The 56,592-nt window shown below is 70.8% G+C and carries 55 protein-coding genes and 2 tRNA genes (1 of these 57 only partly in view); 21 read left to right on the forward strand and 36 right to left on the reverse strand.

The window, feature by feature from the left end; translation table 11 throughout:
- The first annotated feature begins 597 nt into the window (after positions 1-597).
- On the forward strand, positions 598-822 hold the full coding sequence (locus MED15_RS28940; protein WP_112584164.1) for a hypothetical protein: 225 nt from the start codon (positions 598-600) through the stop codon (positions 820-822).
- A gap of 3 nt (positions 823-825) precedes the next feature.
- Here MED15_RS28940 and MED15_RS28945 read toward each other — a convergent pair whose 3' ends face one another.
- The 6 genes from MED15_RS28945 to MED15_RS28970 all read right to left on the reverse strand — a co-directional run bounded on the left by MED15_RS28945 (position 826) and on the right by MED15_RS28970 (position 6,389).
- Positions 826-1,623, reverse strand: a complete 798-nt coding sequence (locus MED15_RS28945; RefSeq protein WP_112601442.1) for a carbon-nitrogen hydrolase family protein — start codon at positions 1,621-1,623, stop codon at positions 826-828.
- A gap of 139 nt (positions 1,624-1,762) precedes the next feature.
- A complete protein-coding gene (clpX, locus tag MED15_RS28950) occupies positions 1,763-3,058 on the reverse strand; it encodes an ATP-dependent Clp protease ATP-binding subunit ClpX (protein ID WP_112737478.1) in 1,296 nt (431 codons plus the stop codon).
- A gap of 209 nt (positions 3,059-3,267) precedes the next feature.
- Entirely contained in the window at positions 3,268-3,930 is a 663-nt protein-coding gene (locus MED15_RS28955; RefSeq protein ID WP_030333536.1) for an ATP-dependent Clp protease proteolytic subunit, read from the reverse strand.
- Positions 3,931-3,940: 10 nt separating this feature from the next.
- On the reverse strand, positions 3,941-4,582 hold the full coding sequence (locus MED15_RS28960; protein WP_007464111.1) for an ATP-dependent Clp protease proteolytic subunit: 642 nt from the start codon (positions 4,580-4,582) through the stop codon (positions 3,941-3,943).
- Positions 4,583-4,830: 248 nt separating this feature from the next.
- Complete coding sequence (tig, locus tag MED15_RS28965) at positions 4,831-6,177, reverse strand: trigger factor (protein WP_091405381.1); 1,347 nt, start codon at positions 6,175-6,177, stop codon at positions 4,831-4,833.
- Between the two features lie 138 nt (positions 6,178-6,315).
- Positions 6,316-6,389 (reverse strand) — tRNA-Pro (locus tag MED15_RS28970).
- 322 nt (positions 6,390-6,711) lie between these two features.
- Here MED15_RS28970 and MED15_RS28975 point away from each other — a divergent pair.
- The 3 genes from MED15_RS28975 (at position 6,712) to MED15_RS33885 (ending at position 8,086) form a co-directional block, all read left to right on the forward strand.
- A tRNA-Gly gene (locus tag MED15_RS28975) sits at positions 6,712-6,785 on the forward strand.
- A 277-nt stretch (positions 6,786-7,062) separates the two neighbouring features.
- Positions 7,063-7,575: a hypothetical protein gene (locus tag MED15_RS28980; RefSeq protein WP_146766756.1), complete on the forward strand. Its 513-nt coding sequence runs from the start codon at positions 7,063-7,065 to the stop codon at positions 7,573-7,575.
- 118 nt (positions 7,576-7,693) lie between these two features.
- Positions 7,694-8,086 carry a hypothetical protein gene (locus MED15_RS33885; RefSeq protein ID WP_208646745.1) on the forward strand — a complete coding sequence of 131 codons (393 nt, stop codon included), beginning with the start codon at positions 7,694-7,696 and terminating at the stop codon, positions 8,084-8,086.
- A 111-nt stretch (positions 8,087-8,197) separates the two neighbouring features.
- On the opposite strand, the gene MED15_RS28990 is transcribed toward MED15_RS33885, so the two are convergent.
- Entirely contained in the window at positions 8,198-9,028 is an 831-nt protein-coding gene (locus MED15_RS28990) for a hypothetical protein (RefSeq protein ID WP_112584162.1), read from the reverse strand.
- Positions 9,025-9,534, reverse strand: coding sequence for a SigE family RNA polymerase sigma factor (locus tag MED15_RS28995; RefSeq protein WP_112697947.1), 510 nt, complete (start codon positions 9,532-9,534; stop codon positions 9,025-9,027). The genes MED15_RS28990 and MED15_RS28995 overlap by 4 nt, the downstream gene beginning before the upstream one ends.
- A gap of 179 nt (positions 9,535-9,713) precedes the next feature.
- Between MED15_RS28995 and MED15_RS29000 the strand changes: the two genes are divergently transcribed.
- The 3 genes from MED15_RS29000 (at position 9,714) to MED15_RS29005 (ending at position 13,389) form a co-directional block, all read left to right on the forward strand.
- Entirely contained in the window at positions 9,714-11,861 is a 2,148-nt protein-coding gene (locus MED15_RS29000; protein WP_112737482.1) for a M14 family zinc carboxypeptidase, read from the forward strand.
- A gap of 146 nt (positions 11,862-12,007) precedes the next feature.
- Entirely contained in the window at positions 12,008-12,202 is a 195-nt protein-coding gene (locus MED15_RS33295; protein ID WP_146765853.1) for a hypothetical protein, read from the forward strand.
- Between the two features lie 86 nt (positions 12,203-12,288).
- Complete coding sequence (locus tag MED15_RS29005; RefSeq protein ID WP_244220632.1) at positions 12,289-13,389, forward strand: aKG-HExxH-type peptide beta-hydroxylase; 1,101 nt, start codon at positions 12,289-12,291, stop codon at positions 13,387-13,389.
- 39 nt (positions 13,390-13,428) lie between these two features.
- On the opposite strand, the gene fxsT is transcribed toward MED15_RS29005, so the two are convergent.
- Genes fxsT through MED15_RS29020 form a run of 3 tightly spaced genes read right to left on the reverse strand, consistent with a single transcriptional unit; the run spans position 13,429 to position 18,029 of the window.
- The gene (gene fxsT / locus MED15_RS29010; RefSeq protein WP_146763145.1) at positions 13,429-16,629 is read right to left on the reverse strand and encodes an FxSxx-COOH system tetratricopeptide repeat protein; all 3,201 of its coding nucleotides are present in this window, start codon (positions 16,627-16,629) and stop codon (positions 13,429-13,431) included.
- On the reverse strand, positions 16,626-17,600 hold the full coding sequence (locus tag MED15_RS29015) for a trypsin-like peptidase domain-containing protein (RefSeq protein WP_112601431.1): 975 nt from the start codon (positions 17,598-17,600) through the stop codon (positions 16,626-16,628). Before MED15_RS29015 ends, fxsT begins: the two co-directional genes overlap by 4 nt.
- A gap of 57 nt (positions 17,601-17,657) precedes the next feature.
- Positions 17,658-18,029: a CU044_2847 family protein gene (locus tag MED15_RS29020; protein WP_112584156.1), complete on the reverse strand. Its 372-nt coding sequence runs from the start codon at positions 18,027-18,029 to the stop codon at positions 17,658-17,660.
- A gap of 130 nt (positions 18,030-18,159) precedes the next feature.
- On the opposite strand from MED15_RS29020, the gene MED15_RS29025 reads away from it, so the two are divergent.
- On the forward strand, positions 18,160-18,924 hold the full coding sequence (locus MED15_RS29025; protein WP_112601430.1) for a class I SAM-dependent methyltransferase: 765 nt from the start codon (positions 18,160-18,162) through the stop codon (positions 18,922-18,924).
- A gap of 71 nt (positions 18,925-18,995) precedes the next feature.
- Complete coding sequence (locus tag MED15_RS29030; RefSeq protein ID WP_091405397.1) at positions 18,996-19,262, forward strand: hypothetical protein; 267 nt, start codon at positions 18,996-18,998, stop codon at positions 19,260-19,262.
- Positions 19,263-19,427: 165 nt separating this feature from the next.
- Here MED15_RS29030 and MED15_RS29035 read toward each other — a convergent pair whose 3' ends face one another.
- Positions 19,428-19,973, reverse strand: a complete 546-nt coding sequence (locus tag MED15_RS29035) for a hypothetical protein (RefSeq protein WP_112584154.1) — start codon at positions 19,971-19,973, stop codon at positions 19,428-19,430.
- A gap of 138 nt (positions 19,974-20,111) precedes the next feature.
- Between MED15_RS29035 and MED15_RS29040 the strand changes: the two genes are divergently transcribed.
- A complete protein-coding gene (locus MED15_RS29040; protein WP_091405403.1) occupies positions 20,112-20,453 on the forward strand; it encodes a hypothetical protein in 342 nt (113 codons plus the stop codon).
- An 11-nt stretch (positions 20,454-20,464) separates the two neighbouring features.
- On the opposite strand, the gene MED15_RS29045 is transcribed toward MED15_RS29040, so the two are convergent.
- The 4 genes from MED15_RS29045 to MED15_RS29060 all read right to left on the reverse strand — a co-directional run bounded on the left by MED15_RS29045 (position 20,465) and on the right by MED15_RS29060 (position 23,632).
- Positions 20,465-20,932: a ribose-5-phosphate isomerase gene (locus tag MED15_RS29045; RefSeq protein ID WP_112584153.1), complete on the reverse strand. Its 468-nt coding sequence runs from the start codon at positions 20,930-20,932 to the stop codon at positions 20,465-20,467.
- Between the two features lie 87 nt (positions 20,933-21,019).
- Positions 21,020-22,219, reverse strand: coding sequence for a DUF1015 family protein (locus MED15_RS29050; protein ID WP_091405411.1), 1,200 nt, complete (start codon positions 22,217-22,219; stop codon positions 21,020-21,022).
- Between the two features lie 89 nt (positions 22,220-22,308).
- Complete coding sequence (locus MED15_RS29055) at positions 22,309-22,824, reverse strand: hypothetical protein (RefSeq protein ID WP_192581120.1); 516 nt, start codon at positions 22,822-22,824, stop codon at positions 22,309-22,311.
- A 181-nt stretch (positions 22,825-23,005) separates the two neighbouring features.
- A complete protein-coding gene (locus tag MED15_RS29060; RefSeq protein WP_112584151.1) occupies positions 23,006-23,632 on the reverse strand; it encodes a mycothiol-dependent nitroreductase Rv2466c family protein in 627 nt (208 codons plus the stop codon).
- Positions 23,633-23,855: 223 nt separating this feature from the next.
- Here MED15_RS29060 and pepN point away from each other — a divergent pair, with 223 nt between their 5' ends.
- Positions 23,856-26,405 (forward strand): aminopeptidase N, encoded by a 2,550-nt coding sequence (pepN, locus tag MED15_RS29065; protein ID WP_112584150.1) that lies wholly within the window; start codon positions 23,856-23,858, stop codon positions 26,403-26,405.
- A gap of 165 nt (positions 26,406-26,570) precedes the next feature.
- Here the strand turns inward: pepN and MED15_RS29070 are convergent, their stop codons facing one another.
- From MED15_RS29070 to MED15_RS29135, 14 genes are all read right to left on the reverse strand, one after another.
- Positions 26,571-26,978 carry a DUF5130 family protein gene (locus MED15_RS29070; RefSeq protein WP_091405419.1) on the reverse strand — a complete coding sequence of 136 codons (408 nt, stop codon included), beginning with the start codon at positions 26,976-26,978 and terminating at the stop codon, positions 26,571-26,573.
- Positions 26,965-27,279: an aa3-type cytochrome oxidase subunit CtaJ gene (gene ctaJ / locus MED15_RS29075; RefSeq protein ID WP_428842198.1), complete on the reverse strand. Its 315-nt coding sequence runs from the start codon at positions 27,277-27,279 to the stop codon at positions 26,965-26,967. Before ctaJ ends, MED15_RS29070 begins: the two co-directional genes overlap by 14 nt.
- Before the next feature lie 57 nt (positions 27,280-27,336).
- Positions 27,337-28,800 (reverse strand): amidase, encoded by a 1,464-nt coding sequence (locus tag MED15_RS29080; protein ID WP_112584148.1) that lies wholly within the window; start codon positions 28,798-28,800, stop codon positions 27,337-27,339.
- Positions 28,801-28,980: 180 nt separating this feature from the next.
- Positions 28,981-29,982 carry an amidohydrolase family protein gene (locus MED15_RS29085; RefSeq protein WP_112601427.1) on the reverse strand — a complete coding sequence of 334 codons (1,002 nt, stop codon included), beginning with the start codon at positions 29,980-29,982 and terminating at the stop codon, positions 28,981-28,983.
- Positions 29,982-30,506, reverse strand: coding sequence for a 3-hydroxyanthranilate 3,4-dioxygenase (locus MED15_RS29090; protein WP_112584144.1), 525 nt, complete (start codon positions 30,504-30,506; stop codon positions 29,982-29,984). Before MED15_RS29090 ends, MED15_RS29085 begins: the two co-directional genes overlap by 1 nt.
- Complete coding sequence (locus tag MED15_RS29095) at positions 30,503-30,925, reverse strand: RidA family protein (protein WP_091405437.1); 423 nt, start codon at positions 30,923-30,925, stop codon at positions 30,503-30,505. The genes MED15_RS29090 and MED15_RS29095 overlap by 4 nt, the downstream gene beginning before the upstream one ends.
- Complete coding sequence (locus MED15_RS29100) at positions 30,922-31,695, reverse strand: 2-keto-4-pentenoate hydratase (RefSeq protein ID WP_112601426.1); 774 nt, start codon at positions 31,693-31,695, stop codon at positions 30,922-30,924. The genes MED15_RS29095 and MED15_RS29100 overlap by 4 nt, the downstream gene beginning before the upstream one ends.
- Positions 31,692-32,756, reverse strand: coding sequence for a 4-hydroxy-2-oxovalerate aldolase (gene dmpG, locus MED15_RS29105; RefSeq protein WP_112584142.1), 1,065 nt, complete (start codon positions 32,754-32,756; stop codon positions 31,692-31,694). Before dmpG ends, MED15_RS29100 begins: the two co-directional genes overlap by 4 nt.
- Entirely contained in the window at positions 32,753-33,688 is a 936-nt protein-coding gene (locus tag MED15_RS29110) for an acetaldehyde dehydrogenase (acetylating) (RefSeq protein ID WP_112737486.1), read from the reverse strand. Before MED15_RS29110 ends, dmpG begins: the two co-directional genes overlap by 4 nt.
- On the reverse strand, positions 33,685-34,482 hold the full coding sequence (locus tag MED15_RS29115; protein WP_112584140.1) for a 2-keto-4-pentenoate hydratase: 798 nt from the start codon (positions 34,480-34,482) through the stop codon (positions 33,685-33,687). Before MED15_RS29115 ends, MED15_RS29110 begins: the two co-directional genes overlap by 4 nt.
- A 20-nt stretch (positions 34,483-34,502) precedes the next feature.
- Positions 34,503-35,984: a 2-hydroxymuconic semialdehyde dehydrogenase gene (locus MED15_RS29120; RefSeq protein WP_112737661.1), complete on the reverse strand. Its 1,482-nt coding sequence runs from the start codon at positions 35,982-35,984 to the stop codon at positions 34,503-34,505.
- Positions 35,985-36,007: 23 nt separating this feature from the next.
- Positions 36,008-37,345, reverse strand: a complete 1,338-nt coding sequence (locus tag MED15_RS29125; protein WP_112737488.1) for an FAD-dependent oxidoreductase — start codon at positions 37,343-37,345, stop codon at positions 36,008-36,010.
- Entirely contained in the window at positions 37,342-38,649 is a 1,308-nt protein-coding gene (gene kynU, locus MED15_RS29130; RefSeq protein WP_112726448.1) for a kynureninase, read from the reverse strand. Before kynU ends, MED15_RS29125 begins: the two co-directional genes overlap by 4 nt.
- An 18-nt stretch (positions 38,650-38,667) precedes the next feature.
- Complete coding sequence (locus MED15_RS29135; RefSeq protein ID WP_112584179.1) at positions 38,668-39,570, reverse strand: tryptophan 2,3-dioxygenase; 903 nt, start codon at positions 39,568-39,570, stop codon at positions 38,668-38,670.
- Positions 39,571-39,718: 148 nt separating this feature from the next.
- On the opposite strand from MED15_RS29135, the gene MED15_RS29140 reads away from it, so the two are divergent.
- From MED15_RS29140 to MED15_RS29150, 3 genes are all read left to right on the forward strand, one after another.
- The gene (locus MED15_RS29140; RefSeq protein ID WP_112584137.1) at positions 39,719-40,183 is read left to right on the forward strand and encodes an Lrp/AsnC family transcriptional regulator; all 465 of its coding nucleotides are present in this window, start codon (positions 39,719-39,721) and stop codon (positions 40,181-40,183) included.
- A gap of 97 nt (positions 40,184-40,280) precedes the next feature.
- On the forward strand, positions 40,281-40,805 hold the full coding sequence (locus MED15_RS29145) for a hypothetical protein (protein ID WP_208646746.1): 525 nt from the start codon (positions 40,281-40,283) through the stop codon (positions 40,803-40,805).
- Between the two features lie 75 nt (positions 40,806-40,880).
- On the forward strand, positions 40,881-41,657 hold the full coding sequence (locus MED15_RS29150; protein ID WP_244220640.1) for a class F sortase: 777 nt from the start codon (positions 40,881-40,883) through the stop codon (positions 41,655-41,657).
- Here the strand turns inward: MED15_RS29150 and MED15_RS29155 are convergent.
- Entirely contained in the window at positions 41,635-42,423 is a 789-nt protein-coding gene (locus MED15_RS29155) for a MerR family transcriptional regulator (RefSeq protein ID WP_112737492.1), read from the reverse strand. The genes MED15_RS29150 and MED15_RS29155 overlap by 23 nt on opposite strands.
- A 3-nt stretch (positions 42,424-42,426) precedes the next feature.
- On the opposite strand from MED15_RS29155, the gene MED15_RS29160 reads away from it, so the two are divergent.
- On the forward strand, positions 42,427-44,022 hold the full coding sequence (locus tag MED15_RS29160) for a DUF6194 family protein (RefSeq protein ID WP_112737494.1): 1,596 nt from the start codon (positions 42,427-42,429) through the stop codon (positions 44,020-44,022).
- 15 nt (positions 44,023-44,037) lie between these two features.
- On the opposite strand, the gene MED15_RS29165 is transcribed toward MED15_RS29160, so the two are convergent.
- Positions 44,038-44,574 (reverse strand): HNH endonuclease, encoded by a 537-nt coding sequence (locus MED15_RS29165; protein ID WP_030488239.1) that lies wholly within the window; start codon positions 44,572-44,574, stop codon positions 44,038-44,040.
- A gap of 403 nt (positions 44,575-44,977) precedes the next feature.
- On the opposite strand from MED15_RS29165, the gene MED15_RS29170 reads away from it, so the two are divergent.
- From MED15_RS29170 to MED15_RS29180, 3 genes are all read left to right on the forward strand, one after another.
- Positions 44,978-45,970, forward strand: coding sequence for a mechanosensitive ion channel family protein (locus MED15_RS29170; protein WP_482805329.1), 993 nt, complete (start codon positions 44,978-44,980; stop codon positions 45,968-45,970).
- A 233-nt stretch (positions 45,971-46,203) separates the two neighbouring features.
- Positions 46,204-47,589 carry an MFS transporter gene (locus MED15_RS29175; RefSeq protein WP_112584130.1) on the forward strand — a complete coding sequence of 462 codons (1,386 nt, stop codon included), beginning with the start codon at positions 46,204-46,206 and terminating at the stop codon, positions 47,587-47,589.
- A gap of 123 nt (positions 47,590-47,712) precedes the next feature.
- Entirely contained in the window at positions 47,713-48,141 is a 429-nt protein-coding gene (locus tag MED15_RS29180) for a globin (RefSeq protein ID WP_112584129.1), read from the forward strand.
- A gap of 21 nt (positions 48,142-48,162) precedes the next feature.
- Here MED15_RS29180 and MED15_RS29185 read toward each other — a convergent pair whose 3' ends face one another.
- The 4 genes from MED15_RS29185 to ettA form a co-directional block, all read right to left on the reverse strand.
- The gene (locus MED15_RS29185) at positions 48,163-48,747 is read right to left on the reverse strand and encodes a type III secretion system chaperone family protein (protein ID WP_030333460.1); all 585 of its coding nucleotides are present in this window, start codon (positions 48,745-48,747) and stop codon (positions 48,163-48,165) included.
- A 131-nt stretch (positions 48,748-48,878) separates the two neighbouring features.
- Positions 48,879-49,616, reverse strand: a complete 738-nt coding sequence (locus MED15_RS29190; RefSeq protein WP_112737496.1) for a DUF8185 domain-containing protein — start codon at positions 49,614-49,616, stop codon at positions 48,879-48,881.
- On the reverse strand, positions 49,613-50,059 hold the full coding sequence (locus MED15_RS29195; protein WP_112584127.1) for an acyl-CoA thioesterase: 447 nt from the start codon (positions 50,057-50,059) through the stop codon (positions 49,613-49,615). Before MED15_RS29195 ends, MED15_RS29190 begins: the two co-directional genes overlap by 4 nt.
- 12 nt (positions 50,060-50,071) lie before the next feature.
- A complete protein-coding gene (gene ettA, locus MED15_RS29200) occupies positions 50,072-51,748 on the reverse strand; it encodes an energy-dependent translational throttle protein EttA (RefSeq protein WP_112584177.1) in 1,677 nt (558 codons plus the stop codon).
- A 208-nt stretch (positions 51,749-51,956) separates the two neighbouring features.
- Here ettA and MED15_RS29205 point away from each other — a divergent pair, with 208 nt between their 5' ends.
- The 3 genes from MED15_RS29205 to otsB form a co-directional block, all read left to right on the forward strand.
- The gene (locus MED15_RS29205; protein ID WP_112584126.1) at positions 51,957-52,619 is read left to right on the forward strand and encodes a hypothetical protein; all 663 of its coding nucleotides are present in this window, start codon (positions 51,957-51,959) and stop codon (positions 52,617-52,619) included.
- Positions 52,620-52,761: 142 nt separating this feature from the next.
- Positions 52,762-54,162, forward strand: a complete 1,401-nt coding sequence (locus MED15_RS29210; protein WP_030333449.1) for an alpha,alpha-trehalose-phosphate synthase (UDP-forming) — start codon at positions 52,762-52,764, stop codon at positions 54,160-54,162.
- Between the two features lie 41 nt (positions 54,163-54,203).
- Positions 54,204-56,592 carry the 5' portion of a trehalose-phosphatase gene (otsB, locus tag MED15_RS29215; RefSeq protein ID WP_112584176.1) on the forward strand. The gene runs 176 nt beyond the window's last position, so only the first 2,389 of its 2,565 coding nucleotides appear in the window; its start codon is at positions 54,204-54,206; its stop codon lies beyond the right edge, outside the window.

Here is a 56,592-nt window from a genome sequence, read left to right on the forward strand (position 1 = left end):
CAAAGAACAACCACACACCGATCAAAGCTCCACCTCAGTGAAACCCATCTCGGGGCTTTTCCTGCTCCGCGACCGGCGCTTTCAGCGCCAGGCACTTTTACTACGTTACCCGCTCGTTTCCGCCGTGTCAAACCGATATTTCGCGGTTCGTCGTGCTTCAACCCGATAACGCGGATAGTCTTGCTTGCTCGAGTCCACGATGACGCACGTCGTTGCCGACGTTCGTTTCTGTCGTGGGAAGCCGCAGACCGGCCGATCACCGCTTCGCGGCTCTCCGCCCGGCTCCTGCCGGCTTCGAAACTCTACCCGGTCGGCTCCGCGTTCGCAACCCCGTTTCCGGAGTGTTCCGCACCGCCCGATCCTCAGTCTCGCTCGGCGTTCCCGCCACGAGCCTGGCGCCCGTTCTCGGCCGGTTTGTCCGGCCTCCCCCGTGCAGAGAGAAAGTTACGCGGACGGCCCGGAGAAGGCAAATCAGGGTTCATCACTGGTTCGAACGAAGAGCGCCATACCGTCCCCGGCGCAGCCGAGGACCGAGCACCTCGACTCCCCGCCACAGCCCGAGGACGCGGGCCACCTGGACGTGCCAGAGTGTCAGTCATGGATGAGTCCGGGCACGGCGCCAGGGTGTTCGCCGAGGAGGCGCTGCTCGGCCTCATCGGGCCGTTCTGGCAGGTGGTGATCGGCGCTGTCGTGCTGGTCGTACTTGTGCTCTCGGTGGGACGACTGGCCCGGCGGGGCAGGTCCCGGATGACCACGGCGCTGCTGGTCACCGCAGCGGCCATCGCCGGGTTCGCGGTGATCGGCGTCCTGCTGGAGGGCTGAGGTTCAGAGCCGGCGGTTGGCCAGGCTGGGCAGCTCGGCGCGGATCGTGTCGAGCCGGTCCAGGTCCAGGTCGACGACGGAGACCCCCGGGCCGTCCGGCACCTGGCCGATGACCGTCCCCCACGGGTCGACCACCATGCTGCGGCCGAAGCAGGTGCGACCTGGCTCGTGGTCGCCGGTCTGACCGGCCGCCGCCACGAAACACTGGTTCTCGATAGCCCTGGCCCGCAGCAGGACCTCCCAGTGGTCCCGGCCGGTGTGCATCATGAACGCGGCCGGAACCACAAGCAGCTGCGCGCCTCCATCGGAGGCGAGCAGCCGGTACAGCTCCGGGAAGCGCAGGTCGTAGCAGATCGACAGGCCGACCCGCAGCCCCTCGACGTCGACCACCACCGGTTGGGCCCCGGGCGCGACACTCGCCGACTCCCGGTAGGAGACCCGACCGGGGATCTCCACGTCGTACAGGTGGATCTTGCGATAGCTCGCGGCCAGACTGCCGGAACGGTCGAAGACCAGGGAGGTGTTCCAGGTGTGGTCCGGGTCCGGGCCGGCCTCGTGGAACGAGCCGGCCACCAACCAGATCCCGAGCCGCCGGGCGACCCCGGCGAAGAAGCTGCCCACCTCACCGTCGACCGACTCCGGTTCGGGCAGCCCAGCGGCAGGACCCAGGTAGTCGACGTACTCCGGAAGGACGGCGAGATCCGCGCCGCCGGCGGCAGCGCGCTCCAGTAGGGCCTCCGCGGCCGCCAGATTGGCCTTACGGTCGTCCCGGGCGTTCAGCTGGCAGACGGCGACACGCATGAGCAAAGGGTACGGCTGGAGGGCTCTGACGGACAGCGTCACAGTCTGGCCGGCACGGCTCGTGATCACTGGCGAACGGCCACCGAACACGATCACGCCGGCCGCTCAGGATCGAACGGCCGGCGTGACGCGGGAAGGATCAGGCGGACTTCTCTTCGCGGTCGCGCCGAGCCCGGCGCCCGGTGAACTCACGCGGCACGATCGTCGGGTTGACGTTCTCCAGGACAACCTCGCGGGTGATCAGCACGCGGGCGGCGTCGGGGTTGCTCGGCACCTCGTACATCGCGGAGAGCAGAACCTCCTCGATGATGGCCCGCAGACCACGGGCACCGGTGCCCCGCAGCATCGCCTGATCGGCGATGGCTTCCAGCGCCGGCTCGTCGAACTCAAGCTCGACACCGTCCAGCTCGAACAGGCGCTGGTACTGCCGGACCAGGGCGTTGCGCGGCTCGGTGAGGATCCGAACGAGGGCGCTGCGGTCCAGGCTGCGAACGTTGGTGATCACCGGCAGCCGGCCGACGAACTCGGGGATCAGCCCGAACTTGAGCATGTCTTCCGGCATGACCTGGCTGAAGATGTCGTCGGTCGACCGCTCGGAGACCGACCGGAGTCGGGCGCCGAAGCCGGTGCCGCCCTGCCCGATGCGGGACTCGATGATCTGGTCGAGGCCGGCGAACGCGCCACCACAGATGAACAGCACGTTCGTGGTGTCGATCTGGATGAACTCCTGGTGTGGGTGCTTACGGCCACCCTGCGGCGGCACGTTGGCCACCGTGCCCTCGAGCATCTTGAGCAGGGCCTGCTGCACGCCCTCACCGGAGACGTCCCGGGTGATCGACGGATTCTCCGACTTGCGGGCGATCTTGTCGACCTCGTCGATGTAGATGATGCCGGTCTCGGCGCGCTTGATGTCGTAGTCGGCGGCCTGGATCAGCTTGAGGAGGATGTTCTCGACGTCCTCGCCGACGTAGCCCGCCTCGGTCAGCGCGGTGGCGTCGGCGATGGCGAACGGGACGTTCAACATCCGGGCCAGTGTCTGCGCCAGGTGGGTCTTGCCGCACCCCGTCGGGCCGAGCAGCAGGATGTTGGACTTGGCCAGCTCGACGGCGTCACTGCCGGAGCCCGGCGCGCCGGCCGCCTCGGCCTGGATCCGCTTGTAGTGGTTGTAGACCGCTACGGCGAGCGCCTTCTTGGCCTGATCCTGACCCACGACGTAGGTGTCGAGGAACTGGCAAATCTCCATCGGCTTGGGAAGCTCTTCCCACTTCACCTCGCCGGACTCGGCCAGCTCCTCTTCGATGATCTCGTTGCAGAGATCGATGCACTCGTCGCAGATGTAGACCCCTGGGCCCGCGATGAGCTTCTTGACCTGCTTCTGCGACTTGCCGCAGAAGGAGCATTTCAGTAGGTCGCCGCCGTCACCGATCCGTGCCACCTACGTTCTCCCTGCACTCATCGGCCGGAGACCCGGCCCTGACCTGCGGACGTTGCGCGCCGCCCGGCTTAGTTCGCGCCGCCGGCCCAACCGGCGAAGCGGTACGGACCCGACGTTACCCGCTGGCGGGGCATTCTCCGACCCCCAAAACGGGTGTGTCAGAGGTCGGCCGGGAACGGAGCCCCGGCCAACCTCTGACCCGGTACAGCTCAGCGGGCGGCGTTGGCCGCCAGCAGACCCTTCTTGCGACTGGTCAGGATCGTGTCGACCAGCCCGTACTCCTTGGACTCCTCGGCCGTCATGATCTTGTCACGGTCGATGTCCTTGCGGACCTGCTCGATCGGGCGGTTGCAGTGGCGGGACAGCATGTCCTCCAGCTGCGTACGCATCCGCAGGATCTCCCGGGCCTGGATCTCGATGTCCGAGCCCTGCCCGTAGCCGCCCTCGGTGGCCGGCTGGTGGATGATGATCCGCGAGTTCGGCAGGGCCATCCGCTTACCCGGCGTGCCCGCCGAGAGCAGCACGGCCGCCGCGCTCGCCGCCTGCCCGAGGCAGACCGTCGAGATGTCCGGGCGGACGTACTGCATGGTGTCGTAGATCGCCGTCATGGCGGTGAACGAACCACCCGGCGAGTTGATGTACATGATGATGTCGCGGTCCGGGTCGGTGCCCTCGAGCGTCAGCAGCTGGGCCATCACGTCGTTGGCCGACGCGTCGTCCACCTGGACGCCGAGGAAGATGATCCGGTCCTCGAAGAGCTTGTTGTACGGGTTCGACTCCTTGACCCCGTACGACGTGCGCTCGACGAACGACGGCAGCACGTAGCGGTTGTGCACGGCCGCGAACTGGGGCGGCAGGCTCAGATCGGTCATCGTCAGCTCCTCAGCTCAGGGTCCCGGCGCCATCCGGAACCTGTGCGGCTCCGATGATCACCTTGTCGATGAAGCCGTAGTCCATGGCCTCCTGGGCGGTGAACCAACGGTCCCGGTCCGAGTCGGCCTCAATCTGCGACTGGCTCTGGCCGGTGTGGTGCGCGACCCGCTCCTGGAACATCCGCTTCGTGTAGAGCATCTGCTCCGCCTGGATGGCGATGTCGGACGCCGTGCCGCCCAGACCACCGGACGGCTGGTGCATCATGATCCGTGCGTGGGGCAGGGCGTACCGCTTGCCCTTGGTGCCCGCGCAGAGCAGCAGCTGACCCATCGAGGCAGCCATGCCCATCGCCACGGTCGACACGTCGTTGTCGATGAACTGCATGGTGTCGTAGATCGCCATGCCGGAGTAGACCGAGCCACCCGGCGAGTTGATCCACAGGTTGATGTCGCGGTCCGGGTCCTCCGCGGCGAGCAGCAGCAGCTGCGCGCAGATGCGGTTGGCGACCTGGTCGGTCACCTCACTGCCCAGGAAGATGATGCGTTCCTTGAGCAACCGGTTGTAGACCGAGTCGTCGAGGTTGCCAATGGAGTCGCCACCGCGCGCGTCAATCGCCCGGAGCGACTTCTTGGGGATGTGCATGTCGGTCATGGCAGCCCTTCGCTCTCCGTACCGTCTTTCCCGACACTAACCGCTGTGCGGGGCGGCAGAGTCCCGGTCGGGGCACTGTTCGCTCTCAGCGCAGCTGTGTCGGGCGTACCCGCGGCGCGGGCTTCCGGGCGTACCCGGCAGTGCTTGCTGCCCGGGCGTACCCGGCAGTGCTGGCTGCCCGGGCGTACCCGGAAAGGGAAACGGCCGCCGTCCGCCGCTCAGCGGCGGACGGCGGCCGCACCCGACGATCAGTGGTCGTGGTTGTGCTCCGCCTCGTTGGCGGCGCGCAGGGCGTCGAGGGTGATCCCGTTGCCGGCCGAGTCCTTGATCGTGATCTTCTCCATGACGGCCGCGAGCGCCTTGCCCCGCCGCACGTCGCCGAAGACCGCAGCGGCCGCGCCGGAGCGCACCAGCTGGTCGTAGTACTGCTGCGGGGCCATCCCGGCGCGCTGCGCCCGGTGCACGATCTCGTGCCCGAACTCGTCGTCGGAGACCTGCACGTCCTCCGCGTCGGCGAGCGTGTCCAGCAGGAGCTGGACCTTGACGCCCTCGGTCGCCGCCTCGGTCAGCTCGGCGTCGATCTGCTCCTCGGTCTTGTCCTCGGCCGCGAGGTACTCCTCCATCGAGGCGCCGATCCGCTCCAGCTGGTCGACCATCGCCTGCTTGCGGCTCTCGACCTCCTCGCGGACGACACCCTCCGGGGCCGGGATCTCGGCGGCCTCGACGAGCTGGGCCAGGGCCTTGTCCCGGGCGGCGTAGATCTGCTCGACCTGCTTGCCCTGGGTGACCCGGTTCCGCAGGTCGCCGCGCAGCTCCTCGATCGTGTCGAACTCGCTCGCCATCTGGGCGAACTCGTCGTTCAGCTCCGGCAGCTCCTTCTCCTTGACCGTGCGCACGGTCACCGCCACCTCGGCGTCGCGACCGGCGAAGTCGCCGCCGACCAGCTGGGTGGTGAAGGTGGTGTCGTCGCCGGCGGCGAGGCCGACCACTGCCTCGTCCAGGCCCGGCAGGAGCTGCTTGCTGCCCACCTCGTGGGAGATGTTGCTCGCCTGGCCGCCCGGCACGTCCTCGCCGTCGACGGTGGCGTTCAGGTCGATCTGGACGTAGTCGCCCTCGGCGGCGGCCCGCTCGACGGTCTTGAGGGTCGCGAACCGCTCCCGCAGGTTCTTCACCTGCTCGTCGATCTCGCTCTCGTCGATCTGCAGCTCGTCGACGGTCACCTCGATGGTGCTCGCGTCCGGGATGGTGATCTCCGGGCGAACGTCGACCTCGGCCGTGAAGTTCAGCGAGTCACCGTCGTTGAACTCGGTGATCTCGACCTCCGGGCGCCCCAGCGTCTTCAGGTCGTGCTCGCGCACCGCGGCGAGGATGTTCTCCGGGATGGCCTCCTGGACCGCCTCGTTGAGGACGGTGCCCCGGCCCACCCGCTGGTCGATCACCGCGGTCGGCACCTTGCCCCGGCGGAAGCCCGGAACCTGGACCTGCGAACCGATCTCCCGGTACGCCTTCTTGAGGCTCGGCTCGAGCTCGACGAACGGCACCTCGATGGCGAGCCGCACGCGCGTCGGGCTCAGAGTCTCGACGGTGCTCTTCACAGGCGTACTCCTTGACGGATCTCAGTTGAGTCTGGGCGTGATTCAGCCCATCGAGTGTAGGCGAGCCGGCCTGACGCTCCGGCATCGCCCGGGGGCCGCACTGGGCGGCACCCGGGGCGGCCCGGCCGCGGACGACAGTCGGGGTGGCGGGATTTGAACCCACGGCCCCTCGCTCCCAAAGCGAGTGCGCTACCAAGCTGCGCCACACCCCGTGGCGACGTGCAGTCTATGCCGTCGCCACGCCTCAGTCGGTGCCGGGGCATCCCCCACCCGGACACATCACCCGAAAATTACCATTCCGCTCCGTCCGCGTGTCGCCAAGATCCGCAGGGCGGCTGCAAGATCCGCACAACTTCACGGATGTAGTGGGCTCCTGGCACGGCGAGGCCACTACATCCCGGATGTTGTGCGGATCTTGGGTCGCCGTGCCGCCGGGTCGCGGAGGACGCGGCATCGCGGGGGCGGCGACGCGGTTACGCGTCGGGCGTCGACATTGGGTACGCTAGGGGCGCGTCCTGTTCCGGCGGGATGCACGCGGGCGTAGCTCAATGGTAGAGCTTCAGTCTTCCAAACTGACTACGCGAGTTCGATTCTCGTCGCCCGCTCCATGCACGAAGGCCCAGGTAGACCGCATGATCGCGGCACCTGGGCCTTTCCCGTCTCTCCCATCCCGGATCCTGCGCGCCGCTACCCGGGCCGCCATCGGCTGCATTGTCGGTGAGGACCAGGTCCCGGAGGACACCAGCCGGTACCGGCCCCACGTGAGCGTCGCCTACGCCCCTGTGCGGGGAGGCCGGACGGCCCGCGACTGCCCGACGAGGAGATCCGCTGGTCATGGCAGGGCGTGCGGTCAACGCATCGAGGGGCGTGCATTACTGTCGCCGCGTGGCTGAGTTTCGAGCGCATATCGGAGTGCACTACGGCTTCCTCGAGATCGCCGATGATCAGTCCTGGGGTCGGACCGATTGGCCCAACGTCTTCTTCGGCAGGCGCCCGACCGGCCTCATCGCCACCTCTCCAGGCGAAGTTTTCCTCATCACGGGTCGCCATACCGGCACCGTGGGGTTCACGGTCAGGGTCGACGACGGCGACCCAGGGCCTGACCTCGAGGGGTTCGAAGACGTGGTGGAGGTGCCGTTCGAGGCGTCCCGGTCGGAGTTGAGGCTCATTGAATGGGCCGGAGAAAAGTCCCATGCGCTGCCGCGACTTTCGGCCGGGCCCGGCTCGTACCGGATGCGCTACCACTGCCGGGGGATGGACGACGCTGGAAACAGCAGTTGGGACTATCGCGCGGTTGTTGACGAGTACCTGTTGCAGATCTGGCCGTCCCCCGCAGCGCAGCCTGCCACGCTCAAGGTGACCAGCCGGGAAGGGCATCGCCGGATCCTCGAGAGCTGACTGGCGCGCCTCCCAATCCGCTGAGCGGCCTGACAGCCGACCAGCCGGGGCGCCAGAAGTTCGGAGTTCACCGATACGGCTCCTGTGCAAACGATGACGGGCGGCCGAGACTGAAGCGATGTCATCCGATGGTGAGGGCGCCCCGCGCAGGCAGGTCCACACTGCCGCTCTGCTCATCGTCGCCGGCGTGCTCGTCCTCTTCGTCCCGGCGGGCGACGAGGGCAGGGTTCTCGTGCCCATCAGCGAGGGTCACGGGCTGTCCGCCGTCGACGGGATCGGCGCAGGGCTGCTGGCACTGGGCGGCACCTGGCTGGAGGTGCTGGTGGTACGACGCCTGCCGTACCTCGCCCTCCCCCCGCGGGCCCTGTTCGCACTCGGCCTGCTGGCTGGCCTCGGCGTGGGGCTCCTGGTCGCCTCGGTGTTCGCCGGGTTCTTCTGGTGGTGGGCGGTCGGCGCCACCACGCTCGGAATTGCCGTCCTCGTCCTCGTGCCCCTTACGGCGCGCCGCTGAGAGAGACGCGCCGCAGCTCGTACGGGTCACGGCGGTTTCGCCACACGGCAAGGCCCAGGTGAACCGCCGGTGGCGGCACCTGGACCCACTCGGCGAGGCCGAGTCGCCGTGTCACTTCAGGTGGAACCGTTCGTCGACAGCGAGAGCCGCCAACTGCGGCACGGAGAACGGCAGCTTCGTCAACGCCGGCCGACTCTCGTCCAGTCGCACGCCCTGCGCCACGAAGACCACCACGCCGTCCGGGTGCCGGTACGCCGACCACTGGTCGAGCCGATCGTCGCCGCTCGGTCGGACCACCACGCCGACCCGCACGGCTCCGACGGTCTCGACCTGACACTCGCCCCGCATGCCCCAGAATTTCTGGGCCAGGTCGCACGGCTCGGTCGGCAGTTGGTTGCCGGCGTCGTGCACCTCGACGATCACGCGTCCGGTGCCCTTGCCCTGCGCCACGGCCACCGAGGACGAGTAGCTCCACACGTCGACGCCGTCCACCTTGGCCTCGAACTGCGCCTGGTGGGTCCGCAGCGTCCGCTCCTCGGCGGACCGGCCCGACGGGTCCTCGGGCGTGGTGTAGCCGGAAGGTATGACCGAGACGGCCTCGGTGAGCAGGTGAGCCCCCTGCTCGTACCTGGACCCGGCCCGCGCGGTCCGGTCCTCCTGAGGTTGCCCGTCCGGCCCGGTCGGCCACGGCTCCTTGGTGTCCGGAGAAGCCAGTGGCCCCTGGCCCGCCGGTTGGTAGACGTGGCCGTCCGGGGTGGCGACGGCCGCGAAGCCGGTGACCGCCAGCACGACAGCCGCCGATCCGAGGGACGCCCACAGCGCGCGTCGACGGAAGTGCCTCCGCCGTGCCGCGTCGAGCGCGGCTGTCGTACTCAATGGTGGTGGCGGGGTTGTTTCCGCCATCTCGCTGCGCAGCCCCTCGCGCAACTCCTGTTCGTTCATCGCTCCCCCATCCCGATCCCGCTGTTGGTGGGTGTCAGGAGGCCGCGCAAGGTGTCGAGCCCGCGTGCCGCCTGGCTCTTCACCGTCCCTGGAGAACACTCCAGCAGCGCCGCGACGTCCTCGATCGACAGGTCCTCCCAGTACCGCAGAACCAGCACGGCCCGCTGACGCGGTGCCACCCGGGCCAGCGCCTGCAGCAGCACCAGTCGGCTCTCCGGCGAGTCGGGCGGGGCCGCCTGCTCGGCGTCCTCGCCACCCACCCGTTCACGCCGCCACCAACCGCGGCGGCGCTCGTCGAGGAAGGTCCGGATCAGGATCTGGCGCACGTAGCTGTCGAGCACCTCGTGCCGGGAGATCCGGTTCCAGACCCGGTAGAGCTTGACGAACGTGGTCTGGACCAGGTCTTCGGCACGGTGCCAGTCGCCGCACAGCAGGTACGCCGTGCCGCGCATGGCACCGGACCGTGCCGCGAAGTACTCGGCGAACGCCTCGTCGCGATCGCTCATTCAGGCCTCCGATCCCTGTTTCGAGTTAGTCACGCGGGGTCTGGCCCAGGGGGTTGCTCCGAATCTCGCGGACATGTCACGGGATCAACGCCGCGAAGGCGCGAAGGACGCCTTGACAGGTGTCGATCTGTGCACTGGTGTAAGGACCAAGCACATCGACGTCCGTCACAGGAGGGCACATGATCGTCCGACGACGGTGGACAGCTGCCGCCACCACAGTGATCCTGTTCAGCGCAGTGTTGTCCCATCCGGCTTCCGGAGCGGCCGCACCTGCCGACCCGGCCGCCCCGATCTCTCTGAGCGCCACCGAAACCGCACTGGTCCGAGTCCAACTCCGCGATCAGGCCCAACTGGACCGGCTCGTCGCCACCGGCGCGGACCTGGCCAACCGACCCCGGGCGCGGGACGGCCGGATCCTCGCCGACCTGGTGCTCAGCGGCACGCAGCTCGACGAACTGACCGCGCAGGGCGCGACGGCCGTGCAGATCGTGCAGCGCGCCGGAGACGGCAACCGGCACTACGCCGACAGCGTCCGCGCGGCTCAGGCCCGCACCGCCGCCGGGCTGCGCGCGCCGGCCGCAGGCCAACGGTCCACCGCCGCCGCCACTGCCGTGGACACCCTCCAGGTGCAGCAGGCGTACTGGTGGACCACGACCGGACAGACCTTCCTGCAGGCCCAGGTGGCGACCACCGCCACCGACGACCCGGACGTGGAGATCACCGTCAGTTGGCGCACGGCGGACGGCGCCACCGGCTCGTTCCCGCTGTACCGGTTCGAGGACTCCGGCGAGTACCAGTACCACTACGCGCTCCCCCAGCCGGTGCCGAGCCGACCGGTTCAGCTGACCGCCACCTCCAGCCTCGGCGGGGTCAGCCGGGCGGTCACCCCGACGCTCTGGCCGAACGCCTCCCCGCCGCCGCTGCCGGCCGGCTACCAGAAGGACTTCATCGACGCGTACCTGACGCCGGTGGACATCCAGGCGCGGATCAAGCGGCTGGCCCGCCAGCACCGGGACCTGGTGGACGTGATCGACCTGCCGAACAAGACCCAGGGATACCGACGCAACGCCGTCGGCTACCTGGGCGACCCGGCGGTGGCCGCCCTGGTGGTCGAGTCGGTCCGCTTCGGCGACCAGAACATGAACGGCGTACAGGTGCGGACTGTCGACCCGGGCCGGGCGAACAGGCCACTGACCGTCGGCTACCGCGACCGCGTCCTCACCGTGTCACTGGCCACCGACACCGCGGGCAAGACGGTGAGCACCACCGACGAGGTCGCAGCGGCGATCAACGCCCGTCAGCCGGACCGGTTCCGGGCCATCGTCGAGGACGGCTCGGCCGGGCTGCCGATGCCCGTCGCCGGCCCCACCCGACTCGACGACGGCCTCCAGGGCACCGAGGTGCCGGCACGGCCGTGGACGGTGCAGGCGCTGCGCCTCGGCGTACACCGGGACGGTTCCCGGGTCGGGGTGCTCGCGTACTCCCAGGAACACGCCCGGGAGTGGGCCACCCCGCTGGTGACGCTGGAGTTCGCCGAGCGGATGCTGGCCAACGCCCGGACCGACCCGGCCACCCGTGAGCTGCTGGAGCAGGTCGACATCTTCGTCATCCCGACGGTCAACCCGGACGGCGCGAACTACTCGTTCAACGACTTCAACTTCCAGCGCAAGAACCTCGTCAACCACTGCACCGGCGCGGCCCGCGACCCGAAGAACCGCACCTCGTGGGGCGTCGACATCAACCGCAACTACACAGTCGGGTCATACTTCGACGGGTACGTGGGCGCCAGCGCCAACTGCCTGTCCGGTAACTACGCGGGCACCGCCGAGCTGTCCGAGGCGGAGAGCGGCAACGTGATCGCGCTCGCTCAGGACCACCCGAACATCAAGTTCGCGATGAACGTGCACTCCTACGGCGGGTACTTCATGTGGCCGCCGGGGGCGTACCGGGCCGACGGCAGGGTCACCCTGCCGCGACCGTCGATCGACGAGTCGACGCTGTTCCTCAACAGCGCCCGGCGGATCGTCGGCGCCATCGCCCAGGAGCGCGGCACCGTCACCTGGCCGTCGCAGACCGGACCGGTCGCCGACGTGCTCTACTCCGCCGCCGGCAACTCGGCCGACCAGCTCTACTACGAGCTGGGAATCTTCGCCTGGGACTTCGAGGTCGGCAACGACCGGTGGAACCCGGCGACCAACCAGTGGGAGGGCGTCGGCTTCCAGCCGCCGTTCGACGAGGCGCACGGCGAATCCCAGGAGTACGCCGGCGGGCTGGTGGAAATGGTCCGGGTGGCCCGCGACTACGCCGCCGAGGCGGCCGCCGACTGACCCGCGGGTCCCGTACCGCCGCCAGCTGCTGCCGGCGGCGGTACGGCCCAGGACGCGCGACCCCCGGTGACGGACGGTAAGCCGATGGTGATCACAGACGTTGACGTGTTTTCATGTCAGCACGCCTGCGCCAACCCGGGACATCGATGACTGAGCAACCCGCACCTGATCACCTCGTTGTGGTCGACGTGTTGACGCAGGGTCTGAGCCACCTGCTACGCGACGAGGATCCGGAACTGGCCCGATGGATCGAGGAACTGGTCGCGACACTGAAGAGTCCCCGGCAGACGACGCTGGCCGGCTGGAACAGCTTCCTCGACCCCGGCGCCGACTCCAGCTGACCCGCTCGGAGTTCACCCGCCTGGCCGACGGCCGGGCTGGCCCGGCTGCCATCCGCGCTCTGCGGCGCGCGCAACGCAACCGCACGATGCTCGTCCTCAAGAGCCTCGCCGACACCGACGACGCCCTGGCGGCGTCGGCGCACCTGCTCGGCCAGGCCCACCGCGTCGACCCGGCCGCCGCGGACGTGCTGCTCGATCACCCGTGGCTGGCGGTCTGGGCGATCGATCGGGTCCGGCACGGTGCCACCGGCCGACCCGACTACCTTCCGTTCGCGGCGCTCGCGGCGGCCGCCCTCAGCGGTCGGTCGGACGCGACGGTGCCGGTCACGCCGCGCGCGGGCCTGGTGCCCGTGCCGGGCCTCGGGGTGCTGCGCCGACGCGGCCGCAGCACAACTGTCACGCCGGCCGACCTGACCGGGCGCCAGTGGACGCCCACCCGCTGGTGGCGCTTCACCGACCAGTCGGTCACCCTCGACCTCCGCGTCGACGACCTGGACCCCTACCGCGACTGCTTCGGGCTACCGGTCGCCGCCCGGCTCTCCGCACCGCAGGCCGCGGAGCTGGAACGGTCCGTCGGGCACGCCTGGCACCTGCTCGTCGGGTACGCCCCGACGCACGCCGCCGAGGTGGCCTCCGGGATCAGCACCTTCGTGCCGTTGGCCGACGGCACCGAGCGCGGGCACAGCGTCACGCACGCCGACGCCTTCGGGGCGTTGGCCGCCGACGCCAACCTCGACCCGGTGGATCTGGCCGTGACGATGGTGCACGAGCTGCAACACAGCAAACTCAACGCTGTCCTCGGCCTGGTCCAGCTGCACGAACCCGCCGACCCGGCGCGGTACTTCGCGCCCTGGCGTCCTGACCCGCGTCCGATCGGCGGGCTGCTGCACGGCACCTACGCGTTCACGGCCGTCGCCGAGGTGTGGGCCGCGCTGCGCGCCCATCCGAAACTGGCGGCCCAGGCCACCGCGCGGTTCGCTGTGGTACGGGCGCAGTTGGAGCGCGCCCTGGTCGAGCTCGCCCGGGCCGGAAGCCTCACCTCGGCCGGGCGGCTCTGGGCAGATCGCCTGGCCGAACGGATCGGCCAGCTGGCCGCCGTGCCGGTTCCGGCGTCCGCCGACGCCGCCGGGCGGCGGGAGGTGGCGGAGGCCGAGCGCGCGCGCCGACCGGCGATCACCACCGGATGAACCCATGGCTCGGCACGAGCGCCGCCGGTGGGCGAGGCGTCAGGTCAGCCCGACGGTTTCGATGTCGCACTCGATGCGCCGCTGACCCCGCGCGGCGTCCACCTCCGGGTGGTCCGGCCCGAACAACGCCTCCAGCGCCGCGGCAGCCTCGTCGAGCAGCTCGCGGCCCCGATCCTCCTCGCCGACCTCGATCAGATCGACCGACGCGTTGACCGCACAGTAGAGCGTGTACGGGTGCCCCGGCCCACGCAGGCGACGCGAGTCCTCAAGGATCGCCTCGGAGAGCACCTGCGCCTGCTCCAGCCGGTGCGACCGGACCAGGTTGATCGCCTGCGCGGTGCGCGCGCTCAGCAGGTACGGATGGGTGGGCGGCAACGCCTCGCCCATCGCCTGCAGGGTGGCCGCACCCAACTCCCGCGCCTCACGGTCGAAGTTGCGAGCCCGCAGGATCACCCCGAGGTTGACCGCAGCGCAGAGCGTGACCGGATGCCGATCTCCGAAGACGGCTCGGAAGGTGGTGTGCCCCTGGGCGGCCAGGGCGTACGCCTGGGTCGCGTCGCCCGCCGCTCGCATGGCGTTCGCGCAGGTCATGCCCGCCTCCGCGGCCAGCACATGATCGGTCCCGAAGCGGCGGGTCACCAGCCGGTAGTTGGCCGCGCCCTCGCTCACGGCGGCGTCGAGCCGCCCCGTCTTGCGTAGGCAGGCGATGTGGATGCAGGTGGCGCGCAGCACGGTGAGGTGCTCCGCTCCCAGCAGCGACCGCTGCACCGGCAGGGAGCTGTCCAGCAGTTCCAGCGCGTCGGCGTACCGGCCCAGGAGGTAGAGGTCGCGCGCCTGGGCCTCCTGGGCCAGCACCAGTGCATAGGTGCCGTCCTCCGCAGCGGCACCGGCATGCCGCGCCACTTCGAGGTTGAGCTCGTACGCCCCTTCGAAGTCACCGATCAGGCGAAGGTTGATCGCCATCGAGTTCATCACCCGCAGCGTGCTCGGATGCCCGTCGCCGAGCACCCGGCGGTGCACGTCGAGGTTGCGCCGGTCCAGGTCGGCCGCGGCCCCGAAGTCGCCGATCCGCCGCAGGTCCGCGCCGACGCTGTTCGCCGCACCCAGGGTGTACTCGTGCTCCTCACCGAGGCTCGTCCGCATCCGCTCCAGCGCTTCGAGGCCGAACGCGGCCGCGCGCGGGTCGGCGAGCAGCCGCAGGGCGTCCGCGTACCGTCGCATCGCCAGCAGGGTCAGCGGATCGCCGCTGCGCCCGCCGTCTGGACCGGGCTGGTCCCAGGCGGCCAGGATCTCCTCCGCGAAGTCCCGACAGCCTTCGAAGTCACCCAGGTTGTAGATGTAGCGCAGCTGGTCCATCGCCGTCCGGCGGGCGTCGAGGTCACCGTGGATCAGACCGGCGACGCGGACGTGTGGCGCGATGTCGGCATGGCGGGGCCAGGTGCTCCGGTCGTCGGGAAAGCCCGGGTTGGCGGCGGCCAGCAGCCGGCGGGCGTTCGTCAGCGGACTGTCGTCGCCCTGCTCGGCGAGCCCCTCCCGGATGACCGCCTGCACCAGTCGGTGCACCTGTACGTGCCGGCTGGCGTTGTCCGCCTTCGCGAGCCCCAGCGACGCCAGTTGCCGGATGGCCCGGGCTATGTCGTTGCGCTCCTGGAGGCTGGTGCGCAGCGGTTCGTCCAACCCGGCGCGGCGCCCCTCCCAGAGCAGGCGCATCGGGACCGGGTCGGGGCTGAGGAAGGCGAGTAGCTGGATCAGCTGCGCGGCGGCGGGATTCTGCTCGCGTACCGCGGCGAGGGCCATCGACACCACAGTCAACACGGTGCCCCGGTACTGCCTGGGCTGCCCCTCACCCAGCAGCTCCCGGGCGTGTTCCTTGAGGTCGACGAGGTACTCGTCGACCGACGACAGCATGGTGAGCAGCCAACTGACGGCTTGTTCCAGGGCGAGTGGCAGGTCGCCAAGCTCGGCGGCGAGCCGGCGGGCGTCGTCAGGGCTGGTGGCGGGACGCCGCTTGAGCAGCAGTTCCACGCTCTCGGCCCGGGTGAAAACGTCGACGTCCAGGGTCAGGGCGCTCGCCGACCAGGCCATGTTCCGCGACGTGACGAGGACGTGGCCGCGTTCGCCGACGAGGTTCGAGGAAGGCATGAGCGGAGCCAGCTCGTGCGGGTCGTCGGCGTTGTCGTAGACCAGCAGCCAACTGAGCGAACTCGTCGACAGCGAGTCGAGGACCGTCCGCACGGTCTGCTCCAGGCTGGCGCTGGCGGCCAGGCCGAGCCGCTCACCGAGAGCGGCGATCGAGGTACGCAGCGCAGTGAGATCCTCGGCGGCCATCCACCAGATCAGCTGGTAACGGTCCGCGTACCGGTAGGCGAACTCGACCGCGAGCTGGGTCTTGCCGACCCCACCGACACCGCGCAGCGCCGCTTCCGGCAGCACCGAGGCCCGGTGCTGTGACGACAGAAGCTCGTCGAGCGCGACGAGCTGTTTCTCCCGGCCGGTGAAGTACAGGTTGCGCGGTGGGACGCCGCCCCGGATGAGAGTTCGGGACCGCTGGGGCGTCGTCTCCTCGATGATGATCGTCCTGCGCATGTCGGATTCAGGTTCCTCTCCACCGGCCTCGGCCGGTGCCGCCTGGTGCGGGGATCGTAGCGACGTCCAGTGCGCCTTCGCAGCCACGCGCATATCGTCGAGGTCGGCGGTGGTGAGCCGCAGGGCCGCCGCCGCATCCCGCAACCACTGCTCAAGCGGCTTGCCGTCCGACTCGAGGCCGGCGTGGACCAGGCCCGCCAGCGCCACGGCCGCCGGGACCTGCCAGTCACCCACCGGTTGCCAGCCGACGGCCTCCACCAGGCCGGGCAGGTCCTCCGGTGACAGCGGATGATCCGTGACCGCCGCGACGGCTCCGGTCACCACCTCGGGCGGGACGTCCGTGAGCAACTGCGCGAGAAGCCAGGAGAGGTAGATCTGCTGGGCGGACGTGACCGCGCTGGCACCGGGGTGGAAGTTACCGATCACCTGCAACAGCGTCGACATGCCCCGGGGCTCCTGCGCGCAGGCGCGCACGATGCGGTAGACGTCGTACCGGACCTCGGAGTGCCGGGGCACCGACAGTGGCTTGCGCAGCTCCCCCTCGACCTCGTCGAGGTAGAGGGCCCGGGTGTTTCCGTCGTTGATCGAGCTCATCGACAGCAGCGCGTCGCAGATGGCTTGCACCTGGGCGCTCGGCATCCGGGGCGTCGTCACCGATTGTCCTCCGTACCCGTCAGCAGACCGAGGCTCTCGGCAAGGTCACGGAAGGCCCGCAGTGGCCTGCTCGCCGGCCCTTCCGTCAACAGCAGGACGCGATAGAGAGCCGCGATCCCATCGTCGTATTCTAAGCCCGTTCGAATCAGGCCGAACATGTCGAGACCCAGTGGCCCGAATGGGTTCACCATCCGACTGATGTGCGATGGCAGCGACTGAATGACCAATTGACGGCTGTCGGGGTGCCGGAGTACCGGGATTTCCTCCAGCAGTCGGGCCAGCGCCATCTTTTGCGCGAATGAGAGCGGCGCGGGTGCCGGCCGGTGCGTCGCCCGGGCGACAGCCGCCAGCGGGCCGGACGGCAGCAGGGCAGGCGGCAACAGGCCGGGCGGCAGCAGGGCACGCCACTGTCCGACGGGCAACATCCAGCCGACCAACTGCTGGCCGACGCTCGCGCGGGCCAGCACCATGCCCACCACGGCGCCATCCGGCGCGTACACCCCGGAACCACTGAACCCCCTGTCGATTCCGGCCGTGGCAGGGGAGATCCGGTCGAGTTGACGCCATCCCGTGCCCGCGTCGACCGGACCGACGGCCCGCGCCAGCACCATGACGGACGCGGGAGTGCTGGCCGGAAAACCCACGATCCGCACGTCGAACTCGTCGTCGCCACGATCGGCCAGGGTGGCGGGGGCGGACGGCAGCGGTGTGGCGCAGCGCAGGACCGCCAGGTCGCCGTCGCCCGCCGGGCCGACAGCCCGGGACCAGGTCACCTCGGCGGCGACCCGGGTTCCGGGGTGGCTCGGTGTGTCGACGAGCACCCGGGGCTGGTCCGCTCCGGTGCCGTCATCGACGACATGCCAGCAGGTCAGCACCAGGTCACTGGTCAACTGGATGCCCGCGCCGACGACCGACGAGGAGTGGCCACCGAGTATCCGCACCCGGCCGGCGAGCGACCGGGTGCCGGTCATCCGTTCTCCGCCAACCACTCGACCAGGACGGCCGGCGGCCGGCGGCAGGCACTGCGGTCAGTCATGCGCGGCGTTCTCCTGCGCGCCGGCCCCGTCCTCAGCAGGTGACGGCAGTGCGGGGACGGGCGAGGTCCAGATCAACTTGACCTTGAGGTGGCCCTGAGCGCTGGTGCGGGCGACGACGGCGCCAGCCTCCGCGGTGAGGGTGACGCCGATCTCGACCTCCACCTGATCGGGGCGCACCGCCACCCCCCGGACCACGCCCAGCGCCGCGTCGAGCGCGGGCTTGATGTGGGCCAGTGCCATTTCCAGCGTCTGCCGGGCGGGGCGGATCCGGTCGAGCAGACCGACCCGTTCCAGATCGGTGCCAGCGTGTTCCTCGACGAGGAGGACGCCCTGATCAGTCTCGAAACGAAGGAGATCCGCCACGTGACAAATTCTCGCCGAAAGATCGTTCGGAATAGGTGTCAGATCACTGACAGGAGTCATTGCATGCACAGTGCGCCGACACGGGACACATCTGCTTGCCATCACCACTGCGGCCTGTCAGCCTGGCGCAATGCAGGACACGGCGACCTTCCAGGATCTGCTCCGCGAAGGCGCCGACGCATCAGTGGACGGTTGGGACTTCTCCTGGTTCGACGGCCGCGCGACAGAACAGCGGCCGTCCTGGGGATATCTGAAACTCATGGCAGCCCAGATGAGAGTGGCCCACGCCGCACTGGACATCCAGACCGGCGGCGGCGAGGTGCTCTCCGAGGTGCCGGCATTCCCACCGGTGACCGTGGCCACCGAACACTGGCCGCCCAACCTCCAGCTGGCCCGACGCGCGCTCGAACCGCGCGGCGTGCGGGTGGTCGACGTCGCCGAGGACGCTCCGTTCCCGTTTCCCGACGAGACGTTCGACCTGGTGGTGAGCCGGCATCCCAACGTCGTGCTCTGGGACGAGATCGCACGGGTGCTCACTCCCGGCGGGCGGTACCTCGCCCAGCAGATCGGCCCCGGCTCGAACCGGGAGCTGGCCCAGTTCCTCACCGGTCCCCGCGAGATCGGCGACGAACGCAGCCCGGCCCGCGCCGCCGCCGACGCACGAGCCGCCGGCCTGGTCATCGACGAGCTGCGGCACGAGGCGCTGCCGACCACCTTCAACGACGTGGCAGCGGTGGTGCACTTCCTCCGCAAAGTCATCTGGACGGTGCCGGACTTCAACGTCGACCGCTACCGGGCCCGCCTCGCCGATCTGCACGACCACATCCGTCGCCACGGTCCGTTCGTGGCCCACGCCCAGCGCATCCTGGTCCGGGCGCACAAGCCCGAGCACTGACGCGACAGCGCCCGCGCTGTTGGCCGGGTTTCGCCCGTTTCCGCCGGGTGTCTGGTGGGTAGGGCCCCTTCATGGACACGAACACCACGGCCCACCTGGTGGGCGGCCCCCGAGACGGCAGCACCCACGAGACCGGCAACGAGGCACTCGTCGAGGTGGAGATCGACGGCCTGATGCACCGCTACATCAAGACCACCAAGCAACACGACGATGGTCGACCGCTCTACAACTACGACGGGGCGGTCGCCCCGGACGGCGGCGAGCCCGGCGTCGAGGATCCAGCCGCCCGGGTCGCATCGCCCCGAGCCGACGCCGAGGGGCACGGCGGCACCCACTGACCGCCGCACCATCGGGATCACGCAAGCCCACGAAGGAGATACCGGTCGGAGCGGCCGGCCACGGATGAACCGCGGCCGGCCGGGTAAGCGGCGACCTTGCCTGGTGGGGAGACGACCGGGTGCACGGGTGGGCGGTCGCGGACCGGCCCGCCCGTGCACACCCGGTCAGTTCGAGGAGATCCAGTTCCAGGCCGAGACGACCCAGTCGGTCTGCTGGAGCCACGCCACGCCGAGGCCGACCAGGAACACCGCCGTCGCCAGGTGGGCACCTCGGGCGCTGCGCCGGACCCGGCCCAACTGCCGCTCCAACACCACCCGACCGACCAGCCGGAACAGGGCGAACAGGCCGACCGCCACCAGCAGGCTGAGCACCAGCACCAGCAGGGGGCCGCTCAGGTCACCCTGACCGGACAGCGCCCAGATCCCCCAACACACGAACGCGAAAAGGCCTGCCGCCGCGCTCCACTCACCGCCACGCCGCAGCTGCGCCACCCGGGAGCTCAGTGAGCGGCGGGGCACCGGCTCTCCGGGCCAACCGGTGCCGGTCGGCTCCTGCTCTACCACCGGGAACGGCTCCGTCCGCGGGGTGCGCGGCTCACCCACCGGAGCGACCCCCCGGCGGAACCCGTCACGCTGCGGCGGCACCCCGACGCCGGCCTGCGGTGGCACCTCCACGGTCCGCTCCGCCCACGGCTGCGTCTGGTCTGCCATCTCGTCCTCCCCCTGACCGACGGCAACAGCACCGCCTGATTCGAGGGTAGCCAGCCGGCAAATCGGTCGCCGACCCCGGCCGGGACGCGCGGCCCCGCGACGGTGCCGGATCGAACCCGGCCAGGGTACGGTCGGCTGATGGGTGACCCCGACCGACGACGGCGACGGCTGCGCCACCACGCCGACACCGAGACGGCCAGACCGGGTGCGGACGGCCCGACGGTCAGCACGCCGGGCGTGCACGACGGTGACGAGCCGCCGCCAAGACGCAGAAGCACGGGCGGCGACGAGCGCGACGGCGAGCGAGGGCTGCGCGGGTTGGTCGGTTCCGGCTCGTCCCAGGTGGGGCTGAGCGCGGCGCTACGGGCCCGGGATGCGGCCCGCCCCACCGACGACGACCTGGCCGAGGCGGAAGCCCGGGTGGTGGTCGTCCGGCGAAACTGGGTGCCCCGCGAGGAGTTGCCCCGCTCGCCGCGCTGAGCGCCGCACGGTCAGGGCAGGTCGGGCAGCTTCCGGGTCCGCTCGTACTCGGCCACCTGGGCGATCCGGCGAGCGTGCCGCTCGTTGCCGGAGAACGGCGTGTTCAGGAACGCCTCGACGATGCCGGTCGCCTCGTCCAGCGTGTGCTGGCGGGCACCGATGGCGACGACGTTCGCGTCGTTGTGCTGGCGGGCCAGTTGAGCGGTCTCGACGCTCCAGGCCAGCGCGGCGCGGACGCCGGCAACCTTGTTCGCGGCGATCTGCTCACCGTTGCCGGAGCCACCGATGACCACTCCGAGGCCCGTCTCGTCGGCCACCACCTGGTCGCCTGTGTGCAGGCAGAACGTGGGGTAGTCGTCGTCCGGGTCGTAGCTGTGCGGGCCGACGTCGACCACGTCGTAGCCCTGCATGGCCAGGTGGTTGGCCAGGTGCACCTTCAACTCGAAACCGGCGTGATCGGATCCCAGGTAGACGCGCATACCGGGCAGTCTGTCAGGCCGCGCTCGGGGACGTCACAGGGGCGGCGTCCCCGAGCCGGGTTCGTCACACGGTCGTGGGGATGGCACTCAACGCGGCAGCTCGGCGACGACCAGACCACCGCGCGCCTTCGGGGTGAACCAGGTGCTCTTGCGGGGCATCTTCTCCCTGGCCAGGTTGACCGCGACGAAATCCGCCACGGTCACCGGCGCGATCAGGATGGCCAACTCGGCCCGGCCGGCGTCGACCTCACCGGTGAGCCAGCTCGCCGGGTAGTCACCGCCGACGTAGGTGATCCGCTTGTCACCCGGGTCTAGACCGAGCGCGTCGCGCAGCACCAGCCGCTCGACCAGGGCGTGGTCCAGGTTTTCCAGGCGGGCGGAGGCGGTGGCGGGCAGGCGCACCGCGTACCCCTGGCCGTCGAGGCGGAGGTGCACGGTGCCGCCGGCCGCTGGGACCTCGACCGGGCCGTCGATCGGCTCGACCTCGGCGCCCGCGGCGCGCAGCCGGTCGAGCAGCTCGGCCGGGGTGGTGGTCAGCTCGCTGACCAGCCGGTTGTACGGCTGGATGGCCACTGACGCGGGGGTGGTGACCACGGCCAGGAAGCGCGGCAGCCCGCCGGTCTGGGCGGCCAGGCTGCGGTGGTTGCCGTCCGCGACGACCAGGTCCCCGCCACCGGCGAGAGCGGTCAGCGTTGCCTGCTCCGGGCCGGGGCCGAGCAGCCAGATGGCGTGCGTGCGCCCCGCCTGGTCGGTGTCCGTCGCGGCGGGCGCGCCGGCCGTGTCGGTCGCCGCTGCGAGCGCGGCGTGCAGCTCGTCGCCACGCCCGGTCTGGAGCAGGAGTACGGGTGAGAGCAGGTGACCCAGCGCGTCGGCCAACGCCACCCGCTCGCGCACCTTGGCGATGAAGACGTCCTCGTTGCGGATGACCAGGCCCGGTTCGTCTGCCCGGGTGGAGATCTGGTCGGTGTCCACCATTGCGAACAGCCCGTACGCCGGCTCCTCACCGGGCGCGCTGATCCGGTAGAGCACCACCACCTGCTCGGCGGGGGTGTAACTGCCGTCGGCCTTGGCCTCGGCGAGGCGGGCCACCGCGTCCGGCAGCGCGTCGAGGAACGACTTGCCCAGGCTCTGCGGGGCGCGGTGCGGCATCTCGATGCCGAGAGCGCTGTGCGGGTTCGACTCGATGATCGCGGTGATTTCCGCGTCGTCGGCGAACTCATCGTAGTTTTGCGCGCCGGTGCCGCCAGTGGTGACCCAGGCCCGGGTGATCGGATGCACGACCGTCATGCCCACTGACGCTACCGGCGACGGTGTCGCCGCCGACGGGGACCCGCGGGGCGTCCACCAGATGAAAGCGCCCGGTGGGGCCCGGCTGGTCAGCCCGCGCGGTCGGAGGTGCCCCGGCGGTGCTTACCCGCGCTCACCGGCCCACCGTTGCCACGCCGACCGGTCCCGAGCGGCCCGGTGTTCAGGGCGCGGCGGGGCGACGCGGGCGGCCCCGGCACCGGACGGTCGGGCGGAGGCGTGGGAACGGGCCGCGGGCTCAGCGGCGGCGTCGGCACCGGGCGCGGAGGAGCCGGCGCCGGCGGCGGAGGCGCCGGTTCGGCCGGTGCCGCCCCCGATGGCACCAGCGCAGGCGTGTCGCTCGGCACCGCGTCGACGGACGACGGCAGTGAGTCGGCCGCCATGGGCGGGGTGAGCCGGGAGGTCACCGGGACCCGGGCCACGCCCACCACGATGGGCGGCGCGAGTAGATCCACCAGGTGGGCGGGCAGGTCCGGGCGGACAGTCGGCCAACGGGAGTCGTCGACGGACCAGTAGTCCGCGCCGGGAGTCTCGATCACCCCCTGCCGGGTCAACTGATCGTCACCGGACGCACGGTGCTTGGCCATCGAGATTTGCCTCCACGAACTGCGGCGCGCGGCCCTGCGGGTCGCTGCGGCGGACACCGAGGGAAACGACGCCGCCCGCCTCCCGGTGACGCCACGACCCTCCGCCGACCTCGGCACCCGACGAGAAACGCCCCCGTCCGCGCGACTGACGAAGCACGGACGGGGGCGCGGTGATCATCGCTCAGTCGAAGATCGGGCTCTGCTCCCGGGTGCGCTTGAGCTCGTAGAAGCCCGGGGTGCCGGCGACCAGCAGCACGCCGTCCCAGAGCCGGCCGGCGGCCTCCCCCTTCGGAGCCGGAGTGATCACCGGGCCGAAGAACGCGACAGGGGTGCCGTCCGGGCCGGGCGCGTGCACGACCGGCGTGCCCACGTCCTGCCCGACCGGGCGCATGCCCGCCTCGTGGCTGGCCCGCAGCGCCTCGTCGTAGTCGGTGCTGTCGGCGGCCGCCGCCAGTGCCGGGTCGAGGCCGGCCTCGGTGAGCGCGGCCACGTACAGCTCCGGACCCCGCTCCTGCTTCTGCAGGTGGATCCGGGTGCCGAGCGCGGTGTAGAGCGGGCGCAGCACGTCATTGCCGTGCAGTTGCTCGGCGGCGATGCAGATGCGCACCGGGCCCCAGGCGGTCTTCAGGAACTCCTTGTACTCCTCGGGCAGCTCGTCCCGGCCGTCGTTGAGCACTGCCAGGCTCATCACGTGGAAGCGGATGTCCACGTCCCGGATCTGCTCGACCTCGAGCAGCCAACGGGAGGTGATCCAGGCCCACGGGCAGGCCGGGTCGAACCACATGTCGGCGGTGACACGCTCGGTCACGGTGAGATCCTTTCGCGACGGGTGGCGCCGGCAGCGGTCGGCGTCTCAGGAGAATCTTCACCCCGCAGCGCGTCGGCCGGCACCCGAATGAGAGCGTGACCTCGGCCACCGCGGGCTGCCCGTACATGGAAGACTCGAATCGGGCCAGCCGTCACGAGCGGTAGGCGAACGGGCGCCGCCGGGCGTACGGCGACATGTGGGATGGAGACGAACAGTGCCGGGAGTGCGCAACCTGACGCAGGTCGAGGCGACCGAGCGGGCACGCCTGCTCAACGTGACGGGGTATGACATCAGTCTGGACCTGTCCAGCGCCGTGCTGGCGGCCGACGGCCGCACGTTCAGGTCGACGACCGAGGTCCGGTTCCGCTGCTCCGAACCGGGCGCGAGCACCTTCATCGAGCTGGCCGCCGATTCGGTGCGGTCCGCGACGCTGAACGGCACGCCCGTCGACCTCTCCGACTGGTCCGCCGAGAAGGGCCTGACCCTGTCCGGGTTGGACAGCGACAACGTCCTGGTGGTCGACGCCGACTTCAATTACTCAAACAGCGGCCAGGGTCTACACCGGACGGTCGACCCGGTGGACGGCGAGACGTACCTCTACAGCCAGTTCGAGACGGCCGACGCGCAGCGGGTGTACGCCTGCTTCGACCAGCCCGACCTGAAGAGCGTCTACACCTGGCACGTCACAGTGCCGGCGCACTGGCGGGCGGTCTCCAACATGCCGGTGCAGCGGGAGGAGTCGGCGGGTGAGGCGCTCAAGACGCTGCACTTCACCGAGTCGCCCCGGATGAGCACCTACATCACGGCGATGTGCGCCGGGCCGTACCACGAGGTGCGCGACACGCACGACGGCATCGACCTGGGGGTGTTCTGCCGGGCGTCGATGGCACAGTACCTGGACTCCGACGACCTGTTCCTGATCACCAAGCAGGGCTTCGACTTCTTCCACGAGAAGTTCGACGTGCGCTACCCCCTGCCGAAGTACGACCAGCTCTGGGTGCCCGACTTCAACGCCGGCGCGATGGAGAACTTCGGCTGCGTGACGCACGCCGAGTCGCACTACCTGTTCCGCTCGCAGGTCACCGACTTCGAGTACGAGCAGCGGGCCAACACGATCCTGCACGAACTGGCCCACATGTGGTTCGGTGACCTGGTCACCATGCGCTGGTGGAACGACCTGTGGCTGAACGAGTCGTTCGCCGAGTGGGCCAGCCACTGGTGCAACACCAACGCGACCCGGTTCACCCAGGCGTGGACGACCTTCCTGTCCATCCGGAAGAACTGGGGCTACCGGCAGGACCAGCTCTCCTCCACCCACCCGGTCTACACCGAGATGCCGGACATGGAGGCCGTGGAGGTCAACTTCGACGGCATCACCTACGCCAAGGGCGCGAGCGTGCTCAAGCAGCTCGTCGCGTACGTGGGTGAGGAGCCGTTCGTGGCCGGGCTGCGGGCGTACTTCGGCAAGCACGCCTGGGGCAACGCCACCTTCGACGACCTGCTCACCGAGCTGGAGGCCGCATCCGGGCGGGAGCTGCGCAAGTTCGCCGCGCAGTGGTTGGAGACCGCGCAGGTCAACACGCTGCGGCCGGAGGTGACCATCGGCGCCGACGGCACGTACGAGCAGGTGCTGGTGCGGCAGGAGGCCCCGGCGGCGTACCCGACGCTGCGGACCCACCGGATCGGCGTGGGCCTGTACGACCTGACCGACGGGCGGCTGGTCCGTCGGGAGCGGTACGAGGTGGACGTGACCGGCGAGCACACGGATCTCGCCCCGCTGCGTGGCGTCCGGGCGGCCGACGTGTTGCTGCTCAACGACGACGACCTCAGCTACACCAAGCTGCGCCTCGACGAGCGCTCGATGGCGACAGTGGTGCAGCACATCGGTGGCTTCGACTCGTCGCTGGCCCGCGCTCTCTGCTGGACCGCCGCATGGGACATGATCCGCGACGCCGAGCTGTCCGCCCGCGACTACGTGGCGCTGACGCTGAGCGGGCTGCCCGCAGAGACCGACATCAACCTGGTTACCGCCACCCTGCGGCAGGCGACCACCGCGCTCACCCTGTACGCCGACGCGGCCTGGGCGCCGACCGGCTGGGCCGACCTGGCCCGTACCGCCCGCGACGCGCTCGCCGCCGCCGAGCCCGGCAGCGGGTTCCAGTTGGCCTGGGCCCGTGCGTTCACCTCGGCGGTCCGCTCCGAGGAAGACCTGGCCACGCTGCGCGGTTGGCTGGACGGCACCGGCATGCCGGCCGGGCTGACAGTCGACACCGAGCTGCGCTGGTCGGTCCTCGCCGCGCTGGTGGCCAACGGTGCCGCCGGCACCGCCGAGATCGAGGCCGAGCTGAGCAGCGACCGCACGGCCAGCGGCGAGCGGGAAGCGGCGTACGCGCACGCGTTGATGCCGACGGCCGAGAACAAGGCCGCCGTGTGGGCCCTGCTCACCGGCCCGGACGCGCTGCCCAACTGGCGGCACCGGGCGCTGTTGCAGGGCTTCGCCCACCCGGCGCAGGTGGAGCTGGTCGCCCCGTACCGGGAGCGGTACTTCGCGGCGGTCGGGCAGGTGTGGGCCACCCGGGACAGCGAGCCGGCGCAGGAGTTCGCCCAGTTGGCGTACCCGACCTACCTGGTGGAGGACGACACGGTCGCGGCCACCGACGCGTGGCTGGCCGGTGACGGGCACCCCGCCCCGCTGCGTCGACTGGTGGCCGAGGGCCGCGACGGTGTGGTGCGGGCGCTGAAGGCCCGCGCGAAGGACGCCCAGAGCGCCTGAGCAGCTTGTCCGGCCCGGGGCCGGCGTGGGTGTGAGCCCGCGCCGGCCCCGGGCCGTCGGTTGCGAAGATCGTGCTCGAACATGGAAATAGGGGCCTCAGCCGCAGCCGAGGCCCCTATTTCCTGGATCGGGCACGATCTTGCGTGCCCGCGCGTCGTGTGTGGGTCAGCCCTTGCCGGCGTGGCTGGCGAGCTGGTCGAGGCCGTTGATGATGCCGCCGGCCAGGTCACCGCCGCTGAACGCGCCGACCATGGAGAGCGCGGCCAACTTGGCGTACGTGTCGGGGATGCGCTTGCGGGCGTACCGGCCGGTGATGATCTCCAGCTGCCGCTGGTTGGGCGACACGGCGATCAGCACCGACTTGTCGGGCTCGGCGAGCTGACGGTGCAGCCGCTGGGCGTGTTCGCGGATCGGCTCGTCGAGACCGCCGACGAAGACCGAGAAGACCAGGCCGGTGCCCTTGTCGGCCAGGCGCAGGGCCTCGTCGATGCGCAGCAGCTGGCGGGTCGAGAACGGCCCGTCGAGCACCTCGGGCGGATTTTCCGACCCGGTCTGCTTCTCACCAACGGTCACTTGCGCCTCCGGTTCCACCGGCCGGCGCCTCGACGCTGGCCTGCTCAAGCTTGTGGCTGGTCAGCGCGGGCGCCTGCGCCCCCGCCGTCAGCGCGGTGCCGGCCGAGTCGGCCAGCTGCTCCGGACGGCCCAGGAACCAGACCGGAGTGAAGTCGAAGGGCCGGCCCGGGCGGTAGCGCTTGGCGCCACCGCCACCGCCGGTGGCACCCCCACGGCTACCGGCGTACGACAGGCCGGCGATGACCAGCACCGCGGCCAACGGGATGCCGACGAAGACCAGCAACGTCTCGGTAACAGACAATCCCAACGCCCCCAGGCGGAAGAAGGACGACCTTGAACAACCGGGTCGGGTGGACGATCACGCTGCCGACCGCCCGACTCCGTCGCCATTCACGTTAGCGGAGTCGACGGCCCGCCAGATTGCGGGGTGCCGATCCCATCCGTCACTGGAGTTCTCCAGTTGCGCAGCGGTAGCGATAAGCCGCGCGTCGTCGCCGTACCGACCGGTGAGCAGCACCCCGACGGGCAGGCCGTCGGTCGTGGTACCCAGTGGCAGGGAGACGGAGGGATCGCCGGTGACGTTGAAGATGGCGCAGTAGGGCGAGAACCGGCGTTGCCTGTCGAAGTCGGCGGCCGGGTCCGCGTCGGCGGTGAACCAGCCGACGGGTGCCTGCGGTGTGGCCAGGGTGGGACAGAGGAGCAGGTCGCAGCCGGCTGTGCGGCGGGCACCGAGGCGGACCTGGGCCTGCAACTCCCCGAGGGTGGCGGACAGGGTGCCGGCGGACAGTTCGGCGCCCCGGGCCCGGAGCAGCCGGGTCAACGGCAGCAGCTCCGCCTCCCGCTGCGGTGGCACCGGGGCGAGCGCCAGGACGTACCAGAGGATCTCGAACAGCGGCCACGCCGCCGGCCCGAGCGGCGGCGGCACCTCGACCACCTCGTGGCCGGCCGCCGTGAGCAGCGCGGCGGCCCGGTCCACGGCGGCGACGCAGTCGGGATGCACCGGTTCGTCGGCGAGCATCGGCGTGGTGAACCGGCCGATCCGTAGCGGGCCGGGCTCGGCCCGGCGCGCGACGGCCAGGTAGCCGCCGGACGGCGCGGGCGGCGGCAGGTAGGGCTCGCCGGGGACCGGGACGGCCATGACGTCGAGCAGTGCCGCGACGTCGGTGACCGTCCGCCCGAGCGGGCCACTGGTGGGCAGGCCGAACGCGCCGGAGCCGATCGGCCCGCCGGAGACGAGGCCCCGACTGGGCTTGTAGCCGACCAGGCCGCAGAGCGACGCCGGGATGCGCAGCGATCCACCGCCGTCGGACCCCTGGGCGACCGGGACCAGCCCGGCCGCGACCGCCGCCGCCGCGCCACCGCTGGACCCGCCCGCGGTGTACGCCAGCTGCCACGGGTTGCGGGCCGGCGGCGCGACCCGGCCCTCCGAGTAGAGCGAACAGCCCAGCTCGGAGGTGGTCGTCTTGCCCAGGCTGACCAGACCGGCGGCCTTGATGAAGCGGACCACGTCGGCGTCGACCGGCGGGACGAAGTCGAAAAAGGCGGCCGAACCGAAGGTGGTGCGGACCCCGGCGGTGAGCGTCAGGTCCTTGATCGCGGTTGGCACGCCGTGCAGCGGGCCGCGCTCCTCGGTCGGCACCGCGTCGGCGGCGCGCGCGGCCTGCCGGGCGAGGTCCGGTGTGACGGTGACGAACGCGCCCACTGTGTCGCCGAGCGCCGCCACCCGGCGCAGGGAATGCTCGACCAGGTCGACGCTGGACAGCTCGCCGCGGGTCATCGCGGCGGCCTGCTCCAACGCGGTCAGGTCGTGCGGCTCGGCCATGCCGTCATCCTGCCGGCAGTCGGTCGTTCGCGCAGCCGACACGCGCCGACGACCGGAAACGGACCAACCGGGCGCCCGCCCGTCCGCCCGGCCTGCCCGGTCTGTAGATCTTGGACAGTTTCCGTCAGCGCCGGACGGAAACTGTCCAAGATCTGCTCACGTCGAGAGCTAGGCGGACGATCAGCCGTGCAGGAAACGGAGGGCGTTGGTCGACAGGAGCTTGTCGCGCTGGTCGTCACTGAGGAAGTCGGCCGCGTGAACCACCGCGCCGGCCGGTCGTTCGCCGAGCGGGTACGGGTAGTCGCTGCCGACCAGCACCCGGTCCTCCCCCAGCGTGTCGACCAACAGCCGCAGGGCGGGCGGCGCGAAGACCACCGAGTCGACGCTGAACCGGTCGAGGTAGCTGCTGGGCGGGCCGGCGGACGCGCCCCGGACCAGGTCGCCACGGCGGTGCCAGGCGTTGTCGGCGCGGCCGAGCCAGAACGGGAAACTGCCACCGCCGTGCGCGAAACAGATCCGCAGCGTCTCGGGCACCCGGTCGAAGACACCACCGAGGATCATCGCCAGCACCGACAGGTGCGTCTCGGCGGGCATCCCGGTGAGCCAACGGGCCATCCAGCGGTCCAGTCGCGGCCCGCCGGGCATGTCCCACGGGTGGACGAAGACGGGTGCGCCCACCTCGGCACAGTGCTGGAGGAAGGTGACCACGCCGGCGTCGTCCAGGTCCCGGTCGCCGACGTGGTTGCCGATCTCCACGCCCACGTGCCCGGCGGCGAGGCTGCGGTCCAGCTCGGCACAGGCGGCGTCCGGGTCCTGGAGCGGCACCTGGCAGAACGGCACCAGCCGGTCACCTCCGGCCGCGGTGACCTCCAGGGTCAGGTCGTTGAAGATCCGGGCGACCTTCACCGCCTGGTCGGCCGGGCGGTCGTAGCTGAAGAAGACCGGGGTGGGCGAGACCACCTGCACGGCCACGCCGTCGGCGTCCATGTCGGCCAGTCGGCGCGACGCGTCCCAGCACTCGGCGCCGACCGGGCGGAACTCCGTCTCCCCCACCATGATCATGGCGGCGCGCTCGGAGTCGACCCGCAACCACGGCCAGCCGGACCCGCCGCACGCCGCGCCGAGGTCCGGCCAACCCTTCGGTACGACGTGCGTGTGCACGTCGACCACGCCTGCGGGCATCAGCCCTTGCCCGGGTGCAGGGTGCCGCAGTTGGCGCAGGTGCGCGCCTGCTCGTCGGCGTAGAACGCCTGGAACACCGGGGGCAGATCGGCGGCGATGTCGCGAACCTGCAACTCGACCTCGTGCACCTTGCTGCCGCACTGCGGGCAGTACCACTGGAACGTCTCCAGCGTGCCCTCCTCGCGGACGCGCTCGACGACCACACCGATCGAGCCGGCCTCCGGCCGCTGCGGCGAGTGCGGGGTGTTGCGCGGCAGCATCCACATCTGACCCTCGCGCACGTGCACCGTACGCGGCCCCTCCGGGGTGACCAGGTTGATGTGCATGTTGCCCTTGACCTGGTAGAAGAACTCCTCGTACGGGTCCACGTGGAAGTCGGTGCGCTGGTTGGGCCCGCCCACCACCATCACGATGAAGTCGTCCCCGCCGGGGAACATCTCCTTGTTGCCCACCGGGGGCTTCAACAGGTGCTGGTTGTCGGCGATCCAGCCCGGAAAGCTGAACGGCTCGGCGATCTCACTCACGACTGACCTCCCGAGGGAAGAAGGGCCACGGCCTGGATTTCGATCAGCAGGTGCGGGTGCGGCAGCTGGTGCACCGCCACCGTCGTACGGGTCGGGCCGGAGGCGTCGAAGAACTCGGCCCACACCTCGTTGTAACCACCGAAGTCGTTCATGTTGACCAGGTACGTCGTCACCTGGACCAGGTCGGTGAGATCCGCGCCGACCGAACGCAGCAGATCCCGCACGTTCTCGATGACGGCCCGTGTCTGCACACGGATGTCGAGGTTGGTGGTGCCGAACCCGTCCACCTCGACACCGGCGAAGGTGTTGTCCGGGCGCCGCGACGACGTACCGGAGACGAAGACGAACCCGCCGGCAACCTTGACGTGCGGAAAGGCTCCCCGCGGGACGGCCTTCCCGGCCACCACCCGAGCGGTCACGACGACGCCCGCAGCGAGGCCGTGCCGAGCTTCTCGACGACGGCACGCACGTGGGCGCCGGGACGCAGCGGCACCGCCGCGGTGGCGGCACCGGCCAGGAAGACCCATCCGGACTCCAGCCGCACCCCGTGCCGGCCCGCCAGCCGGATGCCCTCGTCGAGCGCCCGGCGCGGATCACCGAGGATCGCCGCCGTCGAGCCGACCTGCGCCACCCGCCCGTCGACCTCCAGCAGCACGCCCAGGTTGTCCAGCCCCGCCGGCACCGGCGACCACGGCCCGATCACGAAGGCGGCGGCCGAGGTGTTGTCCGCTACCACGTCCGGCAGCGAGAAACGGAAGTCCGCGTACCGGGAGTCGATCAACTCGATGGCCGGGGCGACCGCGCGGACCGCCGTGGCGAAGTCGCCGATCGGCTCGCCCGGCTCGGGCAGCCGGTCCAGCAGGAACGCCACCTCCGGCTCGACCCGGGGGTGGATGTACGCGGTCGGGTCCACGGCGCCGCCGTCGGGAACCCGCATCGCGTTGGTGAGCCGCCCCCAGATCACCTCGTCCACGCCGACCTGGGCCATCTTCGCCCTGCTGGTCAGCCCCATCTTCAACCCGACGAGCCGCTCACCGGCGTTCAGCCGGCGTTGCAGCAGCGCGGCCTGCACGGCGTACGCGGTGTCCACGTCGAGGCCGGTCTCGGCGGCGAGCTGCGGGATCGCGGTGGCCGTGTCGGCCGCCGCACCCAGCTTCTCGGCGATCCCGACGATGTCTACGCCGATCATGAATGCTGCTCCTTGTCGGCCAGGTCGAGTGCCACGTCCACGATCATGTCCTCCTGGCCGCCCACCATCCGGCGGCGGCCCAGCTCGACCAGGATCGACCGGACGTCCACGCCGTACTTCGTGGAGGCCCGCTCGGCGTGCCGCAGGAAGCTGGAGTAGACCCCGGCGTACCCGAGGGAGAGCGTCTCCCGGTCCACCTGGACCGGCCGGTCCTGAAGCGGGCGGACGATGTCGTCGGCGGCGTCCATCAACGCGAAAACGTCGCAGCCGTGCTTCCAGCCGTGCAGCTCGGCGACCGCGACGAAGACCTCCAGCGGGGCGTTGCCGGCACCCGCGCCCATGCCCGCGAGGGAGGCGTCGACGCGGACGGTCCGGCCGTGCACCGCGTCGGGGCCGACCGGCGCGGGCCCGGTGACCCGGCCGTGCTCGACGGCGAGCACGCTGTTGGCGACCCCGAGCGACAGGTTGTGGTGGGCGTGGATGCCGATCTGCGTCTCCGGGGCGAGGACCTGCCGGTACGCGTCGACCCGCTGCGCCACGTCGGACATCAGCAGCCGGCCGCCGGAGTCGGTGACGTAGACGCAGTGCGCCCCGTACGACTCCATGAGCTTGGCCTGCCCGGCGAGCCCGGCCGGATCGAACATGTGCGACATCATCAGGAACCCGGCCACGTCCATGCCGTTCTCCCGAGCCCAGGAGATGTGCTGGGCGGAGATGTCCGCCTCCGTGCAGTGGGTGGCGATCCGGACGCTGGTCACCCCGAGCGCCTTCGCGGCCTTCAGGTCGGCGATCGTGCCGATGCCCGGCAGCAGCAGGGTGGTCAGTTTCGCAGTGGTCAGCACCTCGGCCGCCGCCGAGATCCACTCCGCGTCGCTGGCGGCGCCGTGGCCGTAGTTGACGCTGGAGCCGGCGAGACCGTCACCGTGCGCCACCTCGATGGCGGCCACCCCGGCGGCGTCCAACGCGGCGGCGATGGTGCGTACGTGGTCGACTGTGTACTGGTGGGCGATGGCGTGCATGCCGTCGCGCAGCGTCACGTCCTGGATGTACAGGTCGGTCATGGCGCGGCCACCTCCGAGGAACGCAGGGCGACCAGCCGCTCCGCGGTGCGCAGCGCGGCGGAGGTCATGATGTCCAGGTTCCCCGCGTACGCGGGCAGGTAGTGCCCGGCGCCGGAGACCTCCAGGAAGACCGACACCTGAAGAGCGGTGAGCCGCCGCCCGAGCGTCGGCAGGTACGCCTCGACCCGGTCGAACTGCACGTCCTGCTTGAGCCGGTAGCCGGGGACGTACTCCTGCACGGCCGCCACCATCTCGGCGACCGAGGCGGCGATGGCGCCGGTGTCGGCGTCGGCGTCCGGGCAGAGGCAGTAGACGGTGTCGCGCATCAGCAGCGGCGGGTCCGCCGGGTTCAGCACGATGATCGCCTTGCCCCGCTCCGCACCGCCCACCACCTCGATGGCCCGGGCCGTGGTCTCGGTGAACTCGTCGATGTTGGCCCGGGTGCCCGGCCCGGCGGACTTCGACGCGATCGACGCGACGATCTCGCCGTACGCCACCGGGGTGACGCGGCTTACCGCGGCGACGATCGGCACAGTCGCCTGCCCGCCGCAGGTCACCATGTTGACGTTGGGCTGGTGCAGGTGCTCGTCGAGGTTGACCGGCGGCACCACGTACGGGCCGAGCGCGGCCGGGGTCAGGTCGACCACAGTCCGGCCGTAGGCGCGCAACACCTCGTCGTGGCGTCGGTGCGCGCCGGCCGAGGTGGCGTCGAACACCAGCTCGACGTCGGCGAACTCGGGCATCGCCACGAGCCCGTCCACCCCGTCGGCGGTGGTGGCGACGCCGAGCCGGCGAGCGCGCGCCAAACCGTCGGAGGCCGGGTCGATGCCGGCCATCGCCACCATGCGCAGGCTCTCACTGAGCCGCAACACCTTGATCATCAGATCGGTGCCGATGTTTCCCGATCCCAGCACCGCCACGTTGGTGGTCACTGGCCGCCCCTGTCGCTGAAGGATGTGCGCACCGAGCCGAGTCCGGAGATCCGGGCCTCGTACGCGGCACCGGGGGTGACCGGCACCATCGGACCGAGCGCCCCGGAGAGCACCACGTCCCCGGCGCGCAGCGGGTCGCCGGCGCGGGCCAGGGTGCCGGCCAACCACTGCAGGGCGTGCAGCGGGTTGCCCAGGCAGGCGGCGCCCGCGCCCACCGAGACCGGTTCGCCGGCGTGCTCCAGCACCATTCCGCACAGTCGCAGGTCCACGTCGGCGAGCCGGCGCGGCGTGGTGCCGAGCACGAAGAGCCCGCTGGAGGCGTTGTCGGCGACGGTGTCCACGATGGAGATGTCCCAGGCGGCGATCCGGGAGTCGACGATCTCGATCGCCGGCAGCACGTGGTCGACCGCGCGGATCAGGTCGACAGTGGTTAGCTGCGGGTTCGGGAGATCCTTGTCGAGCACGAAGGCGATCTCCGCCTCCACGCGGGGCTGGAGCAGCCGGTCGATGGGCACCTCGACCCCGTCGCCGACCGCCATGGCGTCGGTCAGCATGCCGAAGTCCGGCTGGAACACCCCGAAGGTCTCCTGCACGGCCCGGGAGGTCAACCCGATCTTTGCGCCGACCCGGCGTTCGCCGCGGCCCTGCCAGGCCCGCGCCTGGAGTTGCTGCACCCGGTACGCGGCCTCGACGTCGCCCTCGGGCAGCAGCCGGCCCCGGAGCGGCGCGCACGGCTTGCCGGTGCTGCGGGCGTCGGCCAACTCCCGGTTGGCGGCCTCGATGTCAGCTTCCATGCCCGCTCCCTCGCTACGGCTCACGACAGGTCCACACAGACGTTCGTGAGTTCGGAGTAGAAGTTCAGCGAGTGCACGCCGCCCTCGCGACCGATCCCGGACGCCTTCACCCCGCCGAACGGGGTACGCAGGTCACGCAGGAACCACGTGTTGACCCACACGATGCCGGCGTCGAGCCGGGCTCCGGCCCGATGCGCTACGCCCACGTCCCGGGTCCACACGGTCGCCGCCAGGCCGTACTCGGTGCCGTTGGCGAGGGCGTACGCCTCGTCCTCGGTGTCGAACGGCGCGACGTGCACCACCGGGCCGAAGATCTCCTCCCGGTTCGTGCGGGCGTCCGGGCCGAGCCCGGTGAGCACCGTCGGCTGCACGTACGACCCGCCGTCGCGGGTGTCGCCGAAGGTGGGCGTGCCGCCACCGGTGAGCACCTCGGCGCCCTCCGAGCGGGCCAGCTCGTAGGCGCCGAGCACCTTCGCCCGGTGCTGGTGGGAGATCAGCGGCATGGTGGCGGTGGCCTCGTCGGTCGGCCAGCCGTACGCCAGCTCGCCGGCCCGCTTCGCCAGCCGGGCGGTGAACTCCTCGAAGACCGGGCGCTGCACGTAGATGCGTTCGGTGCAGAGGCACACCTGCCCGCCGTTGGTGAAGCTGGACCGCACCGAGCCGGCCACCGCGGCGTCCAGGTCGGCGTCGGCGAAGACCAGGCCGGCGTTCTTGCCGCCGAGTTCGAAGCTCACCGCCTTCACCCCGTCGGCGGCGGCCCGCATGATCGCGCCGCCGGTGGCCGACTCGCCGGTGAAGGTGATCGCGTCGACGCCCGGGTGGCGGGTGAGGAACTCGCCCGCCGAGTCCGGCCCGAAACCGTGCACCAGGTTGAACACCCCGGCCGGTACGCCAGCGGCGGCCATCACCTCGGCGAGCACCGTCGCCGAGGCGGGAGTCTCCTCGCTGGGCTTGACCACGACGGCATTGCCGCAGGCCAGCGCCGGAGCCACCTTCCAGGTGAGCAGCAGCAGCGGCAGGTTCCACGGCACGATGACCGCGACCACGCCGACCGGCTTGCGCAGCGCGTAGTTGAGTGCCCGGCCGCCGGTCGGGGTGACAGTCGTGAACGACTCGGTGGGGGCGGTCGCCACGATCTCCGCGAACGCCCGGAAGTTCGCCGCGCCGCGCGGAATGTCCAGGGTGCGGGCCTGGGCGATGGACTTGCCGGTGTCGGCGACCTCGGCGGTGACCAGGTCGTCGAAGCGGCGCTCCAGCTCGTCGGCGACGCGGCGCAGCACCTCGGCGCGCTCGCGCTCCCCCATCCGGCCCCACGGCCCCCGCAGTGCCGCCCGCGCGGCGGCCACCGCGTCGTCCACAGTGGACTGCGACGCCTCGTCCACCTCGAAGACCTGCTCCCCGGTGACCGGGCTGGCCTTGGCGAACGTAGACCCGCCGTCGACGAACTCGCCGGCGACGAAGTTACGCAACCGCTGCGGGCCACTCGGCGCGTGGCCGGCCATCAGCCGCGGATCCCAGTTGCCGGTCATGCCCGCCTCCCTCGGCCCAGTGCCGCACCGATCGCGCCGACCAGCAGCAGCGCCGCCCCGCCGACTATCGCCCCGAGCACCCGGTGCTGTCGGCGCACCCGGCGGCGCACCTCCGCGTACGGGGTGGTGGAGAACGACACCAGCTCGTACTGGGAAACGTACCGGCCGGGCAGTGCCCGTTCCAGTGCGTGCTCCACCCGCCGCCGGGTCTGGAAGACCGGGGAGGCGACCTTGTCCCGCATCTCCACGAAGTTGGTCAGCGCCATCGTCGCGATGGCCTCGGCGTTCTCCTGTCGGCGCCGCTGGAACAGCGGCAGCGCCGCCAACCAGTCGTCGGCGCACTCGTCCAGGCAGCGGTCCAGTTCCACCACGTCCTCGAAGGCGCAGTTGGCGCCCTGGCCGTAGAACGGCACGATGGCGTGCGCCGCGTCGCCGAGCAGCCCGACCTTGCCGAAGACCTGCCACGGGGTGCAGCGCACGGTGCCGAGCACGCCCACCGGGTTGTGCTGGTAGTCGTCGACCAGGTTCGGGGCCAGTGGGACCACGTCCGGGTAGTGCTCGGTGAAGTGCCGTTCGATCTCCGCCGGGCTGGTCAGCGAGGCGAAGCTGCCGGCGCCGTCGTTGGGCCAGAACAGCGTGCAGGTGAAGGAGCGGTCCGGGTTCGGCAGCGCGATCATCATCGAGGTGCCGCGCGGCCAGATGTGCAGCGCGTCCGGGTCCAGGGCGAAGTCCCCGCCCAGCGGCGGAATCGTCAGCTCCTTGTAGCCGTAGTCGAGGAAGTCCACGCTCTCGTCCAGCAGCCCGTACGCCAGCAGTTGCCCGCGCACCGCGGAGCCGGCGCCGTCGGCACCCAGCACGACCGACGCCTTCGCCGCGACCGGGCCCTGCGGGGTCTCGAAGCTCAGGGCGCCGTCGGTCGGGTCGAGCCCGACCAGCCGGTGGTCGAAGACGACCCGCACGCCCGGCAGGGCGGCGGCCTCGTCCAGCAGGGCGTTGTTCAGCGCACCCCGGCTGATCGAGTTGATCGCCCGGTCGCCGGCCGCGCTGTACGACTGGAACTGCTGCTCGCCCTCGACCGGGTGGATCATCCGGCCGCGCATCGGCAGCGCGTCGGCCATCACCTGCCCGGCCAGCCCGATGCGGCGCAACGCGTCCAGGCCGCGCTCGGAGAGCGCCAGGTTGATCGAACGACCGCGTTCGGCGGTGCCGGCGCGCGGGTCGGAGCGGCGCTCGTAGAGGGCCACCGGGTAGCCACGCCGGGCCAGGAAGCAGGCCGCCAGACAGCCGGCCAGCCCGGCACCGACGATCGCGATCTCGTCGCGCCGCGCGGTCATGAGGTCGCTCCCACCGTCGAGGCGAGCGCCGCGGCGGCACGCCAGCAGTCGAGGTACGTGGAGTACAGCGGCACCGGGGCGAACCGCACGACGTCGGGTTCGCGGGCGTCGGCGATGACCCCGTGCTCGTACCGTAGGCGTTTGGTCAGCTCGTTGGCGCTGCCGGAACCGATGCGCACGGAGAGCTGGCAGCCTCGGCGGGCCGGGTCGCGCGGGGTGACCACCCGCAGCGGCCGGCCGACGGTCACCTCGTCGAGCAGTGACTCCAGCCAGCCGGTGAGGCGCTGGCTGCGCGCGCGCAGCGCGGTCATCCCCACCGCGTCGAACAGCTCCAGCGAGGTACGCACCGGACCCATCGCGAAGATCGGCGGGTTGGAGATCTGCCAGGCCTCCACAGTGGCCGGTGGCCGGGACACCGGCGTCATCTCGAACCGGGTGGCCGCCGCGGTGCTCCACCATCCCTCGAACCGGGGCAGGTTCTCGTCGCCGAGGTGCCGCTCGTGCACGAAGACGCCGGCGAGGGCACCCGGGCCGGAGTTCAGGTACTTGTAGGAGCACCACGCGGCGAAGTCGACGTCCCAGTCGTGCAGGGCCAGCGGCACGTTGCCGACCGCGTGGGCGAGGTCCCAACCGACCACCGCGCCGGCGGCCCGGCCGGCAGCCGTGATCGCCGGGATGTCCAGCAGCTCACCGGTGAGGTAGTTGACCCCGCCGAGCAGCAGCAGCGCCACCCGGTCGCCCTCGGCGGCCAGGTAGTCGGTCACGTCCTCGGTGCGCAGGGCGTCCTCACCCGCGCGCGGACGCAACCGGACCACTGTGTCGTCCGGGTCCAGGCCGTGGAACCGGGCCTGGCTACGCACGGCGTAGCTGTCCGAGGGGAACGCGGCGTCCTCGATGACGATGCGGGTGCGCGCGCCAGCCGGTCGGTAGAAACTCACCATCAGCAGGTGCAGGTTGACAGTGAGCGAGTTCATCACCACGGCCTCCGTGGGCCGGGCGCCGACCAGTCGCGCGGCCGGCCCGGTCAACAACTCGTGGTACGGCAGCCAGGGGCGCTCCGCCTCCAGGTGCCCCTCCACGCCGAGCCGCCCCCACGCGTCCAGGTCGGCCAGGAGTTCGTCGCGGGTGGCCCGAGGTTGCAGGCCGAGCGAGTTGCCGGCCAGGTACGCCGACTCGGGGTGGTCGCCACCGTCGGCCGGCGGCACGTGGAACAGGTGCCGGTGACCGGGGTCGGCCTCGTCACGGCGATGCGCTTCCGCTTCGCCAGCGGCGAGGCCCAGCGGCTCGGCTTGAGGGGTCGTCATTGCTTTCTCGCTCTCCGGTCACATCGCGGTGCGGGCCGACCACAGCTCCGGGAAGACCACCCGGGCCATGCTGCGCTGCAACCACGCCAGGCCGGCGGAGCCTCCGCTGCCGACCTTGGCGCCCATCGTCCGCTGCACCGCCTTGACGTGGTTCCAGCGCCAGTCGCCGAACTCTTCGGCGACAGCGCTCAGCGCCTCGCCGAGCAGCCGCAGGTGATTGTCCGGGCTGGCGTCGTCGTAGATCCGTACCCAGGCCGCCTCGACCAACGGGTGCGGGTCGTGTTCGACGGCCACGTCCCGGTCGAGCAGGTCGGCGGGAAGGTCGAAACCGCGCCGGGCGAGCAGCGCGAGCACATCGTCCCAGAGGCTCGGGGTGGCCAGTGCGGCGCTCAGCTCGGCGTGCACCTCGGCCTGCCGGCGGAACGGGCGGATCAGCGTCGGGTCGCGCAACCCGAGCAGGAACTCCAACTGCCGGTACATCGCCGACTGGAAGCCGGAGGCCTCACCGAGCAGATTGCGGAACCGGTTGAAGTCGGCAGGGCTCATCCAGCGCAGGCCCTGCCAGGCGGCGTTGAGCCCCTCCAGGTGCAGCTTGGCTCGGCCCAGCGGTGCCAACGCCTCCCAGATCTGGTCGGCGCGGATCAGCCGCTGGGTCTCCCGCAGCTCGTGGCAGGTCAGCCCGAAGTACAGCTCCATGATCTGGCTGACCATCAAGAAGGACATCTCGCCAGGGTCGCTGCTGAGCGGGTGCTGCATCTTGTGCAGGGCGCTGGCCTGCACGTACGCGTCGTACGGCACCATGTCGGCGAACTCCAGGGTCGGCTCACCACCGGTGCGCTCCGCCTGCGCGACGCGCTGCCCGGGGGTCACCGGTTGCACCGTGGCACGGCGGTTCGGCGCCCGCCGCTCCGTCTGATCCACCATCTCGTCTCCCTCCCCCGGACTGGCCGACGTCATGATCTCGCGGTCGGATCGGCCTGCGGAATGCCGAATCAACGGCTCTCGGCCCCTTCACCTGGCAAACCAAAGGCAACTAGGCGAAGTCGGTTCACGAAAGTAAGGTCTGAGCGTGGACGACATGGACTGGGCGCTGCTGCGCGAGTTGCAGGCCGACGCGCGGCTCTCCTTCAGCGAGTTGTCCCGGCGCGTACACCTGTCGCCACCGTCGGTCGCGGAGCGGGTCCGGCGGCTGGAGGAGGCCGGAATCATCACCGGCTACCACGCCCACGTCGACCTGAGCCGCGCCGGCCGTAGCGTGGTCGCGCTGATCCGGATGTCCTGCTACGGCGCGCGGTGCATCCTGCACGACCCGGCCGTGGCCGACTGGCCGGAGATCCTGGAGATCCACCGGATCACCGGGGACGCGTGCAGCGTGCTGAAGGTGGCGGCCGGCTCGATCGGCGCGTTCGAGGGGGTCATCGACCGTCTCGCCCCGTACGGCCAACCATCAAGCACGATGGTCCTGTCCTCCCCGCTGAACTGGCACCCCGTCACCCCCCTCCCCGCCACCGGGCCCATCCCCCGCCCGCGCTGACCCCGCCCACAGTGCGGGTTTGCCCCCGCGCCAGCGGGAAAGCAGCCCGCGTGCCCAGGGGAGGGTTCCGGCGGTCGTCGCCGGTTGGGGGGAAATCATGCAGGCAATCCGCACGATCAACCGCGCGCTCTCGTCCGTACTGACACTGGTGGGGCTGGTCGGAGCGTTCGTCCTGTTGTCGGTCGCGCCGGCGCGAGCCGGCGAGAACGTCTTCGTCGAGGTGACACCGAACAGCGCCCAGGCCGGCAGCCGGGTCAACATCAAGGCGAGTTGCGACAACGACAACAACAACCGGCAGTCCAGCGTCCATTCCGACGCGTTCGGGAACGTGCAGCTCAAACCGGACAGGGGCTTCCTGACCGCGCAGGCCACCATCGCGAGGGACAAGCCGGCCGGTGACTACCCGGTCGACCTGCGCTGCGAGAACGGCCAGACGGCGTCGACCACGCTGACCGTGCTGAACATGGCCTCACCGAGCAAGGGCCCGGCGACCGGTGGCGGTGGGATGGCCGGCGGTCGCGGCACCGGCTCGCTGCTGGTCCTCGGCGGCGTGGCGTTGGTGGCCACCGCGATCGTGCTCGGAATGGCCGGCGGCCGACGTCGGCCGGGAGCCGGCTCCTGAGCCGGATCACCCATGACCCGCAGATCCGCGCGTGCGCGGCCGGATCGCCGCGCCCGCCTCCGGGCCGGGCCGGCGCTGCGCGCGTCCGGCCGGCTGGTGGCCCGCGTCTCCGGACGGCTGCGTCGGGTCGCCGGGCAGGCCGTCTCGGCCAGCGTCACCACCACCGACCCGGCCGCCCGGCCGCTGCCGCCGCGGCGTCCGGCCGGGCCGGGGTCGACTCGGCACCGGTTCGCTACGAGTCCCGGGTTGCCGGTGCTGGCCATCGCCGCGCTGATGGTGCTGATCGTGGCGATGCTCGGCGTCGAGCAGGCGACCGGAATGAGCCTGCTGCCGGACCGGCTCAGCGCCGGACTGCGACCGCCGCCGAAGAAGTTCCCGGTGCTGCCGGCCAGCCAGCCGACCAGCCTCGCCATCGACAAAATCGACGTGCGGGCGCCCGTACACGACGTCGGCATCGCCCCGGACGGCACGATCGCCGTGCCGGACGCGGGCCGCGCCCAGGAGGCCGGCTGGTACGACCAGGGGCCCACCCCCGGCCAGTACGGCCCAGCCGTGATCGTCGGGCACGTCGACACCACCAGCGGGCCGGCGGTCTTCCACAAACTCCGCGAGCTGCGCTCCGGTGACGAGATCGAGGTCACCCGCACCGACCAGCGCGTGGCCGTCTTCGAGGTCAACTCGGTGGAGAAGTTCGACAAGGGCCGACTGCCGGTGGACGAGGTGTACGGGGACTTCAGCCGCCCGAGTCTCCGACTGATCACCTGCGGCGGCCAGTGGGTCGGCGGCGAGACCGGCTACGCGGACAACGTGGTGGTCTTCGCCTCGCTGGTCAAGGCGCGTTCAGGCGGCTGACGGCGTCGACGTACTCGGCGAGCCGGGCGGCCCCGGTGAGCATGGCCCGGCCTCGCTCGGTGAGCCGTTGCCGCCACTGGCGCAGCGAGGCGGCGAGCGGTTCGGCACCGCCAGCGTCACGCACTCGACGCAGCACGCCGGCGATGTGGTCGAGCCGGTACCCGCCACGGCGCAACAGGTGGGCCAGCTCGGCGTCCCGGACGTCGTCGGGCAGGTAGAGCCGGTAGTGGGTCACCGGGTCACGTACCGGTCGCAGCACCCCGGCCCGCTCCCATTTGCGCAGCGTGGCCGGCTGTAGACCGAGCCGGTGAGCCAGCACGCTGATCGGCACGGCTTTCTGGCTCTGCGGTTGCAGTCTCGTTCCGGTGAGCGTCGCCACCGCCGCCTCGACAGCGTCCAGAGTTTCCCGATCGCGCTGGAGCAGGGCATGGCCCTGGTCGATGGTGCGCAACGCCGTGTCGATCTCACCCCGGTTGACGGCCCTCATGATCTCGCCACTGGCCGCATAGCCGTGGCCCGGGATCAACGCGAGGTAGGCACGCAGCGCCTTGACGTGCAGCTCGGTGAAGCGACGGTAGCCGTTCGGCGTGCGCTGGGCCGGCGGCAGGACGCCGTCTCGTTCGTAGTTGCGCACGGCCTGCGCGGAGAGGCCGTGGGCGCGCGCGAGGTCGACCGGTCGGCGTACCCCTGAGTTTGAAGCTTTTGTGCCTGTCACCGCGCTCCACCGCTCGTAAGTCTCAACCGCTGGTTCAACGATACGGTTCATGGAATGCCACCTTTTCTCGACCTGCTGGCGGTATCCCCGGACCTGCTCGCGCTCGGCGAGCCGACGCACGGTGAGTCCGCCTTCCTCCAGCTCCGCAACGAGGCCCTTCTGTCGCTGGCGGAGCACGGCTACCGCTCGATCGCCCTGGAGAGCGACCGGACGGCCGGGCTGATCGCCGACGACTTCGTGCAGGGCGTCGCCGCTGTGACGCTCGACCGGGCCCTCGCCGAAGGGTTCAGCCACGGATTCGGAGCGGCCCCGGCCAACCGCGACCTCCTGCTGCGGATGCGGGAGTGGAACGCCGGACGGCCGGTCGCCGAGCGCCTGACGTTCCACGGCTTCGACGCCCCGGTGGAGTTGGAGAACGCCCCGAGCCCGCGCCACCACCTCACCCAGGTCTGCCAGTTCCTCGACCTGGACCGGGCTGCCGAGATCGACGACCTGATCGGGGACGAGGTGCTGTGGAGTGACACGGCCGCGATCTGGGAACCCGGCAGATCGGTCGGGCGCTCGATCAACGCCCAGCGACTGCGGGTGCTCGCCGACGACCTGCTGACCGAGCTGTACCTGCGGGCACCGTGGAAGTCAGCGGGCTGGCGGGCCGCGTTCGTGCACGCCACGGCCGCTGTCGCGTTGCTGCGTTACCACGCCGCAGCCGCTGCACCACTGGCCCAGGAGGAACGCTTCGCCCGCCTGGCCGCGGTCCGGGACGCGCTGATGGCCGAGAACCTGCTCGCGATCCGATCGGCCGAGGCACACCGCGGGCCCACACTGGTCTTCGCGCACAACACGCACCTCCAGCGTCACCTGAGCACGATGACGCTGGCCGACACGAAGGTGACATGGGCCGGCGCCGGCGCCATCATCGCGTCGCTGCTGGGCGACCGGTACGCGGTGATCGCCGGCAGCCTCGGCGCGAGCCCGGCACTCGGCATCGGGCCGCCCGCCGCCTCGACCTACGAGGGCCGACTCCAGCAGGAGACCGGCCTTCCCCGGTACCTGCCAACGTCCGACATCGCAGCGGCCGAGCAGCGAACGCACGACTACCGCTACTTCCCGCTGGACCAGGCCACCATCGAACACGCCGACGCGGTCCTGCACGTCTCGACCGGTGTCGACACGGCCGTGCTCGCCGATCGGATCGCCGCACTGCCCGGCGTCGAGCAGGTCGTGGCGACCGAGGAGAACGGATCACCCGAGGCGGCCTGGGGCGACCGGTTCTTCTTCGTCGGCCCGGACCGCCGCCAGCCGTTCGCCACCATCGTCGAGCACGACGTGCCCGGCTTCGACGAGGCCGCACAGCTTGACCGCCCTGGCGTCTTCCGCCTCAACCTGGACCTGGGCCGGGCCGAGTTCGAGCGGCTGTTCGGCTTCCCGCCCAAGGCGTTCGAGGAGCACCGGCACGAGTTCGACTTCGCCCGACTGGACACCCTCGTACCGCACCCGGGCTACGCACAGTACGGCTTCGCCAGCATCGTCATGCCCGGTCCGCAACTGCTGCCCGAGATCGACCGGCTACTCGCGATCGCGTACCGCCGAGCGGTCGACCGCCACGAACGCGCAGCGCGCCGGGCAATCCGCCCGCAACCCGGAGCCTGACCACGCCCTGAGGGGTCAGGCGGCTGCCTCGGGCTCCCGCAGGTCCAGCCAGTCGGCCCAGCGGGGGTCCGGGGCGCGGTGGCCCAGCACCCGCCAGGCGGTGCCCTTCGGCGGCGCCGGCAACGCGTGCAACCGCCAACCCATCTCGGCCGGGGTCTTGTCGCCCTTGGTGTGGTTGCACCTGGCACACGCGGCGACCACGTTCTCCCAGGCGTGCCGGCCACCGCGGCTGCGCGGAAAAACGTGATCGATGGTCTCGGCCGGGCCCCGGCAGTAGGCGCACCGCCACCCGTCCCGGGCGAAGATCGCCCGGCGGGACAGCCCGACATGCGTTCGGTACGGCACCCGGACGAAGCGCGTCAGCCGGACCACTGATGGCACCGGCAGCGCGTCCCGGGCGCTGTGCAGGATGCCGTCACCGTCGGCGACGCAGACCGCCTTGGCGGAGAGGACGAGGATCGCGGCGCGACGCACCGACACGACACACAGCGGCTCGTAGGTGGCGTTGAGGACCAGCGCGCCGGAGCCCACCGTGGGTCGTATGTCAGGCATCGCGCTCACCCTCCCGGTTCAGCGGCTGCTGGGGACCGCCGCCGACCGGGGCCGGGCACAGGGGCCCACACGGTCGACGCCGGGCCGATCACCGACGTCCGTTGCGCCAATAGTCCCTGATCGGACCCCGGATTGCACGTACTAATCTCTCTTCTGGTAAGCGGATCACCCACGCCGGGACGGGCAACTGCTCCAGCCTGGGCGGACGCTGACGTGTGACACCCCCGCCGCCGGTCTCACCGGTACCGGACCTGCGCCGGCCGCCTGATCGAATCGGCGGCCGCGAGCGCGAGCTGTGGCGTCCCGCCGGTGGGTCGGCGGCGGGCGCTCGGGCCCCTTGCGGTACGAAGACAGAGTGAGTGCCGCCAGTGTGACGCCCCTAGCCCTGCCCGACGCCGTCTCGGTGAGCTGCCAGGGCAGCACCTCCTGCGAGTGGATCTACCGGATCACCGGGTCGGCCTGGTTCGCCGAGGGAAGCTACTGGATCCTGCTCAAACCGCTTCGCGTGCTGCTGATCCTGGCACTGGCGATGGTGGCCCGCTGGGCGCTGCACCGGACGATCAACCGGTTGGTCCGGACGACCACCGACGGTGCGGTGCCGACGATGCTGCGGCCGCTGCGCGAGCGGGTGCCCACCGCCGCGGTCGACCCGGCCGAGTTCGTGCCCGAGCGACGGAGGCAGCGGGCCGAGGCGATCGGGTCGGTGCTGCGCAGCCTGACCACCGCGTTCGTCTTCGGCATCGCGCTGCTGATGATCCTGCGCGAGTTCAGCTTCGACCTGGCTCCGTTGCTGGCCAGCGCGGGGATCGCCGGCGTCGCGCTGGGCTTCGGCGCGCAGAGCCTGGTGAAGGACCTGATCGCCGGCCTCTTCATGCTGATCGAGGACCAGTACGGCGTGGGTGACAACGTCGACCTGGGCGAGGCGATGGGCGTGGTCGAGTCGGTCGGGCTGCGGGTCACCACGGTGCGCGACGGCCGCGGTGTGCTCTGGTACATCCGCAACGGCGAGATCATCCGGGTGGGCAACAAGAGCCAGGGTTGGGCACTCGTGGTGGTGGACCTGCCCATCGGTTTCAACAGCACCGAGGAGGCCACGGCGGTGCTCCGGACCGCTGCCGCCTCGATCGCCATGGACCCGGAGCTGTCACCGGAGATCGTGGAGGCGCCCGAGGTGCTGGGTGTCGAGCAGGTGACGGTGGACGGCGCGGTCATCCGCACCGTGGTGAAGACCACAGCGGACGGGCAGTTCGCGGTGGGCCGGGAACTGCGTCGGCGTCTCGCCGAGGCGCTGGAAAATTCGGGGATCACCGCGCAGATCGCTGCGGCCCGCATCTATCCCGGTCTGTCGACCCGGCCGTTGCCCGAGGGTGAGACCGGTCAGGGCGGCGCCACCTGACACCGCCGACACTGTCCGGCAATTCAGGGGTCGCGAGCCGGCCGGCCCCTCGGGTATCGTCCGTTCGTTCAGTCGGGGAGGCGACGAACGACCCGTTCGACCTAGCTAGTTGTCAGACGATCGGGCAGAATCCGGAGCACGCGTTCCCACCAAAGCGTGATCACATCCTCGCTGATCCGTAGATCTGACGAGCGCTTCCGGCCGGGCTGCCACGAGCGGCCGAGCCGGGGCCGATGGAGGCGACGGTGCCTGACGAGCGACCTTCCGCGGAAGGCCCCGCCACATTTCGCGAAGTCTTCGCCCAGCGCGAGTTCCGGGCTGTGTTCGTGGCTGGCGCGCTCTCCTGGGTCGGCGACTATGTCGCGAAGGCCGCCGTAACTCTGCTCGTCTATCAGCAGACCCGGTCCGTCGCGCTCTCCGCGGCTGCCTTCGCGGTCAGCTTCCTGCCCTGGCTGCTCGGCGGTCCCGTGCTCGCCGCACTCGCGGAGCGATACCCGTTCCGACGGGTGATGGTGGCATGCGACATCATCCGAATGGCGCTGATGCTGCTCATCGCCATTCCGGGCCTGCCGTACCAGGCGGTGCTGGTGCTCATTTTCGCCGCCACGCTGGCCAACCCACCGAGCCAGGCGGCGAAGTCCGCGCTGATCCCGCAGTTGCTCACCGGGGACCGACTAGTGCTGGGGCTGTCGCTGAACAGCAGCGTCGGGCAGGCCGCCCAGGTCGTGGGGTACGTCTTCGGCGCCGCTGTCGCCGCGGTCGACCCGGAGGCGGCGCTGCTGTTCAACGCGGTCACGTTCGGTCTCTCGGCGCTGCTGGTTCGCCTCGGTGTGCGTCACCGCCCGGCGGTGATGAACCCGGAGCACCGCAGCCACCTGTTGCAGGAGACCCGGCAGGGGTTCGGCATCGTGTTCCGCACACCGGTGCTGCGGGCCATCGCGGTGCTGGTGTTCAGTTCGATGCTCTTCTCGATCGTTCCCGAGGGTCTGGCCGCAGCCTGGGCCAACGACGAGAGCCGTGGCGCGGTGAGCGCGGGCACCGCACAAGCAGCGATCATGGTGGCAAACCCGGTCGGCTTCATCCTCGGTGGGTTGCTGGTGAGTCGCCTGTTCGGGCCGGCTCGCCGACTGAAGCTGATGCGGCCGCTCGCGGTGATCGCCCCGTTGATGCTCGTACCGGTGCTACTCGACCCCCCGCCGCTGGTGGTAGCGCTGCTCGCCGCGCTCTGCGGGTTCGCAGTCGCCGGCATGATGCCGATGGCCAACGGGTTGTTCGTCCAGGCGCTGCCCAACGGCTTCCGAGCCCGTGCCTTCGGGGTGATGGCCACCGGCATACAGGTCATCCAGGGCCTCGCGGTGCTGGTCACCGGCATGCTCGCCGAACGGTTCCCCATTCCGGTCGTGGTCGGGGTCTGGAGCGCAGCCGGGGTGGCGCTGATGGCGGTGGCCACGCTGCGTTGGCCAGACCGGCAGACGGTGGACGACGCGATCACCGCCGCCTCGTTGGCCAACGCCGATCCGCCACCCTCCGGGCTCGGCGACCCGACCAGCGACCGCCCGGTGGAAGGCACGTCCGACCCGCATGCCGGTGACGGCCACCGCCGGCACGCGGTCACCTGACAGTCGAACCGGCCCCCACCCGAGCAGGCCGGGTGCCCCATATTCGGGGTTGTCGACCCGGCGTGATCCGACGCACGCCGTGCGGGTCGGGTCGGCACCGGACGCACCTGGCAGGATGGAACGGTGACTTCCGCAGGTGAATCCGACCGTCCCGGTGCGTCGATGACCCTCTTCGAAGCGGTCGGCGGCGAACCCACCTTCCGCAAGCTGGTCGACGAGTTCTACGCCGGCGTCGCCACCGACCCCCTGCTGCGACCCATGTACCCGGAGGAGGACCTGGGCCCGGCCGCGGACCGGATGACCCTGTTCCTGATGCAGTACTGGGGCGGGCCGAACACGTACTCCGCTCAGCGCGGGCACCCGCGGCTGCGGATGCGCCACGCGCCGTTCCGGATCGGCGCGGCCGAACGGGACGCCTGGCTGCGGAACATGCGCCGCGCCGTGGACCGGCTCGACCTTGAGCCGGAGATCGCCAGCACCCTCTGGGACTACCTGGAGCGGGCCGCGTACTTCATGGTCAACGTCGAGGACGACCCGGCCAACGCCGGCTGACCCACCCCACCCGGAGCGGCGTCAGAGCAGCGCGCCCTCGTCGTGCAGCCAGTCCACGAAGCTGGTGGCGACCGCCGCGCCGCAGTCGAGCATCTCGACCAGGAGCGCGTCGTGGGTGCCGGCACCCAGGGGCACCTGAAGCTCGGCGTAGATCGGTAGCTGACCGCGCTCGGTCGGGTCACCGATGTACGCCTTGCAGAACCGGCGGGTGTGGTTCCACTCGTTGACCACCCGGTACGCCCGGTCGGCCCAGTCCGGCGGGACCGTGGCGTGCGGACGTGCCCGCATGACCAGGATCTCGTCCTCCGGCCCTTCGAGGGTGACCAGCACCGCGTGCCGCTCCCACATCGCCAGCAGGTTGCCGTCGCCGTCGGCCAGGTAACGCACGTCGAGCAGATCGAGCGCGTCACAGACCCGGCGCAGACTCACCGGCTCGACGGTGGCGGGCATCTCGGTCAGCACGGGCCGCTCGTTGGACGGGCAGTCGTCCCCGGGCTGGCGAGGACTGGGCGGCCCGATCCGGACCGCGCTATCGACTGTGATCCCGCTTCGGGTTTCCGGATCGCCGCCGTCGGCGGGACCGGGGCGCCATGACCACCACGGCATCGCTCGCGCACCTCACTCCCCAGCGGATCCAGTCGCCTACGGTGCGTTGGATCCGAGGATGGACGGTACCCGGACAGCCGGGTTGAAGCACCCCCCCAACGACCGCCCCTGACCAGAAGAATGATCCGGGGTCATCCGTTCGGACGAGCGCTCAGGGGTGTCACGGCAAGATCCGTGGCCTTCTGCAACCAAGCCGCTCCGTGCGGTCCCACCAGGCCGACCCAACGACCGGCCACCCGCACCTGAACGGCGTTCCGGCCCTCGTCAGCCGTCGAGCCGTGGGCGGCGCCGAGGAAGCCCATCCGGACCACCCCCTGCACCAGCCGCTGCGGCACCTCGACCGGCGCGGCGGGCGTCCCGTCCGGGGTGATCAGCACCGCCACGTGGTCGAGCAACGCGTCACGCAGGGCCCGCTGGCCCACGGCACGGCCGGCCACACCCTGCTCGCTCGCCGTCCGCAGGGTGCCCGCCGCCGCGTCGGCGATCCGTCGCAACTCGGCAACGGGCAGCGCCTCCACCTGGCGGCTCCGCGTCGGCGGCAGCGGCCACCGCCACTGGGCGTCCCGGCGGGTCGGCAGGCTCGTGCCGCCCCGCTCCAGCTCAGCGAGCAGCTCCGCGGCTGCCACGGTGACGTCCTCCGCGACGCCGTCGTCCGGCCCACCGGCAACCGTGCGGACCACCAGGACCTGCCACGGCAGCCGGGCCCACAGGGCGACCCGGCCCGGTGCGCCGGCCGGCCGCAGCCGGACCGGCGCGACCGGATCCAACCGGACCAGCCGGGCCAGGAAGGCGCCCGCGTCCGCCACCCCGGCGACACCGTGGGTGGACGCCGCCGTCCGGCCCGGCTCGGCGGTGCCCGGCCGGGTCACGCCACACCGCCCTGCGGCGCGTACGTGAGCAGGAAGTCCCGTTCCTCGGTGGTGATCCGCCGCGGCACCTGGCGGGTCAGGTCGAACGGCACCAGCACCGAGCGGGCCCGGCTGGCCAGCACCTCACCGTCGTACAGCTCGTAGGCGACGGTGAACCGGGAGGCCCGGATCTCCTCCACCCACAGCTCGATCCGCACTGTGGGTGCCGCCTCCGCGGTGGCCCGGCCGAGCGCGTAGTCGACCGGGCGCAGGTAGTCGACCTCGTGCCGGCGGATCACCACCCCGTCGGCGAACGAGCCGACGCCCCAGGCCCGACCCCCGGCGAACATCAACGCCACCCGCGCCTCCTCGTACAGGGTGAGGAAGCGCGAGTTGTTGACGTGGCCGTACGCGTCCAGGTCGGACCAGCGCAGGGTGCAGTGGTAGACGAAGCGGTCAGACACCTTCTCGGCCGGTCAGTCGCGGGTCAGCTTGCGGTAGGTCACCCGGTGCGGCCGGGCGGCCTCCGCACCGAGGCGGTCGATCTTGTTCTTCTCGTACGCCTCGAAGTTGCCCTCGAACCAGAACCACTTTGACGGGTCCTGGTCGTCGCCCTCCCAGGCCAGGATGTGCGTGGCGACGCGGTCCAGGAACATCCGGTCGTGCGAGATGACCACGGCGCAGCCGGGGAACTCCAGCAGCGCGTTCTCCAGGCTGGACAGCGTCTCCACGTCCAGGTCGTTCGTCGGCTCGTCGAGCAGGATGACGTTGCCGCCGATCTTCAGGGTCAGCGCCAGGTTGAGCCGGTTGCGCTCACCGCCGGAGAGCACCTTTGTCGGCTTCTGCTGGTCCGGGCCCTTGAAACCGAACGCGGCGATGTACGCCCGCGACGGCATCTCGACCTTGCCCACCATCAGGTAGTCCAGCCCGTCGGAGACGACCTCCCAGACGGTTTTGTCGCCGTTGAGGCCCTCACGGTTCTGGTCGACGTACGACAGCGAGACGGTGGGGCCGACCCGGACCTGACCGCCGGTCGGCTCCTCCAGCCCGACGATGGTCTTGAACAGGGTGGTCTTACCGACACCGTTGGGGCCGATGATGCCGACGATGCCGTTGCGCGGCAGCGAGAACGACAGGTTTTCGATCAGCAGCCGGTCGCCGAAGCCCTTGCTGAGGTCGACCGCCTCGATCACCGTGCTGCCCAGGCGCGGGCCCGGCGGGATCTGGATCTCCTCGAAGTCGAGCTTGCGGGTCTTCTCCGCCTCGTTGGCCATCTCGTCGTACCGGTCCAGGCGGGCCTTGGACTTGGTCTGCCGGGCCTTGGCGTTGGAGCGGACCCACTCCAGCTCCTCGGTGAGGCGCTTCTTCATCTTGGCGTCGCGGCGACCCTCGACGGCCAGCCGGGCGGCCTTCTTCTCCAGGTAGGTGGAGTAGTTGCCCTCGTACCCGATCGCCCGGCCGCGGTCCAGCTCCAGGATCCAGCCGGCCACGTTGTCGAGGAAGTACCGGTCGTGGGTGATCGCCATGACGGTGCCGGCGTACTTCGCCAGGTGCTGCTCCAGCCAGGAGACGCTCTCCGCGTCCAGGTGGTTGGTGGGCTCGTCGAGCAGCAGCAGGTCGGGCGCCTCCAGCAGCAGCTTGCAGAGCGCGACCCGGCGACGCTCACCACCGGAGAGCTGGGTCACGTCGGCGTCCGGCGGCGGGCAGCGCAGCGCGTCCATGGCCAGTTCGAGCTTGGAGTCGACGTCCCAGGCGTCGAGGTGATCAAGCTCCTCCTGGAGCTTGCCCATCTCCTCCATCAGCTCGTCGGAGTAGTCGGTGGCCATCTGCTCGGCGATCTTGTTGAACCGCTCCAGCTTGGCCTTGGTCTCGGCGACCGCCTCCTCGACGTTGCCGAGCACGGTCTTGGCCTCGTTGAGCGGGGGCTCCTGGGCGAGCATGCCGACGGTGTAGCCGGGCATGAGTCGGGCTTCGCCATTGCTCGGCTTGTCCAGCCCTGCCATGATCTTGAGGAGGCTGGACTTACCGGCGCCGTTCGGACCGAGCACACCGATCTTGGCTCCCGGCAGGAAGCTCAACGTGACGTTGTCGAGCACGACCTTGTCGCCGTGCGCCTTGCGCGCCTTTTCCAGAACGTAGATGTACTGGGCCACGGTGCGGGCTACCTCCGTCGGTTGCTGTCGCTGATCGGCGGCGCGGCGCGGGCTGCGAGGACCGCCCGCCGCCGCCGGCCGGGAGCCGGCCGCGCGCACGCCATCGTCAATCCTGACAGGTACGGCGCGCTTCGCCCACATCACCCCGCCCCAGGAGTACGCGGGCGCGCCTCCTTGCCGCTCGGCAGTCCGCTTTTATCGTGACTCGATGCCTACCGAGTTCGTCATCGAGCTGCCGGACGAACTGGCCGACCGGCTGGCCGAGGAACCCGACATATCAGCCTTTGTGACGGAGTGTGTACGAAATGACATGACCGACGAGCGCATCCTGCGCACACTCCGGCAGGCGGGCTTCGCACTCTCTCCGGCTCACCTGAAGCGGGCCGGGCGGGTGTTGAACGCGGCGCTGCAGCTGATCACACCGGAACTGGGTGCTCTCGTCGCAGGACCCAGGGCGGGCATGCCGGACAAACCGGCGTTGACTCCTGGCAGATCAGCATTCGTGTTGGACACTCCGGCGGTGCTGGCCTTCGCGGGTGGCGATGAGGATGTCGCCGCCAGAATCGCGGTGGCCTCTGATCGCCGACTGACGGTGGTCGTCCCGGCGGGATGCCTGGCCAGCGCCTACCGACAAGTTCCTCAAGAGGGATGGTGGGTGCTGGGCCTCCTTGCCGCTCTACGCCCGACGCAGGTCACGGCCGTGACTGCGGACTGCTCGGCTGCGCTGGGCCTGTGGTCGCGGAGTGTGCCGGCCATGGACCTGGCCCAGGCTGCGATGGAGGCGGCTCGGGCGATCACACCGATCATGACGGACCGACGGGAGCTGCTCGGCGAGGTGCTGCCGAAGGAATGGCCGATCATCGACCTCTGACCCGCGGGCTGTCGACAAGATCACCTCTAGGATTCGGTCGCACCGAGGCGGGTAGGAGACTCCGGCACGGGGCACAAGACGCCGCAGCTACGCTCAGTACGCTCATCGCGGTGGACCCGTCAGTACCCGGAGGTGGCCGATCGTGACCGTCCGTAGCTCCTTTGTCGTAGTGGCGAACCGTCTGCCGGTCGACGAGGTGAGCACACCCGAGGGCCGGCAGTGGCGACGTAGCCCTGGCGGGCTGGTCACCGCGCTGCATCCCGTACTCGCCGAACACAAGGGCACCTGGGTCGGCTGGGCCGGTGGCACCGGCGCCGCCCCGGAGCCGTTCGACCTCGAGGGGATCCGGCTGCACCCGGTCCCGCTCAGCGCCGAGGAGTTGGAGCGCTACTACGAGGGCCAGTCCAACGCGACGATCTGGCCGCTCTACCACGACGCGGTGGAGACGCCGGCCTACAAGCGCCGGTGGCGCGAGGCGTACCGCCTGGTCAACGCCCGGTTCGCGGAGGCCGCAGCCGACGTGGCGGCCGAGGGCGCGACGGTCTGGGTGCAGGACTACCAGCTCCAGTTGGTGCCGGCGATGCTCCGTGAGCTTCGCCCGGACCTGCGGATCGGGTTCTTCCTGCACATCCCGTTCCCGCCGATCGAGCTGTTCATGCAGATGCCGTTCCGTACCGAGATCCTTCGCGGTCTGCTCGGCGCCGACCTGGTCGGTTTCCAGCAGCGGCTGGCCGCGCAGAACTTCGTCCGGCTGGCCCGGCACCTGCTCGGGCTGCGCTACGAGGGGCAGATGATCCAGGTCGACGGTCGGCAGGTGAAGGCGGGCGCCTTCCCCATCTCGATCGACACCCAGGAGATGGAGCGGATGGCCGCCGATCCGGCGATCCAGGCGCGGGCCAAGCAGATCCGCGCCGAGTTGGGCGACCCGAAGACGATAATCCTGGGCGTGGACCGGCTGGATTACACCAAGGGCATCGAGTTGCGACTCAAGGCCTTCCGGGAGCTGCTGGCTGACGGAAAGTTGACAGTTCCCGACGCGGTCATGGTTCAGGTCGCCACACCCAGCCGCGAGCGCGTGGAGCACTACCAGGCACTACGGGTGAAGGTCGAGCGCGAGGTCGGCCGGATCAACGGCGAGTTCGGCAGGGTCGGCGTGCCGGCGGTCCATTACCTCCATCAGTCGTACAGTCGCAGTGAGCTGGCGGCGATGTACGTTGCTGCCGACGTGATGATGGTGACCCCGCTGCGAGACGGAATGAACCTCGTGGCGAAGGAATACGTAGCATCACGTGCCGACCAGGGTGGCGCGCTCGTACTCAGCGAGTTCGCCGGCGCCGCCACCGAGCTTCGCCAGGCATTTTTGTGTAACCCGCACGACCCGGACGCGGTCAAGGACGCCCTCCTCCGGGCAGTGCACGTGGAGAAAACCGAGGCACGCCGCCGGATGCGGACAATGCAACGTCACCTGCGTACCCACGACGTGGGCCACTGGGCCAAGTCTTTCCTCTCGGAGCTCGGAGTTCCCGAGGCGGAGGCCGAGTGAACACGCCCGTCAACGATGGGGCGGCAATCGCCACCGGGGTCATGGACCCTGAGTTGCGTTCCGCCATCGGCCGGATCGCCCGGGTCCCCCAGCTCCTGGTCGCCTGCGACTATGACGGCACGCTGGCGCCGATCGTGGAGGACCCGAGCACGGCCGTCCCGCTGCCCGAGTCGGTGGCCGCGGTCCGCGCGCTCGCCGCGCTGCCGCAGACCACAGTGGCGGTGGTTTCCGGTCGGGCGCTGCGCGACCTGGCCGCGCTCTCGCGGCTGCCCAGCGAGGTGCACCTCGTCGGCAGCCACGGCTCCGAGTTCGACATCGGCTTCGTCGAGCGGCTCTCCCCCGAGCTGGTCGCCGTGCGGACCCAGGTCCGCAACGCGCTGCGTGAGATCGCCGCCCAGCACCCGGGTATCCGGCTGGAACGTAAGCCAGCGAGCGTCGCGATGCACACCCGTGGGGTCGACCCGCAGATCGCCGCCGCCGCCATCGAGGCGGTCCGCAACGGTCCGGCCACCTTCGACGGCGTCACGGTGACCCAGGGCAAGGAGGTCATCGAACTCTCCGTGGTGGCCACCCACAAGGGCACCGCACTCGACCAGTTGCGGACCCAGCTGGCCTCCAGCGCGGTGCTGTTCATCGGTGACGACATCACCGACGAGAACGGGTTCGCCCACCTGCACGGCCCCGACCTCGGCATCAAGATCGGCCCCGGCGACACCCAGGCCAGCTACCGGGTGGCCGACCCGCTGGAGGCCGCCCGGGCGCTGGCGCTGCTGCTGGAGACCCGGCGGCACTGGCTGTTCGGTGAGCGGGCGGTGCCGATCGAACGGCACTCCATGCTGGCCAACGGTCGTACCGTCGCTCTGCTCACCCCCGAGGCCAAGGTGAGCTGGCTCTGCCACCCCAAGCCCGATTCGGCGGCGATCTTCGCCGACCTGGTCGGTGGCAGCCCGGCCGGCCACTTCAGCGTCGCCCCGGAACGTGGCGGCATCCCGCTGGGTCAGCGCTACCGCTCCGGCACGATGACAGTGGAGACCCGCTGGTCCGGGCTCACCGTCACCGACTGGCTGGACAAGCCGGCCCGGGAGACCACCCCGGACGACAGCCCGGCGGTCATCACCGGCGACTCGACACTGGTCCGGGTGCTGACCGGCAGTGGCAAGGCCAAGGTGGAGTTCGCGCCGAGGCCGGAGTTCGGTCAGGTGGCCGTCCAGTTGCAGCCGCTCGGCGACGGTCTGCTGGTGCTCGGCTCCAACGAACCGGTCGCGCTCTACGCCCCCGGCGTGGAGTGGGAGGTCGGCAACGACGGAGGGTACGAGACCGCCAAGGCCATCGTCGACCTCTCCGCCGCCGGTGGGCAGGTCGTGCTGGAGCTGCGCTTCGGCACGCACAGCCTGGAGCACCACCGGGTGCCGATCCACGAACGGCAGGCCGCCGCCGAGCAGCCGTGGAAGGACTGGGTGGCCTCGCTGCGGCTGCCGTCCACCGCTCGGGACCTGGTCGCGCGTAGCGCCCTCACCCTGCGCGGGCTCTGCCACGAGGCCACCGGCTCGATCCTGGCCGCGGCGACCACCTCGCTCCCCGAGGAGCTGGGCGGCGTCCGTAACTGGGACTACCGCTACTGCTGGCTGCGCGACGCCGCGCTGACCGCCCGCGCACTTGTCGACCTGGGCTCCGTCGAGGAGGCCGAGGCGCTGCTGCGCTGGGTGGACGGCTGCATCGAGCGCACCGGCGGGCACCCGGAACGCCTGCACCCGCTCTACACCATCGACGGCTACGAGCTGGGCGCCGAGGCGGTCATCGACACGCTGCCCGGGTACGCCGGCTCCCGGCCGGTCCGGGTCGGCAACCTCGCCAACCACCAGTTGCAGCTGGACGTCTTCGGCCCGATCGCCGACCTGATCGCGGCCGTCGCCGACGCTCGCGGTTCGGTCCGCGACGACGAGTGGCGGGTCCTGGAGAACATGGTCGAGGCGGTCCGCCGCCGCTGGCACGAGCCCGACCACGGCATCTGGGAGGCCCGGCTGCCACCCCGGCACCACGTCTTCTCCAAGGTGATGTGCTGGATGACAGTCGACCGCGCGCTGCACGTGATGCGCGAGCACGGCGGCGAGGACCGGCCCGAGTGGAAGGACCTGCGCGACCGGATCGGCGCCAACGTGCTGGAGCACGGCTGGCACTCCGACGTCGAGGCGTACAGCGTCGCGTACGGGGACGAGGACATGGACGCCTCGTCGCTCTGGATCGGCCTCTCCGGCCTGCTCCCGGGCGACGACCCGCGCTTCCTGTCCACCGTCCTGCGGATCGAGGCGGACCTGCGCAGCGGCCCGGTCGTCTACCGCTACCACTGGGACGACGGCCTGCCCGGCCGTGAGGGCGGTTTCCACATCTGCACGGCGTGGCTGATCGAGGCGTACCTGCGCACCGGCCGCC

The sequence above is a fragment of the Micromonospora noduli genome (assembly GCF_003264475.1).
GTDB classification, from domain to species: Bacteria; Actinomycetota; Actinomycetes; order Mycobacteriales; family Micromonosporaceae; genus Micromonospora; species Micromonospora noduli.

Excerpts from the sequence above, each read along its gene's own strand:
- MED15_RS28940 (WP_112584164.1), top strand. The coding sequence starts at position 598 with ATGGATGAGTCCGGGCACGGCGCCAGGGTGTTCGCCGAGGAGGCGCTG.
- MED15_RS28945 (WP_112601442.1), bottom strand. The coding sequence starts at position 1,623 with ATGCGTGTCGCCGTCTGCCAGCTGAACGCCCGGGACGACCGTAAGGCC.
- MED15_RS28955 (WP_030333536.1), bottom strand. The coding sequence starts at position 3,930 with ATGACCGATCTGAGCCTGCCGCCCCAGTTCGCGGCCGTGCACAACCGC.
- MED15_RS28960 (WP_007464111.1), bottom strand. The coding sequence starts at position 4,582 with ATGACCGACATGCACATCCCCAAGAAGTCGCTCCGGGCGATTGACGCG.
- MED15_RS33885 (WP_208646745.1), top strand. The coding sequence starts at position 7,694 with ATGTCATCCGATGGTGAGGGCGCCCCGCGCAGGCAGGTCCACACTGCC.
- MED15_RS28990 (WP_112584162.1), bottom strand. The coding sequence starts at position 9,028 with ATGAACGAACAGGAGTTGCGCGAGGGGCTGCGCAGCGAGATGGCGGAA.
- MED15_RS28995 (WP_112697947.1), bottom strand. The coding sequence starts at position 9,534 with ATGAGCGATCGCGACGAGGCGTTCGCCGAGTACTTCGCGGCACGGTCC.
- MED15_RS29000 (WP_112737482.1), top strand. The coding sequence starts at position 9,714 with ATGATCGTCCGACGACGGTGGACAGCTGCCGCCACCACAGTGATCCTG.
- MED15_RS33295 (WP_146765853.1), top strand. The coding sequence starts at position 12,008 with ATGACTGAGCAACCCGCACCTGATCACCTCGTTGTGGTCGACGTGTTG.
- MED15_RS29005 (WP_244220632.1), top strand. The coding sequence starts at position 12,289 with ATGCTCGTCCTCAAGAGCCTCGCCGACACCGACGACGCCCTGGCGGCG.
- MED15_RS29015 (WP_112601431.1), bottom strand. The coding sequence starts at position 17,600 with ATGACCGGCACCCGGTCGCTCGCCGGCCGGGTGCGGATACTCGGTGGC.
- MED15_RS29025 (WP_112601430.1), top strand. The coding sequence starts at position 18,160 with ATGCAGGACACGGCGACCTTCCAGGATCTGCTCCGCGAAGGCGCCGAC.
- MED15_RS29030 (WP_091405397.1), top strand. The coding sequence starts at position 18,996 with ATGGACACGAACACCACGGCCCACCTGGTGGGCGGCCCCCGAGACGGC.
- MED15_RS29035 (WP_112584154.1), bottom strand. The coding sequence starts at position 19,973 with ATGGCAGACCAGACGCAGCCGTGGGCGGAGCGGACCGTGGAGGTGCCA.
- MED15_RS29040 (WP_091405403.1), top strand. The coding sequence starts at position 20,112 with ATGGGTGACCCCGACCGACGACGGCGACGGCTGCGCCACCACGCCGAC.
- MED15_RS29045 (WP_112584153.1), bottom strand. The coding sequence starts at position 20,932 with ATGCGCGTCTACCTGGGATCCGATCACGCCGGTTTCGAGTTGAAGGTG.
- MED15_RS29050 (WP_091405411.1), bottom strand. The coding sequence starts at position 22,219 with ATGACGGTCGTGCATCCGATCACCCGGGCCTGGGTCACCACTGGCGGC.
- MED15_RS29055 (WP_192581120.1), bottom strand. The coding sequence starts at position 22,824 with ATGGCCAAGCACCGTGCGTCCGGTGACGATCAGTTGACCCGGCAGGGG.
- MED15_RS29080 (WP_112584148.1), bottom strand. The coding sequence starts at position 28,800 with ATGGCCGAGCCGCACGACCTGACCGCGTTGGAGCAGGCCGCCGCGATG.
- MED15_RS29085 (WP_112601427.1), bottom strand. The coding sequence starts at position 29,982 with ATGCCCGCAGGCGTGGTCGACGTGCACACGCACGTCGTACCGAAGGGT.
- MED15_RS29100 (WP_112601426.1), bottom strand. The coding sequence starts at position 31,695 with ATGATCGGCGTAGACATCGTCGGGATCGCCGAGAAGCTGGGTGCGGCG.
- dmpG (WP_112584142.1), bottom strand. The coding sequence starts at position 32,756 with ATGACCGACCTGTACATCCAGGACGTGACGCTGCGCGACGGCATGCAC.
- MED15_RS29115 (WP_112584140.1), bottom strand. The coding sequence starts at position 34,482 with ATGGAAGCTGACATCGAGGCCGCCAACCGGGAGTTGGCCGACGCCCGC.
- MED15_RS29120 (WP_112737661.1), bottom strand. The coding sequence starts at position 35,984 with ATGGCCGGCCACGCGCCGAGTGGCCCGCAGCGGTTGCGTAACTTCGTC.
- MED15_RS29125 (WP_112737488.1), bottom strand. The coding sequence starts at position 37,345 with ATGACCGCGCGGCGCGACGAGATCGCGATCGTCGGTGCCGGGCTGGCC.
- kynU (WP_112726448.1), bottom strand. The coding sequence starts at position 38,649 with ATGACGACCCCTCAAGCCGAGCCGCTGGGCCTCGCCGCTGGCGAAGCG.
- MED15_RS29145 (WP_208646746.1), top strand. The coding sequence starts at position 40,281 with ATGCAGGCAATCCGCACGATCAACCGCGCGCTCTCGTCCGTACTGACA.
- MED15_RS29155 (WP_112737492.1), bottom strand. The coding sequence starts at position 42,423 with ATGAACCGTATCGTTGAACCAGCGGTTGAGACTTACGAGCGGTGGAGC.
- MED15_RS29160 (WP_112737494.1), top strand. The coding sequence starts at position 42,427 with ATGCCACCTTTTCTCGACCTGCTGGCGGTATCCCCGGACCTGCTCGCG.
- MED15_RS29165 (WP_030488239.1), bottom strand. The coding sequence starts at position 44,574 with ATGCCTGACATACGACCCACGGTGGGCTCCGGCGCGCTGGTCCTCAAC.
- MED15_RS29175 (WP_112584130.1), top strand. The coding sequence starts at position 46,204 with ATGGAGGCGACGGTGCCTGACGAGCGACCTTCCGCGGAAGGCCCCGCC.
- MED15_RS29185 (WP_030333460.1), bottom strand. The coding sequence starts at position 48,747 with ATGCCGTGGTGGTCATGGCGCCCCGGTCCCGCCGACGGCGGCGATCCG.
- MED15_RS29205 (WP_112584126.1), top strand. The coding sequence starts at position 51,957 with ATGCCTACCGAGTTCGTCATCGAGCTGCCGGACGAACTGGCCGACCGG.